Here is a 54,874-nt window from a genome sequence, read left to right as displayed (position 1 = left end):
GCGCGTCGACGATCTCGCCGGCGCGGATGTGCACGGCGTTCGCCGCCAGGTGGTCGGGCACGTCCTCGAAGACGGCAGCGGTGATGAGCACCTGCTCGAAGCCGGTGACGGCCTCCGCGAGGCGCCCGCGCCTGGCCTGGTCGAGCTCGGCGAACACGTCGTCGAGGATCAGCACGGGGTCCCCCGTCTGCGAGTCGCGTCGCAGCAGCTCGGCCGACGCGAGCTTCAGCGCCAGGGCGAACGACCACGACTCGCCGTGACTGGCATAGCCCTTCGCGGGTAACCCGTTAAGCCGGAACAGGACGTCGTCGCGATGCGGGCCCACCAGGGTCAGCCCCCGTTCGAGCTCGCGGGGCCGCATCCGGGCGATGGCGGCGGTGAAGACGGGCACGACGTCCTCGGTCCGCGTGAAGCGACCGCCGTCGCGCGCGCCGGTCTCATCCGCGACGTCGTCCTCCCCCGGGTCGTCCGCGAGGATGCTCAGCTCCGGACGCGCCGACGGCCCGTGGTCGGATCCCGCCACGGCCAGGTACGCGCGCGCCAGCTCCGGCTGCAGCGCCTCGACCAGAGCACCGCGCGCCGCGATGATCTGCGAGCCGATGGCGACGAGACGCTCATCCCAGATGTCGAGCGTGCCCAGCTGGTCGGCCTTCATCCCCCGAGCCCGGGCCGACTTGAGCAGGGTGTTGCGCTGCTTCAAGGCCCGGTCGTAGTCCGACAGGACTCCGGCGAGCCGAGGCGTGCGCAGCACGAGCAGCTGGTCGAGCAGCCGGCGCCGACCCGACGGATCGCCGCGGACGAGCGCCAGGTCCTCCGGTGCGAACAGCACGCTCGAGAAGTACCGCGGCAGCTCACGCGGCTTGGTCGCCGTGCCGTTGACCTGCGCGCGGTTCGCCGATGAGCGGTTGATCTGCACCTCGACCCGGAGCTCGCGGCCCGCGTGCTGCAGCAGAGCCCGGATCACGGCCGACTCCGCGCCCTGCCGGATGAGGGCCTGGTCGGTGGAGACGCGGTGCGACCCGAGCGTGCTCAGGAAGCCCAGCGCCTCCACCAGGTTCGTCTTGCCCTGCCCGTTGCTCCCCACGAACAGGGTGGCACCGGGCAGGAGCGCGACGTCCGCGCGGGTGTAGTTGCGGAAGTCACCCAGGGAGAGGTGACGGACGATCATCCGGTGGTCAGGACTTCTTCTGCACCGAGTGGCCGCCGAACTGGTTGCGCAGCGCCGCGACGGCCTTCATGGCAGGGGAGTCCTCCTGGCGGGAGGAGAAGCGCGCGAAGATCGACGCGCTGATGGCGGGCATGGGGACCGCGTTGTCGAGCGCCTCCTCGATGGTCCACCGGCCCTCGCCGGAGTCCTGCACGAAGCCCTCGATGTCCTCGAAGCCCGGGTCCTCCTTGAGCGCCTTGACCAGGAGCTCGAGCAGCCAGGAGCGGACGACCGTGCCGCGCTGCCACGCCTCGAACGTGCCCGTGACGTCCTTGATGATGTCCGTGCGCGCCGCGAGGAGCTCGTAGCCCTCGGCGAACGACTGCATCATGGCGTACTCGATGCCGTTGTGGACCATCTTCGCGTAGTGACCCGCGCCGGAGTCGCCGACGTGGACGAAGCCCTCCTCGCGGGGCCCCTCGGGACGGAGCGCGTCGAAGACGGGCATCGCGCGCTGGACCTGCTCGACGGGTCCGCCGACCATGAGGCCGTAGCCGTTCTCGAGGCCCCAGACGCCGCCCGAGACGCCGGCGTCGACGAAGTCGATGCCCTTGTCCTTGAGCAGCCCCGCGTGCGCGAAGTCGTCGGTGAACTTGGAGTTGCCGCCGTCGATCACGAGGTCGCCGGGCTCCAGGATTCGGGCGAGGTCGCCCACGACGTTCTGCGTGACCGTGCCGGCCGGGACCATGACCCAGACGAGGCGCGGCGTGGGCAGCGCGGCGGCGAGGTCGTCGAGGGTGGCCACGTCGGAGACGTCGGGGTTGGTGTCGTAGCCGGTCACCTCGATGCCGTTCGCCTCGAGGCGCGCGCGCATGCGGGCGCCCATCTTGCCGAGTCCGACGAGTCCGATGTGCATGTTCTCTCCTTGATCGCGGTCTAGCGCAGCAGCAGGTTCGGCTGCAGCAGGTACCGGTAGTTGTCAGCGCCGGCCTGGTCCTTGGAGGACTGGCTCGTGATGAGCACGGGGCCGGGCTTGTTGGGGTTGTCCGTCTTCGTGAACGAGAGGCGGACGAACTCGGAGTGGACGGCGCCGAGGCCGTCCAGCAGGAACTGGGGCTTCAGCGACACCACGGTGTCGACGCCCGTCAGGAGGGCGTCGATGCTCTCCGATGCCTGCGCGTGCTCGGAGCCGATGGCCTCCAGGGTGAGGCCGTCGATGGTGAAGGTGAAGCGCAGGGCCGCCTCGCGCTCGAGGACCAGCTGGACGCGTCGCGTCGCCTCGATGAGGTCGGCCGTGTTGATGACGGCGTAGTTGTCGACCGTCTCGGGGAAGAGGCGCTTGACCGGCGGGAAGTTGCCGCGGATCAGCAGGGACGTGACGGTCTTCCTGTCGGCGCTGAACGCGATGAGCTGGCGGTCGTCGGTGTCCGTGATGGCGACCGAGATGGTCCCGCTGTGCCCGAAGGTCTTCCCGATCTCCTGCAGGGTGCGGGCGGGCACGAGTGCGGTGCGGCTCGTGCCGTCGGTCGTGGAGTCGCCGCCGTCCCAGTCGATCTCGCGCACGGCCACCCGGTAGCGGTCGGTGGCGATGAGGCCGAGGCTGGTCTCCCCCACTTCGAGCTGCACGCCGGTGATGACGGGCGTGACGTCGTCCCGCGATGCGGCGACCGCGACCTGCGAGACCGCTGCGGCGAACTGCTCGGCGGGCAGGAGGCCGGACTGCTCCGAGATCTGCGGCAGCGTCGGGTACTCCTCGACGGGCATGCTCAGGAGCGTGAAGTGGGCGGATCCGCACGAGACGGTGATCTTGGAGTCCTCGGTGGTGAACCGCACCGGCGCGTTCGGGAGGCGGTTCGCGATGTCGGCGAGCAGGCGACCGGAGACCAGCACGCGACCGGCCTCCTCGATCTCCGCCTGGATCTGCGTGCGTGCCGAGACCTCGTAGTCGAACGACGACAGCGTCAGTCCGTCCTCGGTCGCCTCGATGAGCACCCCGCTCAGGATCGGGAGGGTCGTGCGCTGCGGCAGGAGCTTGACGGCGAAGGACACCGCCTCGCTGAAGACGTCCCTGTTGACTTGGAACTTCACGTTGTGGACCCCTCGATGAGCGGAAGATTTGTCGGTCAATGCTAGCCGTGCCGACGGGGGACCCCACGACCGTCGATCCCTCCACACCCTCAGGTTCTTGGGCGACATCCAATGAAGGGTTTAAGGATCAATAGTCTTAACCGCTGTGGAATCTGTGGACAACTCCCGGAGTCCCTGTCATCGAGCGGGAACTACACGTCTGGAAGTTGTGGGACGCGTGTGGAGCGGCCTGGGGACTCGGCGGAACGCCGACGACACGAGGACGTCGGTTCCACAGGCCGGGTCCTCGAACCCACATCGGCTCCGGCGGTTCTCCACAGTTATCCACAGTCTGTGCACACTGTGGGGAACGGCGGATCCAGCCCCTCCGAGGTTCTCTCCCCGCCACGGAGCAGGCCCCCCAGAGCTCGGTAGGCGTCCCGGTGAGGCCGGGCGGCGTCGGGCCGCTCCCTCCCGCACGCGCAGAAGGGGTCGGACCTGGTGGTCCGACCCCTTCTCCTGCACGCGCCACCGGGGCTCGTGCGGACGGCGTCACATCTTGCCGTAGCGGTGGTTCTGCTTGATGCGGCTGGTGAGCTCGGTCACCTGGTTGTAGATGGAGCGCCGCTCCTTCATGAGCTCGGTGATCTTCTTGTTGGCGTACATGACCGTCGTGTGGTCGCGGTTGCCGAACAGCTGCCCGATCTTCGGCAGTGAGAGGTTGGTCAGCTCACGGCAGAGGTACATCGCGATCTGGCGTGCGGTGGCCACGGCCTGCGAGCGGGACGAGCCGTAGAGGTCGTCGACCGTGAGCTTGAAGTAGGCCGCGGTGTGGTTGATGATGTCGACCGGCGCGATGACGTTGTCCTCGTCGAGCGTGATCAGGTCCTTCAGGACCGTCTGCACGAGCGCGAGGTCGACCGGCGTCTTGTTGAGGCTCGCGAACGCGGTGACGCGGATGAGGGTGCCCTCGAGCTCCCGGATGTTCGAGGTGACCTTGGTGGCCATGTACTCGAGGATGTCGTCCGGCACCTGCAGCTTCTCGCTCTGCGCCTTCTTGCGGAGGATCGCGATGCGCGTCTCGAGGTCGGGCGCCTGGACGTCGGTGATGAGCCCCCACTCGAAGCGCGAGCGCATCCGGTCCTCGAAGCCCGTGAGGTGCTTCGGCGGGAGGTCGCTCGTGATGACCACCTGCTTGTTGTGGTCGTGGAGCGTGTTGAAGGTGTGGAAGAAGGCCTCCTGCGTGGAGTCCTTGCCCTGGAGGAACTGGATGTCGTCGATCAGCAGGATGTCGTTGTCGCGGTAGCGCGACTGGAACAGCGACGACCGGTTGTTCGCGATCGAGTTGATGAAGTCGTTGGTGAACTCCTCGGAGCTCACGTACCGCACGCGGATCCCGGGGTAGAGGCTGATCGCGTAGTGCCCGATGGCGTGGAGGAGGTGGGTCTTGCCGAGGCCCGAGTCGCCGTAGATGAAGAGCGGGTTGTAGGCCTTGGCCGGCGCCTCGGCGACGGCGACGGCCGCGGCGTGGGCGAAGCGGTTGGACCCGCCGATGACGAAGGTGTCGAAGCCGTACTTCGGGTTGAGGCGCGAGTCGCCGCGGGATGGTGACGGCGGCAGCCCCGGGTTGTCGGTGGGCGCCGTGATGGTCGGCGTCTCGATGTACGGCTGCTCCGTCGCCGGCTCGGGGTGCTGGGCGAAGGCGTCCTGCGCGATCTCGGGGTTGACGACGATGGCGAAGTTGCTCACGCCCGCCGCCTCGTCGAGCGAGCCGATGGCGTTGAGGAGAGGCACGCGGATGCGCTGCTCCAGCATGCCGCGGGTGAGGTCGTTGGGGACCTCGAGGTAGAGAGTGCCGGTCATCACCCCCTTCGGCTCCACCAGGCTGATGAAGCCGTGCAGCTGCGGGGTGATCCGGTCGTCCGCGGTGAGGGCGGCGAGCACCTTCTGCCAGATCGCGTGCGTCGGGTCGGAGCGGTCGGACATGTTTCCCCATCTGCCGTCACCGGGCTCGGTCCCGCGGCTGATGCCGGGGCCGCCACGCGGTGCGCGGACTGCTGTCGACGCTAGAAGGGCGTCGCGGTCGTGCGTGCGGCGTCCGTCCCCGGAGGCTCCGAGGGTGCGGACCATCCGGGTACCGCGACCGCGGACAGCATAGTTACTCACAGGGTTATCCACCCTGTGTGCGAACGGGCCGTCAGCACCGCGCGGGCGATCCCCGACGCGTCGCGGCCACGCCACACGGTAGCCACTGTCGGAGATCAGGACAAATCGACCCTATCGACGGCGGCATGTCGATACCGGCGGATGGCCGGTCAGTGTGGATAATCACGATCCCGCTCCCGGGTTTGACCGGAGGCCGCCCGGCCCGTAGATTTAGGCAGTTGACCCAGCCCCTCGAGGCTGCCCCATCTTCCCAGCCGCACTCGTCGGCCCCGTGGACCAACCTGAGTGGAGACTCACCGTGAGCAAGCGCACCTTCCAGCCGAACAACCGCAAGAAGGCCAAGAAGCACGGCTTCCGCCTCCGCATGCGCACCCGTGCCGGCCGTGCCATCCTCGCCGCCCGCCGTGGCAAGGGACGCACCGAGCTCTCCGCGTAGCACGTGCTCGCGCGACGGAACCGCGTGACGAGCGGTGCGGACTACCGCACCATCGTCAGGCGGGGCCGTCGGACGACCACGGGAACTGCGGTCGTGTCCGCACTCGCCGGTTCCTCCGACGCTCCGACCCGATTCGGGTTCATCGTGTCGAAGAAGGTCGGCAACGCCGTGACCCGGAACCTGGTCCGAAGGCGCCTGAAGGCGGTATCGGCCGGTCTCCTCCACTCGGTGCCCCCGGGGACCTCCATCGTGATCCGCGTACTGCCAGGCATGGAGCGGACAGCGTGGGATACCCTGCAGGAGGAGATGGCGTCAGCCGTGACGCGGGCCGTGAGGACGACATGAAGAGGGCACTGACCTCCGTCGTCTTGGCGCCTCGGAACGCCGCCATCGCCGTGATCAGCCTCTACCGGCGCGTGGTCTCCCCTCTCTACGGGGATGTCTGCAGGTACTACCCGTCCTGTTCCGCGTACGGCCTCGAGGCCGTGCAGGAGCACGGGCTCGTCCACGGTGGCCTCCTCGCCGCGTGGCGCGTGTGCCGGTGCCACCCCTGGGCGGAGGGCGGCATCGACGACGTCCCCGCTCGCCGGGTCCAGCAGTACCGACGCACGAGGCTCGGATTCGTCGTCGCACCCAGCCACGGAAAGGGCTAACGACCACCTCATGGATTTCCTCGGAACGATCCTGTGGCCGATCAAGTGGGTCATCGAACTCATCCTGGTCGGCTTCCACACGCTCTGGACGACGCTCGGGCTGGATCCCGACAACGGCGCCACCTGGGTGCTGTCGATCGTGGGCCTGGTGCTCGTGGTCCGTGCGGCGCTCATCCCGATCTTCGTGCGGCAGATCAAGAACCAGCGCCGCATGATGGAGGTCGCGCCGCAGCTGAAGAAGATCCAGGACAAGTACAAGGGCAAGCGCGACCAGTTCTCCCGCGAGGCGATGTCCCGCGAGACCATGGCGCTTTACAAGGACACAGGCACCAACCCGCTCAGTAGCTGCCTGCCCCTGCTCCTGCAGATGCCGATCTTCTTCTCGTTGTACTCCGTGCTCCACCGGGCCGCGGTCGAGGAGCTGCCGGGCATCGGCCTCCTGAACGCGCAGCTGTCCCGTTCGTTCGGGGAGTCGTCGTTCCTCGGCGCTCCCCTGCAGTCCGCCATCTCCACGGCCAACGGCAACGTCACTGTCATCGTCATCGCGACCACGATGGTCATCCTCATGAGCGCGTCGCAGTTCATCACGCAGCTGCAGATCATGGCCAAGAACATGTCCGAGGAGACCAAGGCCAGCCCGATGTTCAAGCAGCAGCGCATCCTGCTGTACATCCTCCCGCTGGTCTTCGCGGTGTCCGGCATCGCCTTCCCGCTCGGCGTCATGTTCTACTGGCTGGTCTCGAACTTCTGGACGATGGGCCAGCAGTTCCTCGTCATCCGCAACATGCCCACTCCCGGCAGCGAAGCGGCGCGTGCTCGTGAGGCACGGCTCGCGCGCAAGGGCAAGCTCGTCGCCCCTGAGGCATCGACGCAGTCGTCGACCATCGTGGTGGAGGAGCGCAAGCCGGCCCAGCGTCAGCAGCCGGTGGGCAAGAACCGCGCCAAGAAGCAGTCGGGATCCAAGAGCCGATGACCGACGTGACGAACGACGTCGAGCAGGACGGCGCCTCAGAGCCCACGGCGGGGATCGAGGTCGAGGCCACGTCAGTCGGCGTCGACGAAGGCGACATCGCGGCGGATTACATCGAGGAGCTCCTCGATATCTGCGACCTCGATGGTGACATCGACATCGACCAGCGCGGTGGCCGGGCATACGTGTCGGTCGATGCTGCGGATTCCGAGGACCTGCGTCTCCTGTCCAATCCCGAGACCGTCACCGCGCTCCAGGAGCTCACCCGGCTCGCGGTGCAGAACAAGACAGGTGTGTTCAGCCGCCTGATTCTCGACGTCGGCGGATCCCGGGACGCGCGACAGGTGGAGCTCGGTCAGCTGGTCGACCGGGCCATCGAACGGATCTCCGCGGGATCCGCGAGTGCGTCTCTTCCTCCCATGTCGTCGTACGAGCGGAAGCTCGTGCACGACATCGTCGCCGAACGTGGGTACACGTCGGAGTCTGAAGGTGAGGGACGCGATCGTCACACGGTGATCAGCAAGGCGTGATCGCAGAGCTATCGACGCTCCAGCGTGTCTGAGCAGGCCCGGTCCGATGGACCGGGCCTCTCTCGTGCTCGGGAACGGCACGATGGATCTCAAGGCATTTAGTACGGGCGTGCTATCAAAAGGTGACCAGGGGCAGTCGAAGCGGGGAGCAGATGTTCCGTGAACGGAGTCGTGCGGAGTCGCTCGGTCAACGTGGGCGTTCCTCTGAGGCACGTGACTGACCATGACCGTGCAGGCATCTTCTGCCGACTGATCTCAGATCTGTGGGCTGAGGAACCGACGTTTCACGTGAAACATCTCCGGTAAACCCGTTGATCGCCAGTGATCAGATGTGGTCTTGGAGGCGCTGGTGGCTCCGCTGGCCACCGAAGGTGCACAAGGGTCGTTTGTTTCACGTGAAACATCGAGCTAGAGACGCTGAGCCTCGGCGAGCACACGTGAGCCGGCGCCTCGAGTGATCAGTCCGACATCGGATGACGGAGAGGGGCGCTAAACTCGCACGGGTGCTCAAATGCTGGAGATCCGAAGGATGATCGCCGCGTCGGGTACTTGACTGGCAGGACCGGAAAGAACCAGCGATCACAGGACGGAAGCAGGATGCCTGAACAGGTCATGATCGAGCCTGAGCCAGCGGTGGCGAAAGCGATGTTCGGAGATCGCATCCACGTAGCGCGCGAGTTCGCGTCCCAGCTGGGGGAGAGGGGAGAGGAGCTCGGGCTCATCGGTCCTCTGGAGCCCCCTCGTCTGTGGTCGCGCCACATCCTCAATTCCGTACTGATTGCACCGCTGCTTCGTCCCGGCCTGGTCGGAGACATCGGGACGGGCGCAGGTCTACCGGGACTCGTGCTTGCGATCGCTCGACCCGATGTGGATTTCGTCTTGATCGAGCCGATGGAGCGACGCGTCACGTGGCTGGAGGAGCAGGTCTCCCATCTGTCCCTTGAGAACGTCACCGTTCGGCGCGCTCGTGCCGAGGATGTCACGCAGGAGTTCACCCTCGATCAAGTGACGGCTCGGGCAGTGAGCGCGTTCGCGAAGCTCATACCCCTGACCGTGCCGCTCGTGAGGAAGGGCGGTGAGCTGGTCCTGATGAAGGGCGCCAACGCCGAGCGTGAGGTGGAGGCGGCCAGCAAGGCCATCCGGAAGCACCACTTGGAAGACGTTCAGGTGCTCACGCTCGGCGCCGGTCTCGTGGATGAGGTCACCCGAGTCATCAGGGCGCGACTGGCGTGAATCGGCCGCACATCGAGACCGCATAAGTTGCTGATGAAGCTCACATTCAGAAGTCCTCGGCCAACGTTTCCGGCGAACATGTTCCACGTGAAACATCGAATTTCCTCCGCCGTACTTGACGCACGCAACCACCGATCGAGAGCTGTCCATGGATGATGAACTGAGTCCCATTGCTCGCGAGCTCTCGGAGACGAGCCGTCGGCGAAAGGCTCTAGCGGGGATCGTCCTGCCACGCCCGGTGAAGACGCGAGTCTTCACCATCGCCAACCAGAAGGGCGGGGTGGGGAAGACGACGTCGACCGTGAACCTCGCCGCAGCGCTGGCGAAGTCCGGATCACGGACATTGGTCATCGATCTCGACCCGCAGGGCAATGCGTCGACGGCGCTGGGTGCCGACCGTTCCAGCGATCTGATGAGCGTCTACGACGTACTCGTCAATGACTCACCCGTCGAGCAGGCGGTGCAGCGGAGCCCCGAATTCGACACCCTCTTCTGCGTGCCCGCCACGATCCACCTCGCCGGCGCGGAGATCGAGCTCGTCAATCTCCCGCATCGTGAACGCCGACTGAGGACCGCTCTGGATGCGTTCCTCGTGTCGGAGAGCGGACGGGACTTCGACTACGTGCTGATCGACTGCCCGCCCTCACTGGGGTTGCTCACCATCAACGCGTTCAGCGCGGCGAGGGAAGTGCTGATCCCGATCCAGTGCGAGTACTACGCGCTCGAGGGGCTCAGTCAGCTGCTCTCCAACATCGAGCTCATCTCTCAGCACCTCAATCCGGATCTGACGATGTCCACGATCCTGCTGACGATGTACGACGGGCGCACGAACCTCGCGCAGCAGGTGGCGGCGGAAGTGCGGGAGCACTTCCCCCAGCAGACGCTCACGACGCTCATCCCGCGCTCGGTCCGCATCAGCGAGGCCCCCAGCTACGGGCAGAGCGTGATCAGCTACGACCCCAACTCACCTGGCGCCCTCTCCTACCTGGAGGCCGCCGCCGAGATCGCACACCGAGGAGCCCAGAAGTAATGGCAACGAAGAGAACCGGCCTAGGGCGTGGAATCGGCGCCCTCATCCCCACCTCTGATGAGCGCAGCCGACCCGTCGATGTGTTCTTCCCGGACAGCGTCGGCGCAGGTGCGCCGAGCGGTGTGCAGAGTGGGTCGCGGGACGAGCCGGACGCAAAGGGCGAGCCGCATCTCGTCGCCGTGCCGGGCGCTCGCCTCGCGAACCTGGACCCCGCGGACATCACACCCAATGCGCAGCAGCCGCGTACGGACTTCCGTCCGGACGAGCTGCAGGAGCTCGTGGTGTCGATCCGGGAGTACGGGGTGCTCCAGCCGATCGTCGTGCGACCGCTGGGCGCCGAGGCGGATGGGCGACCGCGCTACGAACTCGTGATGGGGGAGCGACGCCTCCGAGCGACCAAGGAGCTCGGACTGGACACCATCCCCGCGGTGATCAAGGACACCGCCGATGAGTCCATGCTCCGCGATGCGCTGCTCGAGAACCTGCACCGTTCGGAGCTGAACCCGCTCGAGGAGGCGAGCGCCTATCAGCAGCTCCTCTCCGACTTCGCGATCACGCAGGATGAGCTCGCTCAGCGCCTGGGACGGTCACGGCCGCAGATCACCAACACGATCCGCCTCCTGCGCCTGCCTGAGGACGTGCAGCACCGTGTCGCAGCCGGCGTCCTGTCGGCCGGTCACGCCCGCGCGATCTTGTCCTCCGGCGATGAGGACGCGATGCGTCACCTCGCCGAGAAGATCGTGAACGAAGACCTCTCGGTGCGCGCGGCCGAGGCGGCGGCGCAGCGGGGTCAGCGCACCGTGAAGCCGCGGAAGAACCCCAGCTCGGCGCGGAACGCGCACCTGGAAGAGGTGGGGCAGCGCATCGGGGACCACCTGAACACGAGCGTGCGGGTCACGATGTCCGCGCAGAAGGGGCAGATCGTGATCGATTTCGCGACGCTGGGGGACCTGACTCGGATCGCCCAGGAGATGGGCGTGCCGGACGCCGACGCGAACTGAGGCGCGCGCCGCCGTCCGATGCGGATGGCGCCGCGGAGGTGGTCAGAGCGCGTCAGCGGGCGGCTGAGGCCGCCTGCGCGGCCTCGGCGAGTCGTCGGTACAGGTCGCCCACCTCGATGCCTGCCGCTGCGAGCCCCTGGGGGAGCAGGGATGTCTCCGTCAGGCCGGGGATGACGTTGACCTCGAGGAACCAGGGCTCGCCCTCGGCGTCGACGATGATGTCGACGCGCGACATCTGCCCGATGCCGAGAGCCCGGTGGATGCCGACGGCCGCCTCCGAGGCCGCCGACGCCGCGTCGGGCGAGATGCGCGCCGGGGTGAAGAAGCGCGTGAGTCCCGCGTTGTAGCGCGCCTCGTAGCCGTACACGCCCGAGGTGGGGACGATCTCCGTCGCCGGCAGCGCCGTCGGGCCATCGCCGGTGTCGAGGACGCCGATGGCGACCTCGGTGCCGTCGATCAGCTGCTCGATGAGGGCGACGTCGCCGTAGGTGTACGCGTCCACCATCGCCCGCGGGAGCGCGTCCGCGTCGCGCACGATGGTGACGCCCTGGGCAGACCCGCCGCGTGCCGGCTTCACGGCGTACGGCGCGGGCACGGCCTCGGTCACGAGACGGAGGACGGCCGCGGCGCCGAGTTCACGGAACGTGTCCTTCGGCAGGGTGACGGATCGAGGCGTGCGGATCCCGGCCGACTCCCCGATCGCCTTCGCGGTCGGCTTGTCCCACGCGAGTCGCGCGGCGCGCGCCGAGGACCCCACGTACGGGACGCCGGCGAGCTCGAGGAGACCGAGGAGCGCGCCGTCCTCGCCGCTCGCGCCGTGGAGGACCGGCCAGACCACGGCTGGAGGCGTATCGCGCAGGAAGTCGAGGAGAGTGGCGTCGGGATCGCGCAGGGACGCGGTCACACCGGCTCCGCGGAGGCCGTCCGCGACGCGGCGCCCGCTGCGGAGCGACACGTCGCGCTCATGGGAGATCCCGCCCGCGAGGACGAGGACGGAGAGGGGCTCGTGTGCGGTCATGATGCTCGATCCGGTTTCGGTCGGTGTTCGTGGACGCGGAGGGTCAGTCGAGGTCCGGCGGCGGCGTGACGACCGACGTCGTGGGGCGTGAGGCGAGCGCGCCCGTGCCGGAGAAGGTGGTGAGCAGGTCCATCTCGTCGTCGATCACGCCCGCCATGCGTCGGACGCCCTCGCGGATGCGCTCTGGCGTCGGATAGCAGAACGACAGGCGGATGGCGTCGCGGCCGCGGCCGTCGGCGTAGAACGCGGTGCCGGGCGTGTAGGCGACGAGCGCGGTCACGGCTCGGGGGAGCATCTGCTTCGAGTCGAGCTGCTCCGGGAGCTTCAGCCAGACGTAGAAGCCGCCGTTGGGGACGGTCCAGGACAGGCTCGGCAGGTGCTCCTGCAGCGCGGAGAGCGTCGCGTCCCGACGCTCCCGGTACACGCCGCGGAAGGTGTCGATCTGGCCCTTCCAGTCGGACGCGTGGAGATACTCGGAGATGATCAGCTGGCTGAAGGAGCTGGGGGAGAGGACGGCCGACTCCTGGGCGAGGATCAGCTTCTCCCGGATGGCGTGCGGGGCGAGCGCCCAGCCCACGCGGAATCCGGGGGCGAGCGTCTTCGAGAAGGAGCCGAGGTAGATGACGCCCTCGTCGTCGAGGCTGCGCATGGCGTCCGGCGCCGGGCGGTCGAACCAGAGGAGGCCGTAGGGGTTGTCCTCGAGCACGAGGATGTCGTTCGAGCGGCAGATCTCGAGGATCTCCGGCCGTCGGGCGGCGGACATCGTGACGCCCGCCGGGTTGTGGAAGTTGGGGACCGTGTAGAGGAACTTGATGGTGCGGCCCTCGCCGCGGATCCGCGCGATGGCCTCGCGCAGCGCCTCGGGGACGAGGCCGTCGTCGTCCATCACGACGTGCTCGACGACCGCCTGGTAGCTGCGGAAGACGCCGATGGCGCCGACGTAGCTGGGGGCCTCGGCGAGGATCACGTCGCCCGGGTCGATGAACAGCTTGGTGACGAGGTCGAGCGCCTGCTGCGAACCCGTGGTGGTGACGATGTCGTCGACGCTGCCGCGGATGCCCTCGAGGGCCATGATCTCGAGGATGTCCTCGCGGAGCTCCGGCGTGCCCTGGCCGCCGCCGTACTGCAGCGCCACGGGGCCGCGCTCCCGCATGACCTTCTCCATCGCCGTGACGATGAGCTCCTGCGGGAGGGCGGAGACGAACGGCATGCCGCCGGCGAGCGAGACGACCTCGGGGCGCGAGGCCACGGCGAAGAGGGCGCGGACCTCGGAGGCGCTGAGGCCGGAGGTCCTCTCCGCGTAGTGGGGGAACCAGGGGTCGAGGTTGGTGCCCGCGGAATCGCGGGGGCTGCCTGCAGGTGTCACGTCACGTCTCTCACTGTCTGATTGCCGATCAGCCTAACGGGAGGCCGCGGGGATCCCCGTCGCTGGCCACGCACGGATGGCGCGGTGCGGATCGAGGGGACGACAGAGGGCCCGGCACCTCGTGGTGCCGGGCCCTCCGGTGGTGCTCGTCGCCTGTCCGGCGCGAGCGGCCGCTACTTGAGGAAGTCGGCGAACTCCTGCTCGAGGGCCGGCTTCGGCTTGGCGCCGATGACGGTCTTGACGACCTCGCCCTTCTGGAAGACCTTCATGGCCGGGATCGAGGTGATCTTGTACTTCATGGCGATCTCGGGGTTGTCGTCCACGTCGATCTTGACGAGCTCGATGCCGGGGTTCTCGGCGGCGATCTGGTCGAGGACGGGGGAGACGGCCTTGCAGGGGCCGCACCAGGGCGCCCAGAAGTCCACGATGACGGTCTTCTCGGCGTCGAGGACCTCGGCCTGGAAGCTGGCGTCGGTGACGTCGCGGGAGTGGGACATGGTTTCTCCTTCGTGTGGTTCGCGGGGATCCGAGCGGATGCCGGATCGGGTCGTGATGAGGGGTGCGGCTACTGGTGGTCGGCGCCGACGAGCTCGCCGTCGGGATCCACCGCGCTGCCGGCGGCCGGCGCACCGTGGCCCGCGGGGCCGTCCGGTCCGTCGGAGGCGGCGTCGAGCAGCGCGTCGGGCAGGGACGCGAGGAAGTGCTCCGCATCCAGCGCCGCGACGGTGCCCGATGCCGCGGCGGTGACGGCCTGGCGGTAGGTGGGGTCGATCACGTCGCCGGCGGCGAACACGCCCGGCAGGTTGGTGCGCGAGGAGCGGCCGTCGACGGCGATGGTGCCCTCGGCGGTGAGCTCCAGCTGCTGGTGGAAGAGGTGCGTGCGCGGGTCGTTGCCGATGGCGATGAAGAGGCCCTCGAGCGCGAGCGGACGCTGCTCGCCCGTGACGGTGTCCTCGAGGACGACGCCCTCGACCTTCTCGCCGCCCGTGATGTCGACCACCTGCGCGTTCCAGATGAACTCGATCTTCGGGTTCTCGAACGCGCGCTCCTGCATGATCTTGGAGGCGCGCAGCGAGTCCTTGCGGTGGATCACGTAGACCTTCTCGGCGAAGCGGGTGAGGAAGGTGGCCTCCTCCATGGCGCTGTCGCCGCCGCCGACGACCGCGATGGTCTTCTGGCGGAAGAAGAAGCCGTCGCACGTGGCGCACCAGGAGACGCCGTGGCCGCTGAAGCGGTCCTCCGCGGGGAGGCCGAGCTTGCGGTACGCGGATCCCGTGGCGGCGATGACCGCGAGGGCCTCGTGCACGTCGCCGTTGCCGAGGGTGACGCGCTTGACGTCGCCCGTGAGCTCGACCGACGTGACGTCGTCGAGGACGACCTCGGTGCCGAAGCGCTCGGCCTGCGCCTGCATCGCCATCATGAGGTCGGGGCCCTGGATGCCGTCGGTGAAGCCCGGGTAGTTCTCCACCTCGGTGGTGTTCATGAGCTCGCCGCCGGCCTCGACCGAGCTCGCGATGAGGAGGGGCGTGAGGTTGGCGCGCGCGGCGTAGATGGCGGCCGTGTACCCGGCCGGACCCGAACCGATGATGATGATCTGACGCACGACGGCTTCTCCTCCACTGCTCGGCGGGGCGCCTTCCCGGCGCCCGCTCACCTCTGCAACAGACCCACGGTAGCGGCTATTCCTGCGGCTCCACCGGGCGGGGGCGCCGGGGCGGACAGGCATTCGCGCCGTGCGGCGAGACGGTGGTGCGAGGGGTCAGCGGCGGCGGATGCGGCGCATCACGGGACCGGCGAGCTGCTGCAGCTCGGAGGACCGCATCGCGGCCAGGGCGGCGAGGTAGGCGGCCGTCATCACGGCGGCCAGGGGGATCCCGACGAGGAGCGCCTGGCCCTTTGACGCGACGCCGACGCCCTCGAACGCGCCGCCGGAGACGAGGGTGAGCAGCGCGACGCCGACGAGCGCGGCCGGCACGGCGGCGACGACGAAGCGGACGGCGCTGCGGAGGATCCGGCGCCCGTCGATCCGGCCGATGCGCCGGCGGAGCAGCACCGCGGCCAGCACCGCCTGCCCGGTGACCGTGACGGTCTGCAGCACGGCGAGACCCACGCCGATCAGCTCGACGGGCTGCTGGGAGATGACGAGCGCGCCGGCGATGAACAGCACGACCTGGGCGCACTGGATGAGGAACGGCGTGCGCGTGTCCGAGAGCGCGTAGAAGGCGCGCTGCAGCACGAACAGGGTGCTGAACGCCGGCAGCCCGAGGATGAACGCGATGAGGACCACGCCGTAGCCGCGGACCTCGCCGATGTCACCCGAGACCATCACGCGGGCCACGGGTCCGGCCAGCACGGCGATGAGCGCGGTGGAGAGCACGGTCATGAGGCCGACGAGCCGCACGGCGGAGGAGAGGTCCACCCGCATGCTGTCGTGGTCGCCCTCGCCCGCGTGCGTGCTCATGCGCGTGAAGTAGGCGGTGGCGATGGAGACCGCGAAGATCGAGTGCGGCAGCATGAAGAAGAGCCACGCGTTGAGCAGGATCGTGCTCGACGGGCTGTCCGAGGTGGCGGCGATGTTGGCCACGTTCGACTGCGCGATGCCCGCCAGCTGCGTGACGACGAGCATGCCGAAGGTCCAGCCGGCGAGACGGCCGGCGGTGCCGAGGCCCACGCCCCGCCACGCGAAGTCGAAGCGGAACCGGAGGCCCACGCGGCGCCAGAAGACGAAGAGGATGAGCGCCTGGGCGACGACGCCGAGGGTCGCGGATCCGGCGAGCACGACGATCTTGTCGAGGCTCCAGTCGTCGACAGGGCGGCTGCCCGAGCCGAACATCGCCTGGAAGACGAGGAGACCGGCGATGGCGACCACGTTGTTGAGGACCGGCGCCCACGTGAACGGCCCGAAGGACCCCCGCGCGTTCAGCACCTCGCCGAGCACGGCGTAGAGCCCGTAGAAGAGGATCTGCGGGAGGCACCAGTACGCGAACGCGACGACGAGCGCGAAGACGTCCGGCGGCAGGGTGGCGGCGTAGAGGCGGGAGACGACGGGTGCGCCCACGGTGGCGAGGATCGTGACGCCGCCGAGCACGACGATCGCGATCGTCACGAGCTTGTTGATGTACCCCGCGCCGCCGTCCGCGTGCTTCGCGGCGCGCACCACCTGCGGCACCAGGACGGCGTTGAGGACGCCGCCCGCGATGATCACGTAGATGTTGTTGGGCAGCTGGTTCGCGTTGGAGAACGCGTTGGAGCTGCCGAGGGTCGCGCCGATGGTCTGGAGCAGCACGATGGCCTTGACGAAGCCGAGGATGCGCGAGACGAACGTGCCCGAGGCGAGCAGGGCCGACGCGCGGCCGATGCCGCCTCCGCGCGGAGCGGGCGCGGCGCTCACGAGGCGGCCGCGGCGGGGGTGCGGGGCGCGATCCGGTCAGTCATCGATCTCCTCGGGCAGGCCGGCGAGCTGCCGGGCGCGGGCGCGGCGGCGCTTGCGGATGCTGCGGAACAGGCCGAAGCCGAACAGGAGGGCGACAGCCGCGACGAACACCGTCGTGACGACGGCCTCGAACCCGGCGCGGATGAAGAGCTCGACGGGCGCGCTGTCCCCGATCTGTACGGAGCCGTCGTCGGTCGTGAGCCGCGCGGTGACCACGACGTCGCCGTTCGAGATGGAGGTGATGGGCGGTCGGGCCGACGCGCTGCCGTGCGCGGGCACCGTCACGAGCGCGGAGTCGTCCACGCGGATCCGCCCGCTGCCCGCGATGATAGACAGCCGCACCGTGACGGGCTGGTCGAGCGCGTTGCTGACGTTGATCAAGAGGCTCGTCGTGTCGCTGATCACGGTGTTCTGGCGCGTGGTGATGGCGACGGAGTCCAGCAGCGCGTCGGCCTGGGCGGCGTAACCGTCCTGGACGGTCACGAGCCCATCCGGGTCGTCGCGCCAGCGGTTCGCGAGCGTGGCGAGCAGGAGCATCCGCTGCTGGCCGGTGATGAGCTCGGGACGCTCGACGGCCTTCGCGAAGGCGTCCACCTGGGCCTCGAGCGACATCGCGTCGGCGACCCGCTGGACGCGCGTCGGGTCCTCCGGGTGGTCCACGACCTGGAGGGCGACGGGGGCGGTCGCGAACGCGGCGCCCAGCTCCGCGGTGTCGCTGAAGGGGAGGCCCTGGATCGCGTCGAGCAGCTGTCCGAGGCGCCCGCCGGATGCCGCCCAGCCGCGCTCCAGGGCGGCGACCACGACGTGGCCGTCGGCCGCCCGCGCATCCGCCGCGAGGGTCGCCGAGAGCTGGGCCAGCGCGATCCCGAACGCCTCGTCCGTCTCCGCGGAGAGCGCCTGGTCGACGAGGGCGGAGACGGGGGCGTCCGTCACGAGCACGGTCGTGTCGCCGATCCTCCCGGTCGCGGCATCGGACGCCGAGCCCGTGGACTGCACGTCGCCGCTGGCGAGGATCGCGGTCGTGGTGCCGCTGGCGGCCAGCACCCCGAGGTCGCCGGACGTGATGGTGCCCGCGGCCGGCCAGGAGACGCCGGAGATCGTGTAGTCCCACGCGGTCAGGTCGGCGAGGCTCGGCACCGGCGCGAGCGTCGGCGTCGTGGGAGTGGGGCTCGGCTCGGGACTGGACGTGGGGGCGGGAGTCTCGGTGGGCGCGGCCGTCGCGGCCCCCGCGATGGCGGATCCGCCGCGCGTGCCGCTCGCGCCGGGGGATCCGGTGGCCGTCGGCGTCTCGCTGGGCGTCGAGCTCGGGGCGGGAGTCGATCCCGGGGCGGCGAACCGGCTCGCCCGCACGGCGTAGGTGGCGTCGGTGGGCGCGAGGAGGGTCGCGGCACCGGCCTGCGCCTGCACGGCGACGTCGGCGTCCGCCCACGCCAGCGCGAAGGTCTCGTTCGGCATCTCCCGCAGGCGCTGCAGCCATGCGACGGCGGACGCGGGGGCGTCGGCGCCGAGGATGCGGATGGACGCGATGATCCGCGGGTCGATGCCCACCGCGACGGGCCGGCCGTAGACCGCGTCGAGCTGGCGCGTGAGCGTGCCGCCCGCGGCCGTGTAGGTCGCGAGGGCCCCGGCGTCGATGAAGTCCGAGGCGCTCGGCGGGACGGTGAGCGGCATGACGGCGGCGACGGGCGTGGGCGCCGGATCCGCGCCCGGGCTCCAGACGAGCGCCCCGCGCCCGGTCGCGGCGTCCGCGCCGCCGGCCTCGAGCTCGGCCGTGAGCCCGCGCGGGCCGAACCCGCCGCGGCTGCCCTGCAGCGCCACGGTCGCCGACGGCACGGTGATGGCCACGTCGACCGTGCCGCCCGCGGGCACCTCGGGGGTGTCGGTGCGGCCGATGCGCGGGCCGGTGCGCGTGTTCTGGTCGGTGGACGCCGTATCGAGCCAGCCGTCGACCTTCGCGCGCGTGTCGAGGACGGTGCGGTTGAGGTCGAGGTCGATGCGCCCGGCCGGGATCGCGGCGTCGGTGGCGTTGACCACGGAGACGGTGACGGCGAGGTCCTCGCCCGGGGTGAGGATCCCCTCGGCCGCGGGCGTGACGGTGAGCGTCACGCCGTCGGTGGCCGCGTGCGCCGGGGTCGACGGACCCGCGACCGTCCCGGCGGCGAGCGTCCCGGCGGCGACCGTGACGCACACGAGGGTGGAGATCGTGCGTCGGGCGGATCGCCGGATCAGGCGGAGGGCTCTGTCCGTGCGGGTGGGGCCGGCGTCGTGTCGAGGCGCGGCGTGCATCTGGCGATTCTAAATGGCTGGCCCCGCCCGCCCCGTGTGCGCTCGCCGTGGACGCGGATGCCGGTCGTGACCCCGCCGTAGACTGTCCGACCATGCACAGCGTCGCACAGGCCCTCGAGCGTCTCCGCGAGCTGGCCGCATCGCCCCCGGTCGCCGTGCTCGCCCGCGCCTTCCACGAGGCGGGCCACGAGCTCGCCCTCGTCGGCGGACCGGTGCGCGACGCGTTCCTCGGCCGTGCCGCCACCGACCTCGACCTGACGACGGATGCGCGCCCCGAGCGCATCCTCGAGATCGTCAAGCCCGTCGCCGACGCCCACTGGGACATCGGCCGCGCGTTCGGCACCATCGGCGCGCGCGTGAAGGGGGAGCAGGTCGAGATCACGACCTACCGCACCGACCAGTACGACGGCGTCTCCCGGAAGCCCGAGGTCGAGTTCGGCTCCTCGCTCGAGGAGGACCTCGTCCGCCGCGACTTCACGGTCAACGCGCTCGCCGTGCGGCTGCCCCAGGTGGTCCTCGTGGATCCGTCCGGCGGCATCGACGACCTCCTCGCCCAGGTGCTCCGCACGCCCGTGGCTCCCGAGGTCTCGTTCGGCGACGACCCGCTCCGCATGATGCGCGCCGTCCGCTTCGCCTCCCAGCTCGGCTTCCTCCTCGACGACGCCGCGCTCGCCGCCATCCGCGACATGGCCCCGCGGATCCTCGACATCTCCGTCGAGCGCGTGAGCGACGAGCTCTCCAAGCTCCTGCGCACCCCCGAGCCGCGCGCCGGTCTCGACCTCCTCGTAGAGGGCGGCCTCGCCGAGCACGTGCTGCCCGAGCTCCCCGCGATGAAGCTCGAGGCCGACGAGCACCACCGGCACAAGGACGTCTACCAGCACTCCCTGCAGGTGCTCGACCAGGCCATCGACCACGAGCGCAGCCGCCACCCGGGCGAGGCGCCGGATCTCGTCCTCCGGCTGGCCGCGCTCCTCCACGACATCGGCAAGCCGTCCACGCGCCGGCTCGAGCCCGGCGGCGTCGTCACCTTCCACCACCACGACGTGGTCGGATCCAAGATGGCCAAGCGCCGGCTCCGCGCGCTCCGCTTCGACAACGACACGATCGCGTCGGTGGCGCGCCTCATCGAGCTGCACCTCCGCTTCTTCGGCTACACCGAGGGCGGGTGGACCGACTCGGCCGTCCGCCGCTACGTGCGCGACGCCGGCCCCGAGCTCGAGCGCCTGCACATGCTCACGCGCGCCGACGTCACCACGCAGAACCGCCGCAAGGCCGACCGGCTCGGCTTCGCCTACGACGACCTCGAGGCCCGCATCGCGGAGCTCGCCGAGCAGGAGGAGATGGCGGCCGTCCGCCCGGACCTCGACGGCGAGGCGATCATGCGGATCCTCGACGTGCCACCTGGCCCGGTCGTGGGCCGTGCCTACCGCTTCCTGCTCGAGCTGCGGCTCGACGAGGGCCCGCTCCCCGAGGACGAGGCCGAGCGCCGCCTCGTCGCGTGGTGGGCCGCCGAGCAGCGCTGATCCGCTCCGCCGCGGCCTCCGGCCTGGTGCGACTCCTCCCCATCCGGTAGTCTTGCGAGGTTGTCCGCCCGGCAACGGGAATCCCCTGCCCCGCGCGGACAGATGCACATACCCTCCTGTCGCAGATCGTCTGCGACCGTTCAAGTCCGAAGGAGGTGGGTTAGTGACGCATCAGTACGAACTCATGGTGATCCTCGATCCCGAGATCGATGAGCGCACCGTCGCTCCCAGTCTCGACAAGTTCCTCAACGTCATCCGCACCAGCGGTGGCACCGTCGACAACGTCGACGTCTGGGGCCGTCGTCGACTGGCGTACGAGATCAACAAGAAGAACGAGGGCATCTACGCCGTCGTCCAGCTCACCGCCACGAGCGAGGCCACGCAGGAGCTCGACCGCCAGCTGGGTCTGTCCGAGGCCGTCATGCGCACCAAGGTGCTGCGTGCCGAGGAGGCCATGGCCATGGTCGCGTCCGCTCGCAAGCTCGCCGACGAGAAGGCCGCCCGCAAGGCAGCCGCCACGTCCAAGGCCGCGGACGCCGCGCCCGAGGCTCCCGCCACGGATGCCGCTCCGGCGACGCCCGGCAAGCCGGCGGCGCAGGCCGCTTCCAGCGAGAAGACCGGGGAGTAGTCGATGGCCGGCGAAACCATCATCACGGTCGTGGGCAACCTCACCAGTGATCCGGAGCTGCGGTACACGCAGAACGGGCTGGCGGTAGCCAACTTCACCATCGCCTCCACGCCGAGGTCCTTCGACCGCGCGAGCAACGACTGGAAGGACGGCGACGCCCTCTTCCTCCGTGCGAGCGTGTGGCGCGAGTTCGCCGAGCACGTGGCGTCCTCGCTCACCAAGGGCTCGCGTGTCGTCGCGACCGGCCGCCTCAAGCAGCGGTCGTACGAGACGAAGGAGGGCGAGAAGCGCACCTCCATCGAGCTCGAGGTCGACGAGATCGGTCCCTCGCTCCGCTACGCGACCGCTCAGGTCACGCGCGCGGCCGGTGGCGGCGGCAACGGCGGCGGGGGCAACTCCGGCGGCGGTGGCCGTGGCCAGTTCGGCGGCGGACAGCCCCAGCAGCAGCAGGTGGCCGAGGAGCCGTGGGGCACCCCCGCGAGCTCCGGCGGCAACTCCGGCGGCGGCGACGGCGGCTGGTCCAACCCCGGCAACTTCAACGACGAGACGCCCTTCTAGGGCTCGTCGCACTACGTACGAAAGACAGGAAGAATCATGGCTGGAAAGAGCAGCGGCGACCGCCGCAAGCCTCTCCGCGGAGCCAAGGGCGGCAAGAACGCCGCCCCGGCGAAGTCCATCCGCGTCGGCGTCATCGACTACAAGGATGTCGCCACCCTCCGCAAGTTCATCTCCGAGCGGGGAAAGATCCGCGCTCGTCGCATCACCGGTGTCTCGGTGCAGGAGCAGCGCCTCATCGCGCGCGCAGTCAAGAACGCGCGTGAGATGGCACTTCTCCCCTACGCCGGCTCCGGCCGTTAAGGGGTAATGGAATGTCGAAAGTGATCCTCACGACCGAGGTCTCCGGCCTCGGTTCCCCCGGCGACGTCGTCGAGGTCAAGAACGGGTTCTCCCGCAACTACCTCGTCCCCCAGGGCTTCGCGGTCATCTGGAGCCGCGGCGGCGAGAAGCAGATCGAGCAGATCAAGGCAGCGCGTGCCGCTCGCGAGCACGCGACCATCGAGGAGGCGCAGGACCTCAAGAGCCGCCTCGAGGCCAAGGTCGTCAAGCTCACCGTCAAGGCCGGCCAGGGCGGGCGCCTCTTCGGCTCCGTCAAGACGTCCGACATCGCCAAGGCGGTCGAGGAGTCCGGCATCGGCCAGGTCGACAAGCGCAAGATCGAGATCCCCAACGCCATCAAGGCCACGGGCAACCACGAGGCCACGATCCGGCTCCGTGACGACATCGTCGCCACGATCAGCCTGCAGGTCGTCGCCGCGAAGTAACGCAGCACGAGATCGATGGCGGCGGGCTCCTGGAGCCCGCCGCCATCGGCGGTTAACCAGCCGGTCAGAGGCCTCTGGATCCCCAGCCCCATCCACAGGCCAGGCCCTAGCAGACGAACTCTCAAGCCCTAGTGCAGACTAGTTTTCCCACACCGGTGGGGGAAAACTCAATGCCTGGTCAGTCCGGGATTCGGACCAGAAAAATCTCAGTAGTGCACAGGCTTGTCCCCAGGTAGTCCACACGATCCCCGGCGTTTCGCCCACTTTGTCCACAGTCTCGTCCACAGGGGCATTTGGTCCAGGAGGGACCGGATCCATATCGTGGGGCAGCGCCCGTCGAACGGGTCGCGGAGGACCCGTCAGCGGTCCGGCCGACGTCGTCCGAGCGGTGTCGGAGGTCCGAGCTAGAACGGTCGTGCGGGCGCATCCGCCCAACCGACCGAGGGGAGTCGCACGTGTCCATCGCCCATCTGGGTCTCGCCGGCGAACGGGACGAGCGCGACAAGCGCGCGGGTCACGAGCGCACGCCGCCGCACGACCTCCTCGCCGAGCAGAGCGCCATCGGGGGCATGCTCCTCAGCAAGGACGCGGTCGCCGACGCGGTCGAGCAGGTGCGGGCGATCGACTTCTACATCCCCAAGCACGAGATCATCTTCGACGCGATCCTGTCGCTGTACTCGCACGGCGAGCCGACGGACGTCATCGCCGTCACCGACGAGCTCACCAAGCTCGGCGAGCTGAGCCGCGCCGGCGGGGCGGACTACCTCCACACGCTCACGAGCGTCGTGCCCACGGCCGCCAACGCCGGCTTCTACGCCTCCATCGTCGCCGAGAAGGCCGTGCTGCGGCGCCTGGTCGAGGCCGGCACCCGCATCGTGCAGATGGGCTACGCCAGCGAGGGCGAGGTGGTCGACCTCGTGAACAACGCGCAGGCCGAGATCTACGGCGTCACGGGCGGCGTGGAGGCCGAGGACTACGTGCCGCTCACGGACGCGGTCACGGTCGCCATCGACGAGATCGAGGCCGCGAAGGGCAAGGACGGCCAGATGACCGGCGTGCCCACGGGCTTCGCCGACCTCGACGCGCTCACCAACGGCCTGCACCCGGGCCAGCTCATCATCGTCGCCGCCCGCCCTGCGCTCGGCAAGTCCACGCTCGCGCTCGACTTCGCGCGTGCGGCGAGCATCAAGTACGACATGCCGTCCATCTTCTTCAGCCTCGAGATGGGGCGCAGCGAGATCGCGATGCGCCTCCTGTCCGCCGAGGCGTCCGTGCCGCTGCAGAGTATGCGCAAGGGCACGGTGGACGCGCGGGACTGGACGACCATCGCGCAGACCCGCGGCCGCATCAACGACGCGCCCCTCTACATCGACGACAGCCCCAACATGACGCTCGTCGAGATCCGCGCGAAGTGCCGTCGCCTCAAGCAGAAGGTCGGGCTGAAGCTCGTCGTCATCGACTACCTGCAGCTCATGACGAGCGGCAAGAAGGTGGAGTCGCGCCAGCAGGAGGTCTCGGAGTTCTCGCGTGCGCTCAAGCTCATGGCGAAGGAGCTGCAGGTGCCGGTCATCGCGCTCTCGCAGCTGAACCGCGGCCCCGAGCAGCGCGCCGACAAGATGCCGGCCATCTCCGACCTCCGCGAGTCCGGCTCGCTCGAGCAGGACGCCGACATGGTCATCCTGCTGCACCGCGAGAGCGCGTACGAGAAGGACAACCCGCGCGCGGGCGAGGCCGACTTCATCGTCGCCAAGCACCGCAACGGCCCGACCGGCACCATCACGGTCGGCTTCCACGGGCACTTCTCGCGCTTCGCGGACATGCCCGCGGGCGGGTAGTCGGCCCCTCGTGGTCGGCAAGGCACGGCGGTTGCGCAGGTGCGACGTCGACGACATGTGCACGTGGACATCTCGGGCGATCCGGCCAGTACCCTCCGGAAGTCGATGTGTCCGCATCGGGGTGACGAAGGGATGACAAATGCTCGGATATGACGCCCAAGTGCTCGAACTCCGCCCTGGGGTGAGCGAACAGGACCTTCTCCGGATCGCTCAGATCCCGTCTGAGGAGCGCAGCGGGTACCTCAGCACGCTCGTCACCACGACGGCGGCCTACGTCCCGTATCGGACCTGGGTCGACGAGCTGCTGACCGCTGCCGAGGACGGCCGGGCGCTGATGCTGCTGGGCGGAGGTTATCCCTACCTGTTCTACGCCAGCGGTGCGGACATCAAGGCCAACTTCGCTGCGGCCAGCGTCGAGGCCATCTCCGCCCTGCACGAGGAGACCTGGTACATCGTGAAAGCCTGGGATCAGAGCTGAGGACCGACGAGCGGGTGCGCAGGCATCCCGCTGGAGAGAGATCCGCTCTGGGCGGTCGGCGCGAGTGGCGGTGACGACACTGACCGGTCGCGCGACTGTGGCCCGCCGCGTGATGCGCAGCGCACCTCGCGCCCGGCTCCGGCCTTCGCCGTCAGGGTGCGAAGTAGAGGTGCGCGTGCGCGGCGCAACCGGGGTTGAAGGCGGCGCCGCAGCTCGGGCAGGAGTCCGCCGCGAGGTACTCGGGCACGCTCATGGTGGCGCGGCAGACGCCGCAGAGGGCCGCCGGCAGGTGGTGCTCGGAGCGGGGGATCACCTCGAGCGGGTGGTCGGCGACGGCTGCGTGGCAGAGGTGGCACGGGTACCACGCGTCGCAGCAGGGGGCTCGGAGGGCGACGACGTCGAGCGCGGATCCGTAGTGGATGCAGCGGGTCTCCGCGTCGATCGCCGGGCCGCGGACGACCACCGCATCGGCGTCCGTGGTCGTCTCCGGGAGGATCGCAGCGGGCTCGATGCCCGATGCGTCGATGAGAGCGGCGTGGCGAGTCGGGCTGTGACCGGCCGAGGAGGTCACGCCCGGAGACCCCGGATCCAGGGGAACCGACCCGTGACCGGGTGAGGGGGTCACGCGTGCGTCCGTGGCATCAGGCGTCGGGCAGGGCCGTGGCGGCGTCGACGAGGGTGAGCTCGGGGCTGTCGCGCTGGATCGCCTTGAGGCGCCACGGGGTGGTGATGAGGGCGATGTGCGTGCCGTCGGATCGGACCAGCACCTCGACGCCGATGGTCTTGGCGAGGGCCGGCGCGGAGGCCGCGTCGGTGATCCGGGCCACCTGGTACTCGAGCGGCTCCATGCGCAGCGGCGCGCGGAACTCGTTCGTCATGCGCTCCACGACGACCTCGAACTGCATGGGGCCGACCGCGCCGAGGACGGGCGCCTGGTCGCCGCGGAGGTCGGAGCGCATCACCTGGATGACGCCCTCGTGGTCGAGCTGCTCGATGCCCTTGCGGAACTGCTTGTGCGTGCTGGTGTCCTTCGAGCGGACGACGCGGAAGAGCTCGGGTGCGAACTGGGGGAGGCGCGGGAACGTGACGGGCGCGCCGTCGAAGAGCGTGTCGCCCACGCGGATGTTGGACGCGTTCACGAGACCGACGACGTCGCCCGGGTAGGCGTCGTCGACGGTGGAGCGCTCGCGGCCGAACAGCTGCTGCGCGTACTTGGTGACGAAGGGGCGGCCGGTCTGGGCGTGCGTGACCGTCATGCCGCGGTGGAAGACGCCCGAGCAGATCCGCATGAAGGCCAGGCGGTCGCGGTGCGCGGTGTTCATGCCGGACTGGACCTTGAAGACGAAGCCGGAGAAGTCCTCCTCGACGGGGCGCGTGCGGTCCTGCTCGTCTGGACGCGGCTGGGCGGCCGGCGCGATGTCGTCGAGCGCGTCGAGGATGTGGGTCACGCCGAAGTTGAGGACGGCGGCCGCGAAGAGCACGGGCGTGGTGCGGCGGGCGAGGAACGACTCCTCGTCGTGGTCCTGGCCCTCCTCGTGCAGCAGCTCGCTCTCCTCCACGGCGTTCGTCCAGGCGGATCCGGCCGCGGCCAGCGCCTCGTCGGGCGACATGCGTGTCTCCGGGGCGATGCTCGCGCCGCCCGCGGTGCGCGTGAAGTGCACGCACTCGCCGCTGGAGCGGTCGACGACGCCGAAGAACGCGCCCGACTCGCCGACCGGCCACGTGAGCGGGGTGGGGAGGAGGCCCGTGCGCTCCTTGATCTCGTCCATGAGGTCGAGGGGCTCGCGGCCCGGGCGGTCCCACTTGTTGATGACGGTGATGATCGGGATGCGGCGCTGGCGGCACACCTCGAAGAGCTTCATGGTCTGGGTCTCGAGGCCGCGCGAGGCGTCGACGAGCATGATCGCGGCGTCCACCGCGGAGAGGACGCGGTAGGTGTCCTCGGAGAAGTCGGCGTGGCCGGGGGTGTCGACGACGTTCATGACGGTGTCGCGGTGGGTGAACTGGATCGCCGCGGAGCTCACGGAGATGCCGCGCTCCTTCTCCATGTCCATCCAGTCGGAGACCGTGGACTTGCGGCCCTGCTTGCCGTGCACGGCGCCCGCGGACCCGATGGCGTGCGCGTGCAGCAGCAGCGCCTCGGTGAGCGTGGACTTGCCCGCGTCGGGGTGGGAGATGACGGCGAAGGTGCGACGGCGGGACGCCTCGCGCAGCACGGGGGAGGCGGAGGCCGAGGCGGGCGCGCGGGGAGGGGTGATGGTCGACACCTCCCCATGGTACGAGGCCGTCACGTGAGGGTCCGCGCCGGGCGGCATGCGCGGCCCCCGGGTCAGCGCGCCCGGAGGCGGTCGAGGAACTCGTCGGCCATGGCGAGGTGCTCGGCCAGGCGGCGGCGGCGCTCCTCGGCGTCGGCGATGAAGGCCGCGAGATCTGCGCGCAGCGAGGCGGTGTCGTCGTCGGGGCCGGCGGCGTCGAGCGCGTCGGAGACCTCGAGCAGGCGCATCATCTCCTCGAGCGAGAAGCCGAGCGGCTTCATCCGGCGGATGAGGAGGAGGCGCTCCAGGTCCTCGTCCGTGTAGAGGCGGAAGCCGCCCTCGGAGCGGCCGGACGGGCGCAGCAGGCCGGTCTCGTCGTAGTGGCGGAGCGTGCGGTGCGACAGGCCGGTGCGCTCGGCGAGCTCGCCGATCTGCATGGTCGCGGGGCCGGCGGGTCGCGTCATGCGGGCCTCCAGACGGGCTCTCCCGGGCAGGGGAGGTGTGGGCGGGTTGCGGACGGGCGACCGCATCCGCCCATTCTCCCCGATCGGGGGCACCGATCACCTGCCCCCGTCCGAGCGGCGTCGCGGTCGCGAGGCATGTCGGGCTCGCGGGGCGGCACGGGCGCCGCTCGTAGGATCGGCGCATGAGGATCGCGTTCGTCTCGCTGCACACGTCGCCGATCCAGAAGCCCAGCACGGGGGACGCCGGCGGGCTCAACGTCTACCTGCTGGAGCTCGCGCGGAGCCTCGGGCGGCAGGGGCACGAGGTGCGGCTGATCACGCGCGCCACGGATCCGGCCGATCCGGCGGTGCTGCCCGTCGCGCCGGGCGTCGAGCTGCTCGCGCTGCGGGCGGGACCGGTGGGGCCGCTCGCGAAGGAGGAGCTGCCCGGGATCACGGACGCCTTCGCCGACGCGCTCGCCGCGCTGCCGCCCGCGGACGTCGTCCACGCGCACTACTGGCTGTCGGCCGCGGCCGCGCTGCCGGTCGCGCGCGCGTGGGGCGTGCCGCACGTGCTGACGCTGCACTCGGTCTCCGCGGGCAAGAACCGCCGGCTGGTGGCGGGGGACACCCCCGAGCCGGAGTCGCGGCTCGCGGACGAGGGGAGGCTCGTGCGCGCGTCCGACCTCGTGGTCGCGTCGGCGGAGTCGGAGAAGCGGCTGCTCGTGGAGGCGTACGACGCGGATCCCGCGGCGGTGCACGTCGTGGCGCCGGGCGTGGAGGAGGCGTTCCTGCGGGAGCCGTCGGGCCGCGACGGCGGCGGGCGGGTGCGGATCGTGCTGCTCGGGCGGATCCAGCCGCTCAAGGGCCAGGACGTCGCGCTGCGGGCCCTCGCCCTGCTGGATCCCGCGACCCGGCCCCTGCTCGTGATCGCCGGCGGGGTCTCGCCCGGCCGGGACGCGTACGCGGCGAGCCTGCACGCGCTCGTGCGCTCGCTCGGCCTCGAGGACGACGTCGTCTTCGTGGGCGCGCTCGACCGGGCCGCGACCGCGCGGACGCTCGCCGCGGCGCACCTCGCGCTCATGCCGTCGGCGGCCGAGACCTACGGGCTCGTGGCGCTCGAGGCCGCGGCGTGCGGCACGCCCGTCGTCGCGTCGCGGACGGAGGGTCTGGTCGACTCGGTGCGGGAGGGCGTGAGCGGCGTGTTCGTGCCGACGCGGGATCCCGCCGACTGGGCCCGCGCGATCCGCGACCTGCTCGCCGACCGGCCCGCCCTCGCGCGGCTCTCGGCGTCGGCGCGGGCGCACGCGGCCCGGCGCACGTGGGACGTCGCGGCGGCGGACGTGGCGGAGGAGTACCGGGCGTCGCGGGAGCGGGCGGCGGGTGCCGTCGGATGCGCGGATCCGGTCGGGGGCTCGCGGCACTGAGGCCGGCGGCCTGCCTCAGCCCATCCACTCGCGTCCGCGCGCCACGTCCTCCGCGGCGCGCTCGAGCCAGGTCGCGGCGTCCGCGCGCGCGGCGTCGGCGGATCCGGCGAGGTCGGCGAGGGAGCGCGCGGCCGCGAACCCGCCGGTGGGAGCGGCCACGGAACCGGCCACGAGGATCGCCGCCGTCGCGTGCGCCTGGGCGAGGTCGAGCACGTGCGAGGCGACCTTGCCCGTCCGGGACTGCGCGTCGAAGCGGCCCTCGCCCGTGATCACGATGTCGGCGCCAGCCACGAGCCCGGCCAGGCCGATCGCGTCGGCCACGTCGACGGACCCGGATCCCACGACGGCACCCCACGCGACCAGGCCCGCCGCCGTGCCGCCCGCCGCGCCGGCGCCCGGGGTGGCCGGATCGACGCCGAGCAGCCCGGCGAGGTGCGCGAGGCCGGCGTCGAGCGCGCGGATCTCCGCCGTCGTCGCGCCCTTCTGCGGACCGTAGACGGCGGCCGCGCCCGCGGGCCCCGAGAGGGGAGCGCGGACGTCGCCGAGGATCCGGGCGCCGCCCGCCGGTAGCGCCCGGAGCCCCGCGAGGTCCAGCGACGCGATGTCCGCGAGCGCGACGCCGCCGTCGCCGGCCGGGGAGCCGTCGGCGCGCACGGCCCGGGCGCCCAGCTCCCGGAGCGCGCCGACGCCGCCGTCCGTCGACGAGCTGCCGCCGAGCGCGAGCAGCAGGCGCGGGACGCCGGCGTCCAGCGCGGCGCGGATGGCCTGCCCGAAGCCGCGGGTGTGCGCGGTGAGCGGGCGGAGCGGATCCAGCAGCGTGATCCCGCTCGTCGACGCGACCTCGACGACGCCCGTGCCGTCGGGCAGGAGGAGCCAGTGCGCGTCGACGGGCCGGTCGTCGGGCCCGGTGACGCGGACGGGCACGCGCCGCGCTCCCGGGACGGCCGCCGCGAGCACGTCGAGGGTGCCCTGCCCGCCGTCGGCCATGGGCGCCAGGGTCACGTCATCTCCGGGACGCGCGCGGAGCCAGCCGCGGCGGAGCGCCTCGGCGGCCTCGACGGCGGTGGCGGATCCGGTGAGCGAGTCGGGCGACATGACGACGCGCAGCGGGCGGGGAGCGGCGGTGCTCATGGCGCCAGTCTGCCCGACGGCGTCGGCCCGGAGCGCTGGCCCGGATCAGTCCGGCGCGACGCCCGCCCGGTGCGCGAGCAGCGCGGCGCCCACGAGGCCGGCGTCGTTCCCCCGGCTCGCCGCGATGATCTCCGTGTCGAGGTGCAGGAACCCCTCGAAGCGCGCGAACTCGTGCGCCGCCGCGCCGCCCACCACGATGAGGTCGGGGGACATGATCGACTCGAGGTGCCGGTAGTACCGCTCCAGCCGCGCCGCCCACGCCTCGAAGGTCAGCCCCTCGCGTCGCACCGCGGAGAACGCGGCCTGCATCTCGTAGTCGCCGCCGTCGATGTGCACGTGGCCGAGCTCGCTGTTCGGGATCAGCGTGCCGTCGTGCAGCAGCGCGGTGCCGATCCCCGTGCCGAGCGTGGTGAGGATCACGAGGCCGCCGCGGCCCTGCAGCACGCCGTACTCGAGCTCCGCCACCCCCGCGGCGTCGGCGTCGTTGACCGTGAGCACGTCGATCCCGCTGCGCTCGCGGATGGCGGTGCGCGCGTCCATCCCGAGCCAGCGGTCGGAGATGTGGGCCGACGAGCGCACGATCCCGTCCCGCACGATGCCGGGGACGCCGACGCCGACGGGCAGGTCCTCGTCGGGCGTCAGCTCCAGCACGATCTCGGCGATCACGTCCGCGATGTCCTCGGGCTCGCCGCCGACGGGCTTCGCCACGGTCATGCGCTCGGTGAGCCGGATCCCCGTGGTGACGTCGACGATCCCCGCCTTGAGCGTCGTGCCGCCGATGTCGATGCCGAGCGCCAGCCGGTCGCGTCGGGTGAGCGCCTCCGCGGCGCCCTCGGGGGCGGCGACGACGGCGCGGTCGACGGGGATGAAGCCGCCTGCCGTCCGGCCGCTCTCGGAGGCGGGCCGCGGCGCGGTCTCGGGCTGGGGCACGGCGGGGCCTCTCGGTTGCGGATTGCGGTACGCGGGGCGCGGGTGCGCGTCGCGCGGAGCGGCGGATCGGGCGGACCCGACGCGCGGATCCGGGCCGTCGGCCGCGGGGCCGACGCGCTTCAGAACGCCCGGTTCGCGTAGACGATCCCGCAGGCCACGCCCACGGCGCAGACGACCGCGAGCCCGACGACCGCACCGGCCGCCGCGGCGGCCAGACGGGGGAGGGGACTCGTCACCCGTCGAGCCTAGGCCAGCGCGACATGGCCGTCACCGCGCGCTCCGGCCGAGCATCCGCCCAGGAACCCACCGAGTAGGCTGGCTCCCGATGGAGAGTGAGGCTGCCGTGTCCGAGGACGAGCTGACGTTCCGGGCGGCGTACTGGCCCGTGCTCCTCCTGCGCGCACTGCCCGCCCTCGCGCTCGCCGCGTTCATCACCTTCTCCAGCGACCACTCGCCGGCCCTCGGCCTCGTGGCGTTCGGCGTCTTCGCGATCCTCTCCGGCCTGATCACCGCGGGCCTCGGCGCGCGGACTCTCCGCGGTCCCGCCGCGCGCCTCCGCACGAGCGCCGTGGCCCAGGGCGCGATCACGGTCGTCGCCGGGGTCGCCGCGCTGCTCGCCCGCGACGGGGGCGTGCTCGTGCTCCTCTACGTCGTGAGCGTCTGGGCCGTCGTGACCGGGTTCCTGGAGCTCGTCGCCGGCCTGCGCTCCCGCGGCCGCGTGCCGGGCGCCACCGACGCGATCACCGCCGGCGCGCTCACCGTGGTGCTCGCCGTCGCCTTCCTCCTGGTGCCGCCGGACCTCGTCGTCCAGTACGGCGGGGTCGAGCAGCGCGAGGGCCAGCTCACCGCGCCCGTCGTGGCCGTCGGGCTGCTGGGCGCCTACGCGGCGATCGTCGGGGTCTTCCTGGTCATCGCCGCCCTGAGCATGAAATGGGGCACATCCACGCCCACCGCGACCTCCGCGGCGGACGCCCCCCGGACCACCGAGAGCGCGAGCTGACCGTGACTTCCAACATCCGCAAGGACCGCATGCGCCCCGCCGAGCTGCTCGGCATCGCCGCGGCCCTCGCCGCGTTCGTCGGCCTCATCGTCGGCCTCAGCACGCGGCCCGCCGACGCCCAGGGCTGGACGGTCGTGATCGTCTTCACGGGCGTCGCCTTCATCGGCGCCCTCGTGATGCTCGCCATGCTCGCCCTGTCGTTCAAGCCGAACCGCGACGAGCTGCAGGACATGGACGAGCAGGACCACCCGGATCGGCCGACGCGGCACTGAGCCGCCGGGATCCGCTCCGGCTCGATCTCCCCCGCTGAGCCCCGCCGGGATCCCCGCCTCGACGGGGATCCCGATGCCCGGCCTCAGAGGATGTGGTCGACCAGCTGCGACGCCAGCCCCGCGTACCCGGCCGGGGTCAGCTCGAGCAGCCGCGCCTTGGCGGCGTCCCCGATGTCGAGCCCGGAGACGAACGCCCGCATCTCGTCGCGTCCGACGCGCTTGCCGCGCGTGAGCTCCTTGAGCACCGCGTACGGGTCGCTGATGGAGCTGCGCCCCGCGACGATCTCCGCGCGGATGACCGTCTGGATGGCCTCGCCGAGGATCTCCCAGTTGGCGTCGAGGTCGGCCGCGAGCAGCGCCCGGTCGACGTCGATCTCGAGGAGCCCGCGCCCGATGTTGTCGAGCGCCAGCAGAGAGTGCCCGAGCGCGACGCCGACGTTGCGCTGCGTCGTGGAGTCCGTGAGGTCGCGCTGCAGCCGGGACGTGACGAGCGTGGACGCCAGCGAGTCGAGCAGCGCGTCCGACAGCTCGAGGTTCGCCTCGGCGTTCTCGAACCGGATGGGGTTGATCTTGTGCGGCATCGTGGACGAGCCGGTCGCTCCCGCCTGCGGGATCTGCCGGAAGTACCCCATGGAGATGTAGGTCCACACGTCGGTGCACAGGTTGTGCAGCACGCGGTTGACGTGCGCGATGCGCGTGTAGAGCTCGGCCTGCCAGTCGTGCGACTCGATCTGCGTGGTGAGCGGGTTCCACACGAGCCCGAGCGACGTGACGAAGGCGCGTGACTCGGCGGGCCAGTCGACGTCGGCGTCGGCGGCGAGGTGCGCCGCGAACGTGCCCGTGGCGCCGCTGAACTTGCCGAGCACCTCGACGTCCTCCACGTCGGCCCGCAGGCGCTCGAGCCGGTGCACGAACACCGCGAGCTCCTTGCCGAGCGTGGTGGGCGTGGCCGGCTGCCCGTGCGTGCGCGACAGCATGGCGTCGTCGCGGAAGAGGAGGGCCCGCTCGCGCAGCGCGCCGATGACGGAGACCAGCTTCGGCAGCCACACCTCGCGCACGGCCCGGTCGATGACGAGCGCGTAGGAGAGGTTGTTGATGTCCTCGCTCGTGCAGGCGAAGTGCGTGAGCTCGGCGACGTGCCCGAGGCCGAGCTCCTCCAGGCGGTCACGCACGAAGTACTCGACGGCCTTCACGTCGTGCCGGGTGACGGCCTCGACGCGGGCGAGCGCGTCGATCTGCTCCTGCCCGAAGCCCGCGACGACCTCGCGCAGCGCCGCCTTCTGCGCGTCCGTGAACGGCGAGGAGGAGAGGAGCGACCGGTCGGTGAGGTGGATGAGCCACTCGATCTCGACGTGGATGCGCGCCCGGTTGAGGCCCGCCTCCGAGAGGTGCTCGCCGAGCTCGGTGACGACGGGGGCGTAGCGGCCGTCGAGGGGGCTCAGCACCTGCGGGGGCAACGGGCTCATGCGGGGGGATCTCCTAGCTGGGGGGACGGATGCCGGGCTCCACCTGCGCGAGGAGGGCCCGGGCGGCTCGGTCTATCATCCCAAGAACCCGATCGAACATCGCCGCGTCCGTGTAGTACGGGTCGGGCACGTCCCGCAGGTGGGCCTGTGGAGGATCGAACGACAGCAGCAGGTGGATCTTCGCCCGGTCCGCCTCCGTGCGGGCCCACTGGCGCAGCGTCCGCTCCTGACCGCGGTCGAACACGACCACCAGGTCGAGGTCGGGCAGCGTGTCCGGGTCGAACTGCTTGGCGCGGTGCGCGGATCCCGAGAGGCCCCGCCGGTCGAGCGCGGCGAGCGTGCGCGCGTCCGCCTGCTCGCCCACGTGCCAGTCGCCCGTCCCGGCGCTCGTCACCGAGACGCGGTCCGCGAGCCCGGCGCGCTGCACCAGGTCCCGGAACACGACCTCCGCCATGGGGGAGCGGCAGATGTTGCCGGTGCAGACGAAGGCGATCCGGAAGACGGGTGGAGCCGTCGCGGCCGGAGAGTCGGGGGCTCCCATGCGCTCATTCTGTCGGCTGCGGTCCCTCCCCACACCCCCGGATGCCTCCCCGTCCCCCGGATGCGGCGTGCGGCGGCCCGCTGTCTCCGCCTCCGAGCACGATGCGGCACGACGGGAGAGGACGGGATGCGATGCGGGGACAGCCGGGCGGATGGGGAGCGGGCGGCGGCGATCCGCTCGGAGGGACGGGCGCGGAGGGCGGCGGCACACCCGGCCAGCTCCGCGCCGAGGCGCTGACGCGCGCGCATGCGCTCGCCGCCGTGGCCGACGCGGTGGCGGAGACGCACCGCGGCATCGCGTCCTGCCGGGACGACCCGTCGTGGTCCGGACGCGCGCACGACGCGTTCATCCGCGCCCTCGACGACCTCGCCGGCCGCGTCGCCCTCGCCGGCACCCTCCTCCACGACGTCCATCCGAACGCCGCCTCGGCTCCCGGCTGCCCCGGAGCGCACCTGTGAACGCGGTCGCGGGGCTCACCGTCACCGAGGGAGGCGGCACCGCCGTCGAGACGGACGACCTCACGCGCATCGCCGGGCGGCTCGACGACGAGGCCGGGCGGCTCGACGACCATGCCCGCGCGCTGGCCCTGCCGCCGCTGGTGGCCACGATCACGGGCGCCCACGACGCGAGCCTCGACGCCCCGCGCGGTCTCCTGGCGTCCGCCGCTCACGACGCGCGGGCGCTCGCCGCCGACCTGCGTCGCGTCGCCGCCGAGTACGCGGACGGGGAGCGGGACGTCGACCGCTGCGTGCGATCCGCCGCGGGCGACGGTGCGGCGGATGCGGGTCGTGCGTCTGCGGGCGAGCCCCTCCGGATCCTGCTGCCCGTCGTCGTCCGGGACGTGGTGTCGGACATCGCGGCCGTGGCTACGCGCTTCCTGCCGGACCGCCCGGCCGGGGACGACGGCGTTCGGGAGACGACCGCGGGCCTCCTCGCCGCGCTGGGAGCCCTCGGGTTCCTGCGCGACGCGCCCGCCGTCGTCCACGCCCGCCGCGACGCCGTCCGCCCGGCGCCGACGAGCCTGGAGGACCTCGCCGACCGGATCCCCGACCCGGTCCCCGGCACCCCGCAGATGCGCGTCGAGGAGTACCGCGCTCCGGACGGCCGCCGTCGCTTCGTCGCGTACCTCGGCGGCATGCTGACCCTGGATCCGCGCACCGGCCGCGAGGACTTCGGGCCGGCCTCGGCAGCGGCCGCGCTCGCCACCGAGGGCGGGTCCGCCGTGCACGCGGCGGAGACGGCGCTCCGCGAGGCCGGCGCGACCGCGGAGGACGAGGTCTACGTCGTCGGCTACTCGATGGGCGGGATCCTCGCGCGGTCGGTGGGCGACGCCCCGGGCCTCCACGTGACCCATGAGCTCACGTTCGGCTCGCCGGTGGGGCAGCTGCCGATCCGCCAGGGGATCGACGGCGTGGCGGTGGAGCACACGGACGACCCCGTCCCGGCGCTCGGGGGCGTGCGCCCGTCCGACGGCGACGCGGGCGACGACGTCGTGGTGCGCGCACCCGCCTTCGCGCCGACGGTGCCTGCGGGCGTCCTGGACGCGCACGATCTGGGCACCTATCGTGCGACGGCGACCGAGATGGACGCCTCGCGCTCTCCGCTCCTGGAGCGGGCGCGCGACGAGCTCCGCGGGTTCCTCGACGGGGCGACGCCGGTCGCGTCCCACCTCTACCGGGCGGAGCGGACCCCGCTCACCCCGCCAGGCGGATCGGGGGGTGGGATGTGACGCCCGGCTCAGGCCCTCGAGGTCACCGGTCGGAGCACGAGACCCACCAGCCAGCTGAAGAACGCCATCAGCAGGGCGCCGAGCACGCCCCACCAGAAGCCCTCGACAGTGAGACCGAAGCCGAGCGCGTCGGAGATCGCGGCCACGAGGAGGAAGAGCAGCCCGTTGACGATGAGCGCGATGAGACCGAGCGTGAGGATGTAGAGGGGGAACGCCACGATGCGGATGGCGGTGCCGATCACGCCGTTCACGACGCCGAAGATCGCGCCGAGCAGCAGGTAGGTGAGCACGGTGGCCGTGGTGTCGCCCGGTTCGTAGGCGGTCACGACGGTGCCGGAGACGATGAGCGTGGTGAGCCAGAGCGCGACGGCGTTGACGACCACGCGGACGAGGAATCGGGGCATGCGCCGATCCTCGCAGACGCCGCCCCGGCGGACCATGGGCCGCGCGGTGGGGCGCCCGTAGAATCGCCCGGTGATCCCCGAACCCGCCGCCCCCGTCCGGCTCCGCCCCGCCATCGCCGCCATGGTCGCGTACCGCCAGGGCAAGCCGGCTGGCGAGGACGACTTCAAGCTCTCCAGCAACGAGAACCCGTTCGACCCGCTGCCCTCGGTGCTCGCGCGCATCGACCAGGTGCGCGATGTGAACCGCTACCCCGACGCGGGCGCGACCCTGCTGCGGACCGCGCTCGCCGAGCGCTTCGGGGTCACGGTCGACCACGTGCACGCGGGTGCCGGATCCGTGGCGATCCTCTCGCAGCTCATCACGGCGGCGGCGGGCCCCGGCGACGAGGTCGTCCACGCCTGGCGCTCCTTCGAGGCGTACCCCACCCTCATCACGGTCGCGGGCGCCACGGGCGTCCCCGTCCCGAACCTGCCGGACCACTCGCACGACATCGACGGCATGATCCGGGCCCTCACCGACCGCACGCGCGTCGTCATCGTCTGCACCCCGAACAACCCCACCGGCACCCTCGTCACGGAGGCCGACCTCGAGCGCCTCCTCGCGGCCGTCCCGCGCGACGTGCTCGTGCTCCTCGACGAGGCGTACGGCGAGTTCGTCGGCGAGGAGCATGCCCTCGACGGCATGCGCCTCCTCGCCGACCACCCGAACCTCGTCGTCCTCCGCACGTTCTCGAAGGCGTACGGGCTCGCGGGCCTCCGCATCGGCTACGCCGTGGGCCACCCGCGGATCCTCGACGCCGCCCGCTCCGCCGCCATCCCGCTGTCCGTCACGGGCCACGCGCAGCACGCGGCGCTCGCGTCGCTCGAGCACGAGGACGAGCTCCTGGAGCGCGTCGCCGTGCTCGCCCGCGACCGCGACGAGGCCTGGCGCGAGCTCACGGAGCAGGGCTGGGACGTGCCGCGACCGCACGGCAACTTCGTCTGGCTGGCCACGGGCGCCGAGACCGCCGAGGTGGAGGCGCAGCTCGCGGCCGCCGGGCTCGTGGTGCGCGCGTTCGGGTCCGAGGGGATCCGCGTCACCATCGGGGAGCCCGCCTCTGTCCGGAAGCTACTGAACGCCTCGGCGGGAATTGTCCGGGGGCTGCCGGAGGGCCACCCGGCGCGCCGGTAGGTTGGGACGATGCCGGAAAGCGATGTGACGGTCCAGCTCCTGACCCCCACGGGCGAGCTCGCACCGAGCGACTCCGCCGAGGAGTTCCTCCCGTACTTCGAGCGACTCACGGAGGACGACCACCGCGGCTTCCTCCGCGACATGCGCCTCACGCGGGCGTTCGACCTCGAAGCGACGAACCTGCAGCGCCAGGGCCACCTCGGCCTCTGGGCGCCGAGCACCGGCCAGGAGGCGGCGCAGGTCGGATCCGGCCGTGCCACCCGCCCGCAGGACCACGTGTTCCCCGCCTACCGCGAGCACGGCGTCGCCCTCATCCGCGGCGTCGACCCGGTCGACATCGTGCGCCTCATGCGCGGCGTCACCCACGGCGGCTGGGATCCGGCGGTGGCGAACTTCCACCTCTACACGCTGGTCATCGGCTCGCAGGCGCTGCACGCCACGGGCTACGCGATGGGCGTCGCGTTCGACGGCGACGTCGCCACAGGGGATCCCGATCGCGACACCGCGGTCATCGCCTACTACGGCGACGGCGCCACCAGCCAGGGCGACGTGAGCGAGGCGTTCGTCTTCGCCGCGAGCTTCCAGACCCCGCAGGTCTTCTTCCTCCAGAACAACCACTGGGCGATCTCGGTGCCGGTCTCCACGCAGTCGCGCACGCCCCTCTACCTCCGGTCGCGGGGCTTCGGCGTGCCGAGCACGCAGGTCGACGGCAACGACGTCTTCGCCAGCTACGCGGTCACGGCCAAGCACCTCGACGACGCGCGGAACGGCGGCGGCCCCTCCTTCATCGAGGCGCTCACCTACCGCGTCGGCGCGCACACCTCGAGCGACGACCCCACGAAGTACCGCACGGACGAGGAGCTGCAGGGCTGGGTCGCGAAGGACCCCATCGCCCGCCTCGAGGCGTATCTGCGCGACCAGGGCGCGCCGCAGTCCCTCTTCGACGGCATCGACGAGGAGGCCAAGGACCTCGCCGCCGACGTCCGCCGCCGCACCATCGAGCTGACGAGCCCGGCGCTGCCCGGCATCTTCGACCACGTCTACTCGGAGCCGCACCCCGTCACGACGGAGCAGCGCGAGTGGCTCGAGCGCTACGAGGCCTCCCTGGAGGGGAACCGATGACCGACACCATCGACCGCGCCGCGACCCCCGCGGGGTCCGACGACGCCGCGACGACCGGCGCGGGAGCCCGCGCCGGCATCGAGAGCATGCCCATGGCGAAGGCGCTCAACGCGGGCCTCCGCCGCGCGCTCGAGGAGGACGACAAGGTCCTGCTCATGGGCGAGGACATCGGCCCGCTCGGCGGCGTCTTCCGCATCACCGAGCACCTGCAGCGCGACTTCGGCGACCGCCGCGTCATCGACACGCCGCTCGCCGAGTCCGGCATCGTCGGCACGGCCATCGGCCTGGCGATGCGCGGCTACCGACCGGTGTGCGAGATCCAGTTCGACGGGTTCATCTACCCGGCCTTCGACCAGATCACGAGCCAGCTCGCGAAGATCACCAACCGGCACGAGGGCGCGATGCGCATGCCCGTCGTGATCCGCGTGCCGTACGGCGGCCACATCGGCGCCATCGAGCACCACCAGGAGAGCCCCGAGGCGTACTTCGCGCACACCCCCGGCCTCCGCGTCGTGAGCCCGAGCACCCCGCACGACGCCTACTGGATGATCCAGGAGGCCATCAAGTCCGACGACCCGGTCATGTTCTTCGAGCCCAAGGCGCGCTACCGGCCGAAGGGCGACGTCGACTTCTCCGCCCCCGGCATCGGCCTGCACGAGAGCCGCGTGGTCCGCTCCGGCACCGACGTCACGCTCGTCGGGCACGGCGCGATGGTCGCGATGCTCCTCCAGGCCGCCGAGCTCGCGGCCGAGGAGGGCACGAGCGTCGAGGTCGTCGACCTGCGCTCGCTGTCGCCCGTCGACTACGGCCCCATCCTCGAGTCGGTGCAGCGCACCGGCCGTCTGGTCGTCGCGCAGGAGGCGCCCGGCCACGTGTCGGTCGGCTCCGAGATCGCGGCGACCGTCACCGAGCGGGCGTTCTACTCGCTCGAGGCGCCGGTGATCCGCGTCTCCGGCTTCGACGCCCCGTTCCCTCCCGCGAAGCTCGAGACGCTGTACCTCCCGGATGCCGACCGCATCCTCGAGGCCGTCGACCGCTCGCTCGCCTACTAGACGCCGCACCCGTCACGACGCCCGCCGCCCGCGCGGCAGAAGAAGAGGACCGCACGATGGCTGATTCCGAGTTCACCCTGCCCGACGTGGGCGAGGGCCTCATCGACGCCGAGATCGTCTCGTGGCGCGTGCAGCCGGGCGACCAGGTGGCGCTCAACCAGGTGATCGTCGAGATCGAGACGGCGAAGTCGCTCGTCGAGCTGCCGAGCCCGTTCGAGGGCACGGTCTCGGGGCTGCTCGTGCAGGAGGGCCAGACGGTCGAGGTGGGCACGCCCATCATCGCGATCGCGCAGGGGTCGCCGACCGTGTCGGCGCCCGCCGAGACGCCGGCCCAGATGGCCCTCCCGGGCGAGACGGTGATCGAGGACGACACGGCCATCGAGAACCGCGAGCCGGCGCCCGCGCCCGCCGCCGAGGAGACCTCGGGCGCGGTGCTCGTGGGCTACGGCACGGTCGGCAAGGTCGCCAGCCGTCGTCGGCGCGCCGAGCCGGGCGATGCCGCGCCCGCCGCCCGCCACGCAGCGCGTCCGGGCGCCCCGGTCGGCGCTCCCGCCGCCCGCGCCCCGCGCCCCGACTCGGTGCCCGCCGCCTCGGCCGTGCCGATCATCGCCAAGCCCCCCATCCGCAAGCTCGCGAAGGACCTCGAGGTCGACCTGGCCGAGGTCGAGGCCACCGGGCTCGTCGGCGAGATCACGCGCGAGGACGTCATCCGCACCGCGCAGCAGGCGAGCGTCTTCAAGAACATCGAGACGCCCGAGTGGCCGGATGCGCGCGAGGAGCGGATCCCCGTCAAGGGCGTCCGCAAGGTCATCGCGGCGGCGATGGTGCAGAGCGCGTTCCAGGCGCCGCACGTGAGCCTGTTCGTCGACGTCGACGCCACGCGCACGATGGAGTTCGTCAAGCGCCTCAAGGCGTCCACCGACTTCGCGGGCGTCAAGGTCTCGCCGCTGCTCATCATGGCGAAGGCGATGATCTGGGCCGTGCGCCGGAACCCCACGGTCAACTCCTCGTGGACCGACCAGGAGATCATCGTCCGCCACTACGTGAACCTCGGCGTCGCCGCCGCGACCCCGCGCGGGCTCGTGGTGCCGAACGTCAAGGAGGCGCAGGCGATGTCGCTGCTGGAGCTCGCCCGCGCGCTCGAGCAGCTGACGCTCACGGCCCGCGACGGCAAGACGACCCCGGCCGACATGGGCCAGGGCACCATCACGATCACCAACATCGGCGTCTTCGGCATGGACACGGGCACGCCGATCCTCAACCCGGGCGAGGTCGCGATCGTCGCGCTCGGCACCATCAAGCAGAAGCCGTGGGTCGTCGACGGCGAGGTGCGCCCGCGCTTCGTCACGACCATCGGGGCGAGCTTCGACCACCGCGTGGTCGACGGCGACGTCGCGAGCCGCTTCCTCGCGGACGTCGCGAGCATCATCGAGGAGCCGGCGCTGCTCCTGGAGTGAGGGGGTCGCCCTCCACAGCGGGGGCGCGATGGTCTTGAGAGTGGTTATCAATACCGTACTGTCGGATCCATGAACCGTCGCCCCCTCACCGCCCTGCTCGCCGTCTCGCTCCTCGCCGTCCCCCTCGCGGGCTGCGCCTCCGGATCCGGGGCGCCCTCCGACGGCGCGTCGGCGTCCGCGTCCGGCGGCGGCACGCTCGAGGTCGTCGCCTCGACCGACGTCTACGGCGACATCGCGCAGCAGATCGGCGGCGACGACGTCAAGGTCACGTCCATCATCGACAGCCCCGACAAGGACCCGCACGAGTACCAGGCCACCTCGCGCGACCAGCTGGCGCTCTCCACGGCCGACGTCGTGATCCAGAACGGCGGCGGCTACGACGACTTCGTCGACACGATGGTCAAGGCGCTCCCGGGCGGCAAGAGCCCCGTCCTCCTCAACGCGGTCGACATCTCCGGCTTCGACCAGAAGCCGGCCGAGGGCGAGCTCAACGAGCACGTCTGGTACGACATGCCCACGATGAAGAAGCTGGCCGAGGAGATCGAGCAGGCGTTCTCGAAGGCCGACAGCGCGGGCGCCGCGACGTTCGAGGCCAACGAGCAGGCCTTCACGGCGAAGCTCGACACCATCGCCCAGGCCGAGGCCGCCGCCAAGTCGGCCGGCACCGGGAAGGGCGTCGCGATCACCGAGCCCGTGCCGCTCTACATGACGAGCGCCATGGGCCTCGAGAACCGCACGCCGGACGAGTTCAGCGAGGCGGTCGAGGAGGGCACCGACGTGCCGGCCGACGTGCTCAAGGAGACGCTCGCGCTCTTCTCCGAGAAGAAGGTCGCCGCGCTCGTCTACAACTCGCAGACCACGGGCGCCACGACCGACCAGGTCGTCGCCGCCGCGAAGGCCGCCGGCGTCCCGGTCGTGCCGGTCACGGAGACCCTGCCCGCCGACCTGCCCACGGGCAGCGGGTACGTTGAGTGGATGACCGAGAACGTCGACGCCGTGGCCTCCGCCATCAAGGGATCGTGACCGGCGCTCCCGTCCTGAGCCTCCGGGACGCGACGCTCGCGTTCGGGGCGCGCACCCTCTGGAGCGGACTCGACCTCGACGTGGCGCCCGGCGAGTTCGTCGCGGTCCTCGGTCCGAACGGATCCGGCAAGACCAGCTTCCTCAAGTCCGTCCTCGGCGCCCAGCGCCTCACGTCGGGGGAGATGCGCTTCCTCGACGAGCCGGTGCGCCGCGGCGCGCGGCGCATCGGCTACATCCCGCAGCAGAAGCTCATCACCGCGGCGACGCCCGTGCGGGCGCGCGACCTCGTCGGCTTCGGCGTCACCGGCCATCGCTGGGGGCTGCCGATCAGCCGGCGCGCCGAGCGCGCCCGCATCGACGAGCTGCTCGACGCGGTCGGCGCCACGGCCTACGCGGACGCCCCGGTCGCGACCCTCTCGGGCGGCGAGCAGCAGCGCCTGCGGGTGGCCCAGGCCCTGGCGTCGGATCCACGGCTCCTCCTCTGCGACGAGCCGCTCCTCAGCCTCGACCTCGGCCACCAGCGCGTGGTCAGCGAGCTCATCGACCGGCACCGCAGGGAGACCGACGCGGCGGTCGTCTTCGTCACCCACGACGTCAATCCCGTGCTCGACATGGTCGACCGGGTGCTCTACCTCGTGGGCGGCCGGTTCCGCATCGGCACGCCCGACGAGGTGCTCGACTCCGAGGTGCTGAGCTCGCTCTACGGCACGCCCGTCGACGTGGTGCGCGTACGCGGCCGCGTCGTCGTCGTCGGCGCCACCGACGACCCGCACGGCCACCACTCGCACGCCTACGAGGACCACGACGAGCACGGCGACCACGGGCCGCACGGCCTGCACGCCGCCGAGGCCGCCGGCTCGACCGACGGGAGGGCCGCGTGATCCACCTGCTCGCCGACGCGGGCGACGTCTGGTCGCGCCTGTTCGACTTCTCCGACTACGGCGCGCTCGTCGCGCTGCTGCGGAACAGCATCATCGCGGGTGCCGTGCTCGGCGTCGTCGGCGGCCTCATCGGCGTCTTCGTCATGACGCGCGACCTCGCGTTCGCGGTGCACGGCGTGAGCGAGCTCTCGTTCGCGGGCGCGGCGGCGGCGCTGCTGCTCGGCGTCAACGTCGTCGGCGGGTCCCTGGTGGGCTCTCTGGTCGCCGCCATCGCCATCGGCGTGCTCGGCACGCGCGCGAAGGACCGCAACTCGATCATCGCCGTCATCATGCCGTTCGGCCTGGGCCTCGGGATCCTGTTCCTCGCCCTCTACGACGGCCGCGCGAGCAACAAGTTCGGCCTGCTCACGGGCCAGATCGTCTCGGTCGACAACCCGCAGCTCGGCTACCTCGTCGCGATCAGCGCCGTCGTCATCCTCGGCCTCGCGGTCGTCTGGCGGCCGCTGATGTTCGCGAGCGTCGACCCCGACGTGGCCGCGGCCCGCGGCGTGCCCGTGCGCCTGCTCTCCATCGTGTTCATGGTCCTGCTCGGGCTGGGCACCGCGGTCTCCATCCAGATCGTCGGCGCGCTGCTCGTGCTCTCGCTGCTCGTCACGCCCGCGGCCGCCGCGATGCGCGTCTCCTCGACGCCGCGGGTGGTCGTCTCGCTCAGCGTGCTGTTCGCGCTCGCGAGCATCGTCGGCGGCATCATGCTCGCGCTCGGCAGCAGCATCCCCATCAGCCCCTACGTCACCACCATCTCGTTCACGATCTACCTGGTCTGCCGCGGCATCGACGCCCTCCGGGCGCGCAGCGGCACGTCGGGTGGGACGCGTACCCTGGCGGGGCGGGGAGGATCGCCCGCCGGGAGGGCACGGGCATGAAGCGGAACACGTGGCAGCGCGAGGCCGTCCGGCAGGCGCTGGACGCATCGACCGAGTTCGTGAGCGCGCAGCGGCTCCACGCGCGCCTGCACGACGCGGGATCCCCGATCGGCCTGGCCACCGTCTACCGCGCGCTCGGCGACCTCGCCGCCGAGGGCGACGCCGACTCGCTGCAGTCGCCCGACGGGGAGGCGCTCTACCGCACGTGCGCCACGGGCGGCCACCACCACCACCTCATCTGCCGCGTGTGCGGGAAGACCGTCGAGATCGCGGCCGACGAGGTCGAGTCGTGGGCGCACGACGTCGCCGCGCGCAACGGCTTCACCGCGCCGAGCCACGTGGTCGACGTGTTCGGGCTCTGCGCCGAGTGCACACGCCGCGCGGCCGAGGCGACGAACGGGCCGACGGCGACCACGGCCGAGGCCTCCGCATCCGCATGATCCCGGGCCCCCGGCTTGCGCCCGGGCGTGTCGTCGCGTAGCCTCGATCCTTGGCCGAGCGGCTCATCCGCTCGCATGTGCGCCCGCTGTCCCTCCCGAGGGGCGGATCCCCTTCTCTCGAGATGCGGGACGGGCGTGCCGACAAGAAATCTTGGGTAGGGCGGTCTCGCCCTACGGTACCTACGGAGGAAACCATGGCAGCAACCTGCCAGGTGACCGGCGCCGTCCCCGGCTTCGGACACAACATCTCGCACTCGCACCGGCGCACCAAGCGCCGCTTCGACCCGAACGTGCAGAAGAAGACGTACTACGTCCCCTCGCTGCGTCGCAACGTCAAGCTCACGCTCTCCGCGAAGGGCATCAAGGTCATCGACGCCCGCGGCATCGAGTCCGTCGTCAAGGACATCCTCGCTCGTGGGGTGAAGATCTAATGGCCAAGCAGCAGGACGTCCGTCCGATCATCAAGCTCCGCTCGACGGCTGGCACCGGGTACACCTACGTGACCCGCAAGAACCGCCGCAACAACCCCGACCGCCTCGTGCTGAAGAAGTACGACCCGGTCGTCCGCAAGCACGTCGACTTCCGCGAGGAGCGCTAACCATGGCCAAGAAGAGCAAGATCGCCCGCAACGAGCAGCGCAAGGTCATCGTCGAGCGGTACGCCGCGAAGCGCCTCGAGCTGAAGAAGGCCCTCGTGGACCCGAACGGCACCGACGAGAGCCGCGAGGCGGCCCGCGCCGGCATCCAGCGCCTCCCGCGCGACGCCTCGCCCGTCCGCGTCCGCCAGCGTGACGGCATCGACGGCCGCCCCCGCGGCAACCTGTCGAAGTTCGGCATCTCCCGCGTGCGATTCCGTGACATGGCCCACCGCGGCGAGCTTCCGGGCATCACGAAGTCCAGCTGGTAGGTTCCAAGCGGCCGTACGGCCGAACGGACCGCTGATGGCCTCTTCGGCTCGCACGGTCCGCTGACGTAGACAGATCCCATCCACCACACGGCCGCTCGCGAAGAACGGCACCAGGTCCGAGGAGGACACCCATGGCTGACAAGTCACTCAACCGCACCGAGCTCGTTGCCGCCGTCGCCGCGGAGTCGGGCCAGAGCCAGGCCGCCGTCAACGGCGTCCTGGACGCGCTCTTCTCCACCGTCGCGACCAACGTCGCCGACGGCGTCAAGGTCACGATCCCGGGCTGGGTCGCGTTCGAGCAGACGGCTCGCGCCGCGCGCACGGGCCGCAACCCGCAGACGGGCGAGCCCCTCGAGATCAAGGCGTCCAAGGGCGTTAAGGTCTCCGCCGGCAGCAAGCTCAAGGCCGCCGTCAAGTAGTCCTCCTCACCACACGCCCAGCGGGGGCGCCGACTCCGGTCGGCGCCCCCGCTGTCGCGTTCCCGGGCGGCGCTCCGGCGGCCAGCCGGCCGTCAGCAGGCGGGAGCTAGGCTGATCCCCTCATGCCCAGACTCCTCCGCGTCGCGGGGCCCGCCGCCCTCGTCATCGTCGCGTTCCTCTCGCTGCTGGCCGCGCTCGCCATCGGCGGAGGCGCCGCCCCGCAGCTGCTCGAGGACGCGGGTCCCGTGGTCCGCTACGGCCTGCCCGCCGCGAAGATGATGGTCAACCTCTCGGCGGCCACGGCCATCGGCGCGCTCCTGCTGGCCGCGTTCGCCCTGTCGCGCCAGCGCCCCGAGTACGGCCGCGCGCTCGACATCGCGGCCGCCGGCGCCGCCCTCTGGACGGTGGCCTCCGCGATCACCGCCTTCTTCACCTTCCTCAGCGTCTCGGGCACCGCCTTCTCGTTCAGCGCGGAATTCGGCACGAGCCTCGGCCTGGTGCTGACGCAGATCTCCGTGGGCCAGGCGTGGCTCGCGACCACGCTGATCGCCGCGACCGTCACGGTGCTGTGCTTCGCGGTGCGCAACCACACCGCCATCGCGTTCGTGCTCGTGATCGCGGTCGGCGGCCTCGTGCCCATGGCGCAGCAGGGCCACGCGGGCGGCACCGAGGGGCACGACGCCGCGGTCAACGCGCTCGGCCTGCACCTCGTGTTCGCCGCCGTCTGGCTCGGCGGGCTGCTCACCATGGTGCTGCTGCGGTCGAAGCTCGACGGCGACCGGCTCGTGCCGGTGCTGCGCCGCTACTCGGCGGTCGCGCTCGTGTGCTTCGTGGTCGTGGCGGCATCCGGGTACGTCAGCGCGGAGATCCGCGTCGGCACGCTCGACCGGCTGCTCACCGCTTACGGGCTGCTGGTGCTCATCAAGGTGGCGGCGCTCCTCGCGCTGGGGCTCTTCGGCGCCGCGTACCGGCGCGTGCTCATCGGGCGTCTCGAGGAGCGCGGATCCGCGGCGCGCGGGCCGTTCTGGTGGCTCGTGACCGCCGAGCTCGCCTTCATGGGCGTCGCGTCCGGCGTGGCCGCCGCGCTCGCCCGCACGGCCCCGCCCGTGAGCCAGGTCGTCGTGACGCAGCTGCCGGATCCGACGCCCGCGCAGATCCTCACCGGCGAGCCCCTGCCGCCCGAGCTCACGCCCATGCGCTACCTCACGGAGTGGAACTTCGACCTGCTCTGGATCCTGCTGTGCGCCTTCGGGATCTTCTTCTACCTGGCGGGTGTCCACCGCCTGCGGAAGCGCGGCGACGCGTGGCCCGTGCACCGCTCGATCCTCTGGGTCGCCGGCATGATCGGCCTCTTCTACATCACCAACGGCGGCGTGAACGTCTACCAGAAGTACCTCTTCAGCTCGCACATGCTGGCGCACATGGTGCTCGCCATGGTCATCCCGCTGCTGCTCGTGCCGGGTGCTCCCGTCACGCTCGCGATGCGCGCCATCCGGAAGCGCCAGGACGGCAGCCGCGGCGGCCGCGAGTGGATCCTCATGGCCGTGCACTCCCGGTTCGCGTCGTTCGTGGGCCACCCGATCGTGGCGGCCGTGCTCTTCGCCGGCTCGCTCCTCGTCTTCTACTACTCGCCGCTGTTCAGCTGGGCCACGACCGACCACATCGGGCACCAGTGGATGATCGTGCACTTCCTCATCGTCGGGTACCTCTTCACGCAGAACCTCATCGGCGTCGACCCGATGAAGGTGCGCATCGCGTACCCGATGCGCTTGCTGCTGCTGCTCGCGACCATGGCGTTCCACGCGTTCTTCGGCCTCTCGCTCATGACCGGCACCGGGCTCCTGCTCGCGGACTGGTTCGGCGCGATGGGGCGGCCGTGGGGCGAGTCGGCGCTGGCCGACCAGCAGGCCGGCGGCGGCATCGCGTGGAGCATCGGCGAGATCCCGACGGTGATCCTCGCGATCGTCACGGCGATCATGTGGAGCAAGAGCGACAAGCGCGACTCCGTGCGGTACGACCGCAAGGCCGACCGGGACGGGGACGCCGAGCTCGAGGCGTACAACCGCAACCTCGAGGCGCTGCAGGCCAGCGAGCGGCGCTAGCCGGCGCCGTCCGTCGGGCGGCTCCGGTCAGTCGCGCGCGCCTCCGCTGCGGCGTCGGGCGGCCACGAGCACGGCGACGCCCGCCATCAGCTCCCACGCCGTGACCGTGTAGACGGATCCGCGCTCCCAGACGCCGTCGATCGTCGAGCCGCCGAGGACCTCGAGCAGGGCGAGCGCGACGAGGCCGACGACGCCCAGCCCGACGCTCGCGACGCGGAACCCGCGCGCGACGCCGATGCGGCCGGATCCGAGGCCCGCCGTGATCGAGGCGGCGTTGCCCGCGATGATCGCCATCCCCGCGCCGACCACGTGCATCCAGCCGATGCCGCTGGCCGCGCTCGAGGCGCTGCCGTGGACGAGGCCGACCACCGTGATCCCGACCGCGTGCACCGCGGCGAGGGCGAGGAAGGCGCGACGCGGGCCGGCGCGGAGGGCGCGCGTCGCGATCACGGCGGCCAGCAGGTAGAGCGCGCCCTGGAGGATGAAGCCCGCGTTCATGACCGCGTGGAGCGGCGAGTCGATGGCGCGGCCCTGGAAGACGGCGACGTCCGGGACGCCGAGGTCGCTGATGTAGTTGGCGGAGTAGCTGTAACCGGGGAAGGCGGACGCGGCGACCGCCTCCGTGCCGACGTAGACGACGGCGGCGGCGATCCAGGCGACGCCGGCGGCCGCGGGGATCAGCGGGCGGTGCGGGCTCATGGGGCTCCTTCGGGGACGCACGCGGCGCCGGGTCTCGTCCGTGGCGGATGCGTCCATCCTCCCCGCACCGAGGATCCATTGACACAGCAAAGCACTTTGCATTACAAAGTATCGAGGGCGCGAGCCCGGCGGGCGATGGTCGTCCGCGGAGAGGCGGAGATGGACACCACGACGCACCGGGACGAGGTCGACGACGACGGGCCCGCGCCCGACCCGCGGGAGATGCACGCGCTCATGGAGGACCAGCGGCGGGTCGCGGTCGACGCGCAGATGTCGTTCGTCTGGGTGATGGAGGTCTGCTGGGGCGTCGCGTGGATCCTCGGGTACACGGCCCTCTGGCTCATCGACGGGTCGGACGCGGTGAGCCTGCCCCTGCCGGTGGCCGTCGGGATCTTCGCGGGGCTGATCGCGCTGTCCAGCATCGTGAGCATCGTGCTCGGGATCCGGAACGCCCCGGGCGTGGAGAGCTCGCCCGAGTCGGCCTGGCAGGGGCGCGTCTACGGGATCAGCTGGTCCGTGGCGATGGTCTCGATCTACGTGCTCGGCATCGGCCTCGCGTGGAACGACGCTCCGGACCGCCTGCTCGCGATCTTCTACACGTCCGGCTTCTCGTTCGTCGCCGGGCTCATGCTGCTGTCGACCGCCGCGCTCTTCCGCTCGCGGTCGTCGCTGCTGCTGGGATCGATCCTCGTGCTGGCCGCGCTCGCCGCCCCGTTCGCCGGCTACCCCGGCAACTACCTGGTGATGGCCGTCGTGGGCGGAGGGGCGTACCTCGTGACGGGGATCGTGGCCGCCCTGCTCGCCGGTCGCACGCGCCGCTCGCTGCGAGCCCGCCTTGGCTGAGCTCGACCCGGTCATCCACGCGCAGGCCCGGCTGCGGATCGTGGCCGCGCTCGCGACGCTGGACGCGGGGGAGGCGCTGTCGTTCCCGCGGCTGCAGGAGATCCTCGACATGACGGCCGGCAACCTGTCGACGCACCTCCGGAAGCTCGAGGATCCCGGCTACGTCGAGGTGCGGAAGACGCACGAGGGTCGGCAGCCCGTGACGTACCTCGCGCTCACGACGGTCGGCCGCCGCGCGTTCGAGGACTACCGGCGGGCGCTCACGGCGATGCTCGACGCGTAGGTCCGGAGGCGCCGGGCCGGCGAGACGACGAGACGGCGAGGGCCCGCCGCGCTGCGTGCGCGACGGGCCCTCGGGGATGCGGATCCGGATCAGCTCGTGGCGGTCTCCAGCAGCGGCACGAGCTGGTCGAGCGCGTAGCCGGTGGAGAGCGTGGTGCCGATCGAGTAGGCCGACGAGACGTCGCCGTCGAGGACGATGGAGTGGCCGGCCGCGACCGCGGGGATCGCCTGCCACAGCGGGTCGTCGGTGATGACGGACTTGTCGATGAAGATCGGGAACGCCACGATCACGTCGGCGTCGAGCAGGTCGAGCTGCTCGGAGGAGACGTCGACCGAGAAGCCGCCGGCGTTGACGGGGATCCCCGCGATGGTCGGGCTCTGCTCGAAGCCGAGGCGCTCGAGGAACGCGACGCGCTCGCTGCCCTCGGCGTAGGCGCCCCAGCCCTCGCTGGTCTTGGTGGCGGCGGTGGCCGTCTTGCCCTTCCAGTCCGGGTGCGCGGCCTCGACCTGCTCGAAGCGCTGGTCGACCGCGTCGAGGAGGGCGTCGCCCTGGTCCTCGCGGCCGAGGGCCTCGGCGACCATGTCGACCTGGTCCTCCATGTCGGTGAGGTAGCTGTCGGCGCCCTCGGGCACGCCGATGGTGGGCGCGATCTGCGACAGGCGGTCGTAGCGGGCCTGGTCGCCCGAGCCCTTGGTGTCGAGGATCAGGTCGGGCTTGAGCGCCGCGATCGCCTCGTAGGAGGGCTCGAGCGTCTCGATGATCTGCGGCTTCTGGGTGTAGAGGCCCTGCGCCCACGGGCCGACGCCGTCCGCGTCGGCGCCGAAGCCGAGCCAGTCGGACGCGCCGACGGGCTGGACCCCGAGCGCGAGCGCGGTCTCCGCGTCGCCCCAGCCGAGCGCGACGACGCGCTTCGGCTCGCTCGGCACGGTGACGTCGCCGAACTTCGTGTCGACGGTGACGGGGAAGGCGCCCGTGGCGGATCCCGAGGCGGGCGGCGCGGTGGTGCCCGGGTCGGACGAGGCGGTGCATCCGGTGAGGGCGAGCGTCGCGACGGTGAGCGCGACGAGGGCGGAGCCGGTGGTGGGGAACCTCATGGTGCGGGGCCTCTCGGGTGTGGGGTGACGGACCGGTGTGGATCCCGTCAGGCAAGGGCAGCCTAACCTAAGGGCACGCTAGGCTGTCCGGGCCATGTCGCTCCGGGTCCTCGCGCGCGCCTCCGCCCCCGACGCCCCCGAGGGCCGGGCGCGGAGCGGCCTCTCGCGCTCCGCGGGCCTCCTCCTCGCGCTCGGCGTGCTCGTGCTGGCGGCGCTCGCGAGCATCGCCATCGGCTCGCGCGACATCCCGCTCGGCGCCGTCGTCGACGCGCTCGCCGGCCACCCGCGCGACCCGGCCGAGCTCGTCGTGATCACGGACCTCCGCGTCCCGCGCACCCTCGTCGGCCTCGCCGCGGGGCTCGCGCTCGGGGTCGCGGGCGCGCTCATCCAGGCCGTCACGCGGAACCCGCTGGCGGATCCCGGCATCCTCGGCGTCACCGCCGGCTCGGCGTTCGCGGTCGCCATCGCGACGGGCGTCCTCGGCGTGACCGCCGTGAGCGGTTACCTCTGGTTCGCCTTCGCGGGGGCGCTCGTGGCGGCCGTGGTGGTCTACGTCGTGGGATCCGCAGGACGCGGCGGCGGGGATCCGGTGCGCCTCACGCTCGCCGGCGTCGCCCTCGGCGCGGTGCTCGCGGGCATCACCTCGGGGATGCTGCTGGCCGATCCGCAGGGCTTCAGCGCCATGCGCGCGTGGGAGTCGGGCTCGCTGCAGGACCGCGGCTGGGACGCGCTCCTGCCGGTCGCTCCCTTCCTCGCGGCGGGCGTGCTGCTCGCCGCCCTCATCGCCCGGAGCCTCGACGCGGTGGCGCTCGGCGACGACCTGGCGCGGTCGCTCGGGGCGAACGTCGTCGTGGTGCGGGCCGTGGCCGTGGTCGCGGTGACGCTGCTCGCGGGCGGGGCGACCGCGATGGCGGGGCCGATCGCGTTCGTGGGGTTGATGATCCCGCACATCGCGCGCTGGATCGTGGGGCCCGACCAGCGCTGGATCCTCGCGTACACGATCGTGCTCGCGCCCGTGCTGCTGCTCGCCGCCGACATCGTCGGCCGGATCGTGCTCCGGCCGGCCGAGCTGCCCGCCGGGATCGTGACCGCCGTGCTGGGCGCGCCCGTGCTGATCCTGCTCGTCCGCCGGCAGAGGGCGTCGGGGCTGTGAGCGCGCCCGCCCGCGCCGGCCGCCGCCCGGCCGTGCGCATCCCCGGCACCGTGCGCCTGCCCGTCGTCGGCATCCGGCTGCAGCGACGCGAGGCGCTCGTGGGCGCGGCGCTCGCCGTCGCGATCGTCGCCATCGCGCTCGTGGCGCTCGGCACGGGCGACTTCCCGCTGACCGTGCCCGAGGTGATCCGCGCGATGGCGTTCCCCGACGGCTCGTTCGCGTCGACCATCGTCCTCGAATGGCGCCTGCCGCGCGTGCTCGCCGCGCTCGCGTTCGGCGCCGCGCTCGGGGTCGCGGGTGCCGTGTTCCAGTCGCTCACGCGCAACCCGCTCGGCTCACCCGACATCATCGGCTTCTCGACGGGCTCCTACACGGGCGCGCTGATCGTCACGACGCTCGCTGGCGCGGCCTTCCTGCCCACGGCCGTCGGCGCGCTCGCGGGCGGGCTCGGCACGGCGCTCGTCGTCTACCTGCTCGCGTACCGTGGCGGCGTGCAGGGCTTCCGGCTGATCATCACGGGCATCGCCGTCACCGCCGTGCTGCACGGGGTCAACACGTTCCTGCTGCTGAAGGCGGGCACCGAGGTCGCGATGGCGGCCTCGATCTGGGGCGCCGGATCCCTCGCGCTCGTCGGCTGGGACCGCGCGCTGCCGGCGTTCGTCGCCCTCCTCGTGCTGGCGCCGGCGATCCTGCTGCTCTCCGCGCCGCTGCGGCAGCTCGAGCTCGGCGACGACGCCGCGCGCGCCCACGGGGTGCGGGCCGAGCCGACGCGCCTCGCCCTGCTGATCCTCGGGGTCGCCCTCACGGCCGTCGTGACGGCCGCCGCCGGGCCGATCGCGTTCGTCGCGCTCGCGGCCCCGCAGATCGCCCGCCGCCTCACCCGGAGCGCGGGCCTGCCGCTCGTGCCGGCCGCGCTCACGGGCGGCCTGCTGCTGCTCGCCGCCGACTACGCTGCCCAGCACGCGCTGCCGGGGACGGTGCCCGTGGGCATCGTCACGGTCGTCGTCGGCGGCCTCTACCTGATCGCCCTGCTCGTCCGCGAGGCGGGGCGCCGTGCCTGACCCGATGGGAGGTCCACCCGTGGACGACACCGCGACCGCTGCGACCGCCACCGCCCCGCGCCTCCGCGCCGAGGGCGTCACGCTCTCCTACGACCGGCGGGTGATCTCCGAGCACCTCGACGTCTCCGTGCCCGACCGCTCGTTCACAGTGATCGTCGGCCCGAACGCGTGCGGGAAGTCGACCCTGCTCCGCGCGCTCTCGCGCCTCCTCGCACCCACCGCGGGCGGCGTGCTCCTCGACGACCGGCCGATCGGCTCCTACCGCGCCAAGGAGGTCGCGCGCATCGTCGGCCTCCTGCCGCAGAGCGCGATCGCGCCCGACGGGATCACGGTGGCCGACCTCGTGGCGCGCGGACGCTTCCCGCACCAGAACCTCATCCGCCAGTGGACCCCGACCGACGAGGCCGCCGTGCAGCAGGCGATGGCCGCCACCGGCGTCGCCGACCTCGCCGCCCGCCACGTCGATGAGCTCTCCGGCGGCCAGCGGCAGCGCGTGTGGGTCGCGATGGCGCTCGCGCAGCAGACGCCCGTGCTGCTGCTCGACGAGCCGACGACGTTCCTCGACATCGCCCACCAGATCGAGCTGCTCGACCTCCTGGCCGACCTGCACCGCGACGGCAGCACCATCGTCGCCGTGCTGCACGACCTCAACCACGCCGCGCGCTACGCCGACCACCTCATCGTGATGAAGGACGGCCGCGTCGTCTCCTCCGGCGCCCCGCGCGACATCGTCACGGCCGAGCTCGTGGAGGAGGTCTTCGGCCTCCCGTGCCTCGTGATCGACGACCCCGTCTCGCACACGCCGCTCATCGTGCCGCGCGGCGGCCGCTGGACCTGAGCCGGACGATCGCGGTGGCGCGGGATCAGGCCGCGTCCGCCTGCGCGATCGACACCATCCAGTCGATGCCGTAGCGGTCCGTGCACATGCCGAACCGCTCGCCCCAGGGCGCGAGCTCGAGCGGCAGCACGATCGTACCGTCGGCCGTGAGCGCCTCCCACCAGCCGTCGAGCACGGCCGCGTCGTCGCCCGAGAGGGAGAGCGTGATGGCGGATCCGCTCGGCACGCCCATCGAGGCCGGGGTGTCCGACGCCATGAGCACGAAGCCCGCGCCCGAGTCCAGCCGGCCGTGCATGATCTTGTCGGCCTCCGCCGGATCCGGGCTCATGCCCTGCTCGCCGAAGGTCGTCATCGCGAGCTCGCCGCCGAACACCCCCTGGTAGAAGCGGAGCGCGTCGGCCGCCTGGTCGCGGAAGGACAGGTACGGGGTCATGATCGCGGACATGGGGGCGCTCCTCGGGTGACGGATCCCCGCGGTCGCACGGACCCTGTTGCGTCCCGATCCTGGCCCTGCCGGTCCGGCGCCGCACCGTGACGCGAGGGGAGGGTGCCCGGAGCGGCTACCGCCCCTGGATCCGCACGCCCGACGTCTCGTCCACGCTCACGCGCCAGCTCACGCTGAACGGCACGTCCTCGTCGAGGTCCTTCACGCTGCCGTCGTAGAGGGAGCGGACGGGGACCTTGATG

General features: G+C 71.6%; 59 protein-coding genes and 1 pseudogene (2 of these 60 running past the window's edge). 38 read left to right on the top strand and 22 right to left on the bottom strand.

Annotation, left to right across the window (positions count from 1 at the left end; all coding sequences use genetic code 11):
* The 4 genes from recF to dnaA form a co-directional block, all read right to left on the bottom strand.
* A protein-coding gene (recF, locus tag JOE38_RS10360) for a DNA replication/repair protein RecF (RefSeq protein WP_204576206.1) crosses the window boundary here: on the bottom strand, window positions 1-1,168 show its 5' portion. 47 nt of this gene lie to the left of the window's left edge; only the first 1,168 of its 1,215 coding nucleotides appear in the window; its start codon is at window positions 1,166-1,168; the stop codon falls past the left edge of the window.
* Window positions 1,169-1,175: 7 nt separating this feature from the next.
* On the bottom strand, window positions 1,176-2,063 hold the full coding sequence (gene gnd / locus JOE38_RS10355; protein ID WP_204576205.1) for a phosphogluconate dehydrogenase (NAD(+)-dependent, decarboxylating): 888 nt from the start codon (window positions 2,061-2,063) through the stop codon (window positions 1,176-1,178).
* Between the two features lie 20 nt (window positions 2,064-2,083).
* Window positions 2,084-3,235, bottom strand: coding sequence for a DNA polymerase III subunit beta (gene dnaN / locus JOE38_RS10350; protein WP_204576204.1), 1,152 nt, complete (start codon window positions 3,233-3,235; stop codon window positions 2,084-2,086).
* Window positions 3,236-3,766: 531 nt separating this feature from the next.
* Window positions 3,767-5,200, bottom strand: a complete 1,434-nt coding sequence (gene dnaA, locus JOE38_RS10345; RefSeq protein ID WP_204576203.1) for a chromosomal replication initiator protein DnaA — start codon at window positions 5,198-5,200, stop codon at window positions 3,767-3,769.
* Window positions 5,201-5,678: 478 nt separating this feature from the next.
* Here dnaA and rpmH point away from each other — a divergent pair, with 478 nt between their 5' ends.
* The 8 genes from rpmH (at window position 5,679) to JOE38_RS10305 (ending at window position 11,233) form a co-directional block, all read left to right on the top strand.
* Window positions 5,679-5,816 (top strand): 50S ribosomal protein L34, encoded by a 138-nt coding sequence (gene rpmH, locus JOE38_RS10340; RefSeq protein ID WP_012039665.1) that lies wholly within the window; start codon window positions 5,679-5,681, stop codon window positions 5,814-5,816.
* A 3-nt stretch (window positions 5,817-5,819) separates the two neighbouring features.
* Window positions 5,820-6,161: a ribonuclease P protein component gene (gene rnpA / locus JOE38_RS10335; protein WP_204576202.1), complete on the top strand. Its 342-nt coding sequence runs from the start codon at window positions 5,820-5,822 to the stop codon at window positions 6,159-6,161.
* A complete protein-coding gene (yidD, locus tag JOE38_RS10330; RefSeq protein WP_116053925.1) occupies window positions 6,158-6,469 on the top strand; it encodes a membrane protein insertion efficiency factor YidD in 312 nt (103 codons plus the stop codon). Before rnpA ends, yidD begins: the two co-directional genes overlap by 4 nt.
* A gap of 10 nt (window positions 6,470-6,479) precedes the next feature.
* A complete protein-coding gene (gene yidC / locus JOE38_RS10325) occupies window positions 6,480-7,442 on the top strand; it encodes a membrane protein insertase YidC (RefSeq protein ID WP_204576201.1) in 963 nt (320 codons plus the stop codon).
* A complete protein-coding gene (locus tag JOE38_RS10320) occupies window positions 7,439-7,969 on the top strand; it encodes a Jag family protein (RefSeq protein WP_204576200.1) in 531 nt (176 codons plus the stop codon). The genes yidC and JOE38_RS10320 overlap by 4 nt, the downstream gene beginning before the upstream one ends.
* Window positions 7,970-8,566: 597 nt before the next feature.
* Window positions 8,567-9,202, top strand: coding sequence for a 16S rRNA (guanine(527)-N(7))-methyltransferase RsmG (gene rsmG, locus JOE38_RS10315; protein ID WP_204576199.1), 636 nt, complete (start codon window positions 8,567-8,569; stop codon window positions 9,200-9,202).
* A gap of 148 nt (window positions 9,203-9,350) precedes the next feature.
* Entirely contained in the window at window positions 9,351-10,232 is an 882-nt protein-coding gene (locus JOE38_RS10310; RefSeq protein ID WP_239544802.1) for a ParA family protein, read from the top strand.
* Window positions 10,232-11,233, top strand: a complete 1,002-nt coding sequence (locus JOE38_RS10305; protein ID WP_204576198.1) for a ParB/RepB/Spo0J family partition protein — start codon at window positions 10,232-10,234, stop codon at window positions 11,231-11,233. Before JOE38_RS10310 ends, JOE38_RS10305 begins: the two co-directional genes overlap by 1 nt.
* A gap of 52 nt (window positions 11,234-11,285) precedes the next feature.
* Here the strand turns inward: JOE38_RS10305 and JOE38_RS10300 are convergent, their stop codons facing one another.
* From JOE38_RS10300 to JOE38_RS10275, 6 genes are all read right to left on the bottom strand, one after another.
* Window positions 11,286-12,251 (bottom strand): D-alanine--D-alanine ligase family protein, encoded by a 966-nt coding sequence (locus JOE38_RS10300; protein WP_204576197.1) that lies wholly within the window; start codon window positions 12,249-12,251, stop codon window positions 11,286-11,288.
* A 43-nt stretch (window positions 12,252-12,294) separates the two neighbouring features.
* Window positions 12,295-13,617, bottom strand: a complete 1,323-nt coding sequence (locus JOE38_RS10295; RefSeq protein WP_204576196.1) for an aminotransferase-like domain-containing protein — start codon at window positions 13,615-13,617, stop codon at window positions 12,295-12,297.
* Between the two features lie 173 nt (window positions 13,618-13,790).
* Window positions 13,791-14,114, bottom strand: coding sequence for a thioredoxin (gene trxA, locus JOE38_RS10290; protein ID WP_204576195.1), 324 nt, complete (start codon window positions 14,112-14,114; stop codon window positions 13,791-13,793).
* Window positions 14,115-14,182: 68 nt separating this feature from the next.
* A complete protein-coding gene (trxB, locus tag JOE38_RS10285; protein WP_204576194.1) occupies window positions 14,183-15,220 on the bottom strand; it encodes a thioredoxin-disulfide reductase in 1,038 nt (345 codons plus the stop codon).
* Between the two features lie 156 nt (window positions 15,221-15,376).
* On the bottom strand, window positions 15,377-17,008 hold the full coding sequence (gene murJ, locus JOE38_RS10280) for a murein biosynthesis integral membrane protein MurJ (protein ID WP_204576193.1): 1,632 nt from the start codon (window positions 17,006-17,008) through the stop codon (window positions 15,377-15,379).
* 36 nt (window positions 17,009-17,044) lie between these two features.
* Window positions 17,045-19,336, bottom strand: coding sequence for a DUF6049 family protein (locus JOE38_RS10275; RefSeq protein ID WP_204576192.1), 2,292 nt, complete (start codon window positions 19,334-19,336; stop codon window positions 17,045-17,047).
* 92 nt (window positions 19,337-19,428) lie between these two features.
* Here JOE38_RS10275 and JOE38_RS10270 point away from each other — a divergent pair, with 92 nt between their 5' ends.
* The 7 genes and pseudogenes from JOE38_RS10270 to JOE38_RS10240 all read left to right on the top strand — a co-directional run bounded on the left by JOE38_RS10270 (window position 19,429) and on the right by JOE38_RS10240 (window position 25,122).
* Entirely contained in the window at window positions 19,429-20,859 is a 1,431-nt protein-coding gene (locus JOE38_RS10270; protein ID WP_204576191.1) for a CCA tRNA nucleotidyltransferase, read from the top strand.
* A 184-nt stretch (window positions 20,860-21,043) separates the two neighbouring features.
* A pseudogene (gene rpsF / locus JOE38_RS10265) lies at window positions 21,044-21,388 on the top strand (30S ribosomal protein S6); the annotation flags it as partial.
* Between the two features lie 102 nt (window positions 21,389-21,490).
* Window positions 21,491-22,045: a single-stranded DNA-binding protein gene (locus tag JOE38_RS10260; protein ID WP_043583663.1), complete on the top strand. Its 555-nt coding sequence runs from the start codon at window positions 21,491-21,493 to the stop codon at window positions 22,043-22,045.
* A 36-nt stretch (window positions 22,046-22,081) separates the two neighbouring features.
* Complete coding sequence (gene rpsR / locus JOE38_RS10255) at window positions 22,082-22,345, top strand: 30S ribosomal protein S18 (protein ID WP_012039648.1); 264 nt, start codon at window positions 22,082-22,084, stop codon at window positions 22,343-22,345.
* A gap of 11 nt (window positions 22,346-22,356) precedes the next feature.
* Window positions 22,357-22,809, top strand: coding sequence for a 50S ribosomal protein L9 (gene rplI, locus JOE38_RS10250; protein ID WP_063070935.1), 453 nt, complete (start codon window positions 22,357-22,359; stop codon window positions 22,807-22,809).
* Window positions 22,810-23,264: 455 nt separating this feature from the next.
* A complete protein-coding gene (gene dnaB / locus JOE38_RS10245) occupies window positions 23,265-24,644 on the top strand; it encodes a replicative DNA helicase (protein ID WP_012039646.1) in 1,380 nt (459 codons plus the stop codon).
* A gap of 139 nt (window positions 24,645-24,783) precedes the next feature.
* Entirely contained in the window at window positions 24,784-25,122 is a 339-nt protein-coding gene (locus JOE38_RS10240) for a hypothetical protein (protein WP_204576189.1), read from the top strand.
* 151 nt (window positions 25,123-25,273) lie between these two features.
* On the opposite strand, the gene JOE38_RS10235 is transcribed toward JOE38_RS10240, so the two are convergent.
* From JOE38_RS10235 to JOE38_RS10225, 3 genes are all read right to left on the bottom strand, one after another.
* On the bottom strand, window positions 25,274-25,693 hold the full coding sequence (locus JOE38_RS10235; RefSeq protein WP_307838856.1) for a CHY zinc finger protein: 420 nt from the start codon (window positions 25,691-25,693) through the stop codon (window positions 25,274-25,276).
* Window positions 25,694-25,763: 70 nt separating this feature from the next.
* On the bottom strand, window positions 25,764-27,389 hold the full coding sequence (locus tag JOE38_RS10230; RefSeq protein ID WP_204576188.1) for a peptide chain release factor 3: 1,626 nt from the start codon (window positions 27,387-27,389) through the stop codon (window positions 25,764-25,766).
* A gap of 62 nt (window positions 27,390-27,451) precedes the next feature.
* Window positions 27,452-27,841, bottom strand: coding sequence for a MerR family transcriptional regulator (locus JOE38_RS10225; RefSeq protein WP_204576187.1), 390 nt, complete (start codon window positions 27,839-27,841; stop codon window positions 27,452-27,454).
* A gap of 182 nt (window positions 27,842-28,023) precedes the next feature.
* Between JOE38_RS10225 and JOE38_RS10220 the strand changes: the two genes are divergently transcribed.
* Entirely contained in the window at window positions 28,024-29,247 is a 1,224-nt protein-coding gene (locus JOE38_RS10220; RefSeq protein ID WP_204576186.1) for a glycosyltransferase, read from the top strand.
* A gap of 15 nt (window positions 29,248-29,262) precedes the next feature.
* On the opposite strand, the gene JOE38_RS10215 is transcribed toward JOE38_RS10220, so the two are convergent.
* Both JOE38_RS10215 and ppgK read right to left on the bottom strand, forming a co-directional pair.
* Window positions 29,263-30,378 carry a glycerate kinase gene (locus JOE38_RS10215; RefSeq protein ID WP_204576185.1) on the bottom strand — a complete coding sequence of 372 codons (1,116 nt, stop codon included), beginning with the start codon at window positions 30,376-30,378 and terminating at the stop codon, window positions 29,263-29,265.
* A 45-nt stretch (window positions 30,379-30,423) separates the two neighbouring features.
* The gene (ppgK, locus tag JOE38_RS10210; RefSeq protein WP_204576184.1) at window positions 30,424-31,308 is read right to left on the bottom strand and encodes a polyphosphate--glucose phosphotransferase; all 885 of its coding nucleotides are present in this window, start codon (window positions 31,306-31,308) and stop codon (window positions 30,424-30,426) included.
* A gap of 325 nt (window positions 31,309-31,633) precedes the next feature.
* Between ppgK and JOE38_RS10205 the strand changes: the two genes are divergently transcribed.
* Entirely contained in the window at window positions 31,634-32,308 is a 675-nt protein-coding gene (locus JOE38_RS10205) for a DUF308 domain-containing protein (protein ID WP_239544800.1), read from the top strand.
* A 2-nt stretch (window positions 32,309-32,310) separates the two neighbouring features.
* Window positions 32,311-32,580 (top strand): hypothetical protein, encoded by a 270-nt coding sequence (locus tag JOE38_RS10200; RefSeq protein ID WP_204576183.1) that lies wholly within the window; start codon window positions 32,311-32,313, stop codon window positions 32,578-32,580.
* Between the two features lie 83 nt (window positions 32,581-32,663).
* Here the strand turns inward: JOE38_RS10200 and purB are convergent, their stop codons facing one another.
* Together purB and JOE38_RS10190 are read right to left on the bottom strand one after the other, a co-directional pair.
* On the bottom strand, window positions 32,664-34,046 hold the full coding sequence (gene purB / locus JOE38_RS10195) for an adenylosuccinate lyase (protein ID WP_204576182.1): 1,383 nt from the start codon (window positions 34,044-34,046) through the stop codon (window positions 32,664-32,666).
* Window positions 34,047-34,059: 13 nt separating this feature from the next.
* A complete protein-coding gene (locus JOE38_RS10190) occupies window positions 34,060-34,587 on the bottom strand; it encodes a low molecular weight protein-tyrosine-phosphatase (RefSeq protein ID WP_204576181.1) in 528 nt (175 codons plus the stop codon).
* A gap of 131 nt (window positions 34,588-34,718) precedes the next feature.
* Here JOE38_RS10190 and JOE38_RS10185 point away from each other — a divergent pair, with 131 nt between their 5' ends.
* Both JOE38_RS10185 and JOE38_RS10180 read left to right on the top strand, forming a co-directional pair.
* Window positions 34,719-35,045, top strand: a complete 327-nt coding sequence (locus JOE38_RS10185) for a hypothetical protein (protein WP_204576180.1) — start codon at window positions 34,719-34,721, stop codon at window positions 35,043-35,045.
* The gene (locus JOE38_RS10180; protein WP_204576179.1) at window positions 35,042-36,316 is read left to right on the top strand and encodes a hypothetical protein; all 1,275 of its coding nucleotides are present in this window, start codon (window positions 35,042-35,044) and stop codon (window positions 36,314-36,316) included. Before JOE38_RS10185 ends, JOE38_RS10180 begins: the two co-directional genes overlap by 4 nt.
* Window positions 36,317-36,324: 8 nt before the next feature.
* Here the strand turns inward: JOE38_RS10180 and JOE38_RS10175 are convergent, their stop codons facing one another.
* Window positions 36,325-36,720: a phage holin family protein gene (locus JOE38_RS10175; RefSeq protein WP_204576178.1), complete on the bottom strand. Its 396-nt coding sequence runs from the start codon at window positions 36,718-36,720 to the stop codon at window positions 36,325-36,327.
* A gap of 70 nt (window positions 36,721-36,790) precedes the next feature.
* Here JOE38_RS10175 and JOE38_RS10170 point away from each other — a divergent pair, with 70 nt between their 5' ends.
* The 13 genes from JOE38_RS10170 (at window position 36,791) to JOE38_RS10110 (ending at window position 48,216) form a co-directional block, all read left to right on the top strand.
* Window positions 36,791-37,891: a pyridoxal phosphate-dependent aminotransferase gene (locus tag JOE38_RS10170; RefSeq protein WP_204576177.1), complete on the top strand. Its 1,101-nt coding sequence runs from the start codon at window positions 36,791-36,793 to the stop codon at window positions 37,889-37,891.
* A 9-nt stretch (window positions 37,892-37,900) separates the two neighbouring features.
* Complete coding sequence (locus JOE38_RS10165) at window positions 37,901-39,013, top strand: thiamine pyrophosphate-dependent dehydrogenase E1 component subunit alpha (protein ID WP_204576176.1); 1,113 nt, start codon at window positions 37,901-37,903, stop codon at window positions 39,011-39,013.
* A gap of 86 nt (window positions 39,014-39,099) precedes the next feature.
* The gene (locus JOE38_RS10160; RefSeq protein ID WP_043584138.1) at window positions 39,100-40,065 is read left to right on the top strand and encodes an alpha-ketoacid dehydrogenase subunit beta; all 966 of its coding nucleotides are present in this window, start codon (window positions 39,100-39,102) and stop codon (window positions 40,063-40,065) included.
* A gap of 56 nt (window positions 40,066-40,121) precedes the next feature.
* Window positions 40,122-41,522, top strand: a complete 1,401-nt coding sequence (locus tag JOE38_RS10155; protein ID WP_204576175.1) for a dihydrolipoamide acetyltransferase family protein — start codon at window positions 40,122-40,124, stop codon at window positions 41,520-41,522.
* A gap of 69 nt (window positions 41,523-41,591) precedes the next feature.
* Window positions 41,592-42,545: a metal ABC transporter solute-binding protein, Zn/Mn family gene (locus tag JOE38_RS10150; RefSeq protein ID WP_204576174.1), complete on the top strand. Its 954-nt coding sequence runs from the start codon at window positions 41,592-41,594 to the stop codon at window positions 42,543-42,545.
* On the top strand, window positions 42,542-43,426 hold the full coding sequence (locus tag JOE38_RS10145) for a metal ABC transporter ATP-binding protein (RefSeq protein ID WP_204576173.1): 885 nt from the start codon (window positions 42,542-42,544) through the stop codon (window positions 43,424-43,426). Before JOE38_RS10150 ends, JOE38_RS10145 begins: the two co-directional genes overlap by 4 nt.
* Window positions 43,423-44,349, top strand: a complete 927-nt coding sequence (locus tag JOE38_RS10140; RefSeq protein ID WP_204576172.1) for a metal ABC transporter permease — start codon at window positions 43,423-43,425, stop codon at window positions 44,347-44,349. The genes JOE38_RS10145 and JOE38_RS10140 overlap by 4 nt, the downstream gene beginning before the upstream one ends.
* The gene (locus JOE38_RS10135) at window positions 44,346-44,789 is read left to right on the top strand and encodes a Fur family transcriptional regulator (protein ID WP_204576171.1); all 444 of its coding nucleotides are present in this window, start codon (window positions 44,346-44,348) and stop codon (window positions 44,787-44,789) included. The genes JOE38_RS10140 and JOE38_RS10135 overlap by 4 nt, the downstream gene beginning before the upstream one ends.
* Before the next feature lie 194 nt (window positions 44,790-44,983).
* The gene (rpmB, locus tag JOE38_RS10130) at window positions 44,984-45,220 is read left to right on the top strand and encodes a 50S ribosomal protein L28 (RefSeq protein WP_012039624.1); all 237 of its coding nucleotides are present in this window, start codon (window positions 44,984-44,986) and stop codon (window positions 45,218-45,220) included.
* Window positions 45,220-45,387, top strand: a complete 168-nt coding sequence (gene rpmG / locus JOE38_RS10125) for a 50S ribosomal protein L33 (RefSeq protein ID WP_011187086.1) — start codon at window positions 45,220-45,222, stop codon at window positions 45,385-45,387. The genes rpmB and rpmG overlap by 1 nt, the downstream gene beginning before the upstream one ends.
* Before the next feature lie 2 nt (window positions 45,388-45,389).
* Window positions 45,390-45,695 carry a 30S ribosomal protein S14 gene (gene rpsN, locus JOE38_RS10120; RefSeq protein WP_015491493.1) on the top strand — a complete coding sequence of 102 codons (306 nt, stop codon included), beginning with the start codon at window positions 45,390-45,392 and terminating at the stop codon, window positions 45,693-45,695.
* 131 nt (window positions 45,696-45,826) lie between these two features.
* A complete protein-coding gene (locus JOE38_RS10115) occupies window positions 45,827-46,114 on the top strand; it encodes an HU family DNA-binding protein (RefSeq protein WP_012039622.1) in 288 nt (95 codons plus the stop codon).
* Between the two features lie 122 nt (window positions 46,115-46,236).
* Window positions 46,237-48,216 carry a cytochrome c oxidase assembly protein gene (locus tag JOE38_RS10110; RefSeq protein ID WP_204576170.1) on the top strand — a complete coding sequence of 660 codons (1,980 nt, stop codon included), beginning with the start codon at window positions 46,237-46,239 and terminating at the stop codon, window positions 48,214-48,216.
* Between the two features lie 27 nt (window positions 48,217-48,243).
* Here JOE38_RS10110 and JOE38_RS10105 read toward each other — a convergent pair whose 3' ends face one another.
* On the bottom strand, window positions 48,244-48,915 hold the full coding sequence (locus JOE38_RS10105) for a DUF998 domain-containing protein (protein WP_204576169.1): 672 nt from the start codon (window positions 48,913-48,915) through the stop codon (window positions 48,244-48,246).
* 159 nt (window positions 48,916-49,074) lie between these two features.
* Between JOE38_RS10105 and JOE38_RS10100 the strand changes: the two genes are divergently transcribed.
* Window positions 49,075-49,758: a hypothetical protein gene (locus JOE38_RS10100; protein WP_204576168.1), complete on the top strand. Its 684-nt coding sequence runs from the start codon at window positions 49,075-49,077 to the stop codon at window positions 49,756-49,758.
* The gene (locus tag JOE38_RS10095; RefSeq protein WP_204576167.1) at window positions 49,751-50,041 is read left to right on the top strand and encodes a transcriptional regulator; all 291 of its coding nucleotides are present in this window, start codon (window positions 49,751-49,753) and stop codon (window positions 50,039-50,041) included. Before JOE38_RS10100 ends, JOE38_RS10095 begins: the two co-directional genes overlap by 8 nt.
* Before the next feature lie 89 nt (window positions 50,042-50,130).
* Here JOE38_RS10095 and JOE38_RS10090 read toward each other — a convergent pair whose 3' ends face one another.
* Window positions 50,131-51,135 carry an iron-siderophore ABC transporter substrate-binding protein gene (locus JOE38_RS10090; protein ID WP_204576166.1) on the bottom strand — a complete coding sequence of 335 codons (1,005 nt, stop codon included), beginning with the start codon at window positions 51,133-51,135 and terminating at the stop codon, window positions 50,131-50,133.
* A 94-nt stretch (window positions 51,136-51,229) separates the two neighbouring features.
* On the opposite strand from JOE38_RS10090, the gene JOE38_RS10085 reads away from it, so the two are divergent.
* The 3 genes from JOE38_RS10085 to JOE38_RS10075 are packed head-to-tail and all read left to right on the top strand — an operon-like array spanning window position 51,230 to window position 54,187.
* Window positions 51,230-52,288: a FecCD family ABC transporter permease gene (locus JOE38_RS10085; RefSeq protein WP_204576165.1), complete on the top strand. Its 1,059-nt coding sequence runs from the start codon at window positions 51,230-51,232 to the stop codon at window positions 52,286-52,288.
* Entirely contained in the window at window positions 52,285-53,349 is a 1,065-nt protein-coding gene (locus tag JOE38_RS10080; protein ID WP_204576164.1) for a FecCD family ABC transporter permease, read from the top strand. Before JOE38_RS10085 ends, JOE38_RS10080 begins: the two co-directional genes overlap by 4 nt.
* A 4-nt stretch (window positions 53,350-53,353) precedes the next feature.
* The gene (locus JOE38_RS10075) at window positions 53,354-54,187 is read left to right on the top strand and encodes an ABC transporter ATP-binding protein (RefSeq protein WP_204576163.1); all 834 of its coding nucleotides are present in this window, start codon (window positions 53,354-53,356) and stop codon (window positions 54,185-54,187) included.
* A 25-nt stretch (window positions 54,188-54,212) separates the two neighbouring features.
* Here the strand turns inward: JOE38_RS10075 and JOE38_RS10070 are convergent, their stop codons facing one another.
* Together JOE38_RS10070 and JOE38_RS10065 are read right to left on the bottom strand one after the other, a co-directional pair.
* On the bottom strand, window positions 54,213-54,632 hold the full coding sequence (locus JOE38_RS10070) for a VOC family protein (RefSeq protein ID WP_086521651.1): 420 nt from the start codon (window positions 54,630-54,632) through the stop codon (window positions 54,213-54,215).
* A 115-nt stretch (window positions 54,633-54,747) separates the two neighbouring features.
* Window positions 54,748-54,874 carry the end of a hypothetical protein gene (locus JOE38_RS10065; protein ID WP_204576162.1) on the bottom strand. Its footprint extends 893 nt past the window's final position, so only the last 127 of its 1,020 coding nucleotides appear in the window; its start codon lies off the right edge, out of view; the stop codon is at window positions 54,748-54,750.

Origin of the sequence: Clavibacter michiganensis, assembly GCF_016907085.1 — a bacterium.
GTDB lineage: Bacteria > Actinomycetota > Actinomycetes > Actinomycetales > Microbacteriaceae > Clavibacter > Clavibacter michiganensis_O.
The sequence above is the reverse complement of the archived record's forward strand: the minus strand, read 5'-3'. Positions and strand labels throughout refer to the sequence as shown.

Excerpts from the sequence above, each read along its gene's own strand:
- JOE38_RS10185 (WP_204576180.1), top strand. The coding sequence starts at position 34,719 with ATGCGGGGACAGCCGGGCGGATGGGGAGCGGGCGGCGGCGATCCGCTC.
- JOE38_RS10310 (WP_239544802.1), top strand. The coding sequence starts at position 9,351 with ATGGATGATGAACTGAGTCCCATTGCTCGCGAGCTCTCGGAGACGAGC.
- JOE38_RS10160 (WP_043584138.1), top strand. The coding sequence starts at position 39,100 with ATGCCCATGGCGAAGGCGCTCAACGCGGGCCTCCGCCGCGCGCTCGAG.
- rpmB (WP_012039624.1), top strand. The coding sequence starts at position 44,984 with ATGGCAGCAACCTGCCAGGTGACCGGCGCCGTCCCCGGCTTCGGACAC.
- JOE38_RS10100 (WP_204576168.1), top strand. The coding sequence starts at position 49,075 with ATGGACACCACGACGCACCGGGACGAGGTCGACGACGACGGGCCCGCG.
- rpsN (WP_015491493.1), top strand. The coding sequence starts at position 45,390 with ATGGCCAAGAAGAGCAAGATCGCCCGCAACGAGCAGCGCAAGGTCATC.
- rplI (WP_063070935.1), top strand. The coding sequence starts at position 22,357 with ATGTCGAAAGTGATCCTCACGACCGAGGTCTCCGGCCTCGGTTCCCCC.
- JOE38_RS10205 (WP_239544800.1), top strand. The coding sequence starts at position 31,634 with ATGGAGAGTGAGGCTGCCGTGTCCGAGGACGAGCTGACGTTCCGGGCG.
- JOE38_RS10300 (WP_204576197.1), bottom strand. The coding sequence starts at position 12,251 with ATGACCGCACACGAGCCCCTCTCCGTCCTCGTCCTCGCGGGCGGGATC.
- purB (WP_204576182.1), bottom strand. The coding sequence starts at position 34,046 with ATGAGCCCGTTGCCCCCGCAGGTGCTGAGCCCCCTCGACGGCCGCTAC.
- JOE38_RS10110 (WP_204576170.1), top strand. The coding sequence starts at position 46,237 with ATGCCCAGACTCCTCCGCGTCGCGGGGCCCGCCGCCCTCGTCATCGTC.
- yidD (WP_116053925.1), top strand. The coding sequence starts at position 6,158 with ATGAAGAGGGCACTGACCTCCGTCGTCTTGGCGCCTCGGAACGCCGCC.
- JOE38_RS10150 (WP_204576174.1), top strand. The coding sequence starts at position 41,592 with ATGAACCGTCGCCCCCTCACCGCCCTGCTCGCCGTCTCGCTCCTCGCC.
- rsmG (WP_204576199.1), top strand. The coding sequence starts at position 8,567 with ATGCCTGAACAGGTCATGATCGAGCCTGAGCCAGCGGTGGCGAAAGCG.
- JOE38_RS10305 (WP_204576198.1), top strand. The coding sequence starts at position 10,232 with ATGGCAACGAAGAGAACCGGCCTAGGGCGTGGAATCGGCGCCCTCATC.
- JOE38_RS10320 (WP_204576200.1), top strand. The coding sequence starts at position 7,439 with ATGACCGACGTGACGAACGACGTCGAGCAGGACGGCGCCTCAGAGCCC.
- gnd (WP_204576205.1), bottom strand. The coding sequence starts at position 2,063 with ATGCACATCGGACTCGTCGGACTCGGCAAGATGGGCGCCCGCATGCGC.
- JOE38_RS10215 (WP_204576185.1), bottom strand. The coding sequence starts at position 30,378 with ATGAGCACCGCCGCTCCCCGCCCGCTGCGCGTCGTCATGTCGCCCGAC.
- JOE38_RS10165 (WP_204576176.1), top strand. The coding sequence starts at position 37,901 with ATGCCGGAAAGCGATGTGACGGTCCAGCTCCTGACCCCCACGGGCGAG.
- JOE38_RS10090 (WP_204576166.1), bottom strand. The coding sequence starts at position 51,135 with ATGAGGTTCCCCACCACCGGCTCCGCCCTCGTCGCGCTCACCGTCGCG.
- yidC (WP_204576201.1), top strand. The coding sequence starts at position 6,480 with ATGGATTTCCTCGGAACGATCCTGTGGCCGATCAAGTGGGTCATCGAA.
- JOE38_RS10075 (WP_204576163.1), top strand. The coding sequence starts at position 53,354 with ATGGGAGGTCCACCCGTGGACGACACCGCGACCGCTGCGACCGCCACC.
- rpmG (WP_011187086.1), top strand. The coding sequence starts at position 45,220 with ATGGCCAAGCAGCAGGACGTCCGTCCGATCATCAAGCTCCGCTCGACG.
- JOE38_RS10175 (WP_204576178.1), bottom strand. The coding sequence starts at position 36,720 with ATGCCCCGATTCCTCGTCCGCGTGGTCGTCAACGCCGTCGCGCTCTGG.
- JOE38_RS10220 (WP_204576186.1), top strand. The coding sequence starts at position 28,024 with ATGAGGATCGCGTTCGTCTCGCTGCACACGTCGCCGATCCAGAAGCCC.
- JOE38_RS10085 (WP_204576165.1), top strand. The coding sequence starts at position 51,230 with ATGTCGCTCCGGGTCCTCGCGCGCGCCTCCGCCCCCGACGCCCCCGAG.
- JOE38_RS10275 (WP_204576192.1), bottom strand. The coding sequence starts at position 19,336 with ATGCACGCCGCGCCTCGACACGACGCCGGCCCCACCCGCACGGACAGA.
- trxA (WP_204576195.1), bottom strand. The coding sequence starts at position 14,114 with ATGTCCCACTCCCGCGACGTCACCGACGCCAGCTTCCAGGCCGAGGTC.
- JOE38_RS10260 (WP_043583663.1), top strand. The coding sequence starts at position 21,491 with ATGGCCGGCGAAACCATCATCACGGTCGTGGGCAACCTCACCAGTGAT.
- rpsR (WP_012039648.1), top strand. The coding sequence starts at position 22,082 with ATGGCTGGAAAGAGCAGCGGCGACCGCCGCAAGCCTCTCCGCGGAGCC.
- JOE38_RS10270 (WP_204576191.1), top strand. The coding sequence starts at position 19,429 with ATGCACAGCGTCGCACAGGCCCTCGAGCGTCTCCGCGAGCTGGCCGCA.
- dnaA (WP_204576203.1), bottom strand. The coding sequence starts at position 5,200 with ATGTCCGACCGCTCCGACCCGACGCACGCGATCTGGCAGAAGGTGCTC.
- JOE38_RS10190 (WP_204576181.1), bottom strand. The coding sequence starts at position 34,587 with ATGGGAGCCCCCGACTCTCCGGCCGCGACGGCTCCACCCGTCTTCCGG.
- JOE38_RS10105 (WP_204576169.1), bottom strand. The coding sequence starts at position 48,915 with ATGAGCCCGCACCGCCCGCTGATCCCCGCGGCCGCCGGCGTCGCCTGG.
- JOE38_RS10115 (WP_012039622.1), top strand. The coding sequence starts at position 45,827 with ATGGCTGACAAGTCACTCAACCGCACCGAGCTCGTTGCCGCCGTCGCC.
- JOE38_RS10225 (WP_204576187.1), bottom strand. The coding sequence starts at position 27,841 with ATGACGCGACCCGCCGGCCCCGCGACCATGCAGATCGGCGAGCTCGCC.
- JOE38_RS10070 (WP_086521651.1), bottom strand. The coding sequence starts at position 54,632 with ATGTCCGCGATCATGACCCCGTACCTGTCCTTCCGCGACCAGGCGGCC.
- JOE38_RS10240 (WP_204576189.1), top strand. The coding sequence starts at position 24,784 with ATGCTCGGATATGACGCCCAAGTGCTCGAACTCCGCCCTGGGGTGAGC.
- JOE38_RS10135 (WP_204576171.1), top strand. The coding sequence starts at position 44,346 with ATGAAGCGGAACACGTGGCAGCGCGAGGCCGTCCGGCAGGCGCTGGAC.
- JOE38_RS10155 (WP_204576175.1), top strand. The coding sequence starts at position 40,122 with ATGGCTGATTCCGAGTTCACCCTGCCCGACGTGGGCGAGGGCCTCATC.